The organism is Longitalea arenae (assembly GCF_016924755.1).
GTDB classification, from domain to species: domain Bacteria; phylum Bacteroidota; class Bacteroidia; order Chitinophagales; family Chitinophagaceae; genus Niastella; species Niastella arenae.
Map to the genome: position 1 here is coordinate 1 of NZ_JAFFJX010000010.1, position 57671 is coordinate 57671.

Below are 57671 nucleotides of genomic sequence, written 5' to 3' on the forward strand. Positions count from 1 at the left end.
TTAATGAAACTCCTATATCTTGCTTTTAAAGATCAATCTGTTGGATGGATCGGTCCCATACATGGATGGAAACAACTTTATGCACAATTAGCTATTATCTTTGAAGACAGGATTAATCAACCGTAAACCCCACTGACACAGTTTATTGAATAGACCCTTTCCCAAATATGTACAGGCTTTTTTCAAATTTTAAATGGTATGTTTTAAATTTTAACCGCATCGTTTGCAATTGCAAACGGGGTGTTTCAAATTTGTACGGTATGGTTTGCAATTGCAAACGGGGTGTTTCAAATTTGTACGGTATCGTTTGCAATTGCAAAAGGGGTATTTCAAATTTGTACGGCATGGTTTGCAATTGCAAAAGGGGTGTTTCAAATTTGTACGGCATGGTTTGCAATTGCAAACAGGGTGTTTCAAATTAAAAAATGACTGTTTTAAGTTGTAAGACCAGGCCAATTGAGCTGAGATCTCCAGGACCCCTTACTTATTTCCGACCGTATACCCAAGGACTTCGCGGCCTTTTACCAGATTCACAACTTGTCCCCATATTTTACCGCGAATAAGCCAATTTGCATATTAGCAAATTAGCACATTCACCCTTTTCGTACCTTGCGCTCATGGAGCAGTATCTGGCACTTTTAAAGCATATAAAAGAGAACGGCGTTTATAAATCTGACCGCACCGGAACCGGTACCACCAGTTGTTTTGGCTACCAGCTGCGTTTTGATCTGCAACAGGGATTTCCGCTGGTAACCACCAAAAAACTGCATTTAAAAAGCATTATTCACGAGTTATTGTGGTTCCTGAAAGGGGAAACCAATATCAAATACCTGAAAGATAACGGGGTTAGCATCTGGGACGAATGGGCCAATGAACAGGGCGAGTTAGGACCCGTGTATGGCAAACAATGGCGCAGCTGGTCAGCAGGCGCGGGGGCAGAAACCATTGACCAGATCAGCGATGTGATCAGGCAGATCAGGACCAATCCCGATAGCCGCCGTTTGATCGTAAGCGCCTGGAATGTGGCCGACCTGCCAGCTATGGCGCTCATGCCCTGTCATGTATTGTTTCAGTTTTATGTAAGTCCGGCCCCCGATGGTACAGGCCGCGCCCGTTTGTCCTGCCAGTTATACCAGCGGTCGGCAGACGTATTTTTAGGCGTTCCCTTCAATATTGCTTCCTACGCATTATTGACCATGATGATCGCCCAGGTATGTGACCTGGAGCCCGGTGAATTCATTCATACCTTTGGGGATGTTCATATCTACAGCAATCATATGGAGCAGGTGAACCTGCAATTAAGCCGTACGCCCTACCCGTTGCCCACCATGCAACTTAATCCGGCGGTAAAGAACATCTTCGATTTCAAATACGAAGATTTTACCCTGCAGAATTATCAAAGCCATCCGGCCATTAAAGCGCCGGTGGCGGTGTAGAAGGCGGATAAACAGTCGGGAAGTATTATTGCTCAATTCATATTTAAATAGCTATGCTTTTATCTCAGGTGGTGGCAGCCGCTGACAACAATGCGATCGGGAAAAATAACCAGTTGTTGTGGACCCTGCCAAACGATATGAAATTTTTTAAGAACACTACCTGGGGTATGCCGGTGATCATGGGCCGAAAAACATATGAATCCCTGGGCAAACCATTGGCGGGCAGAACCAATATTATCATTACCCGCCAGCAGCAATGGCAACCCGAAGGCGTAATTGTCGTTCATGATATTGAAGAAGCCAAGGCAGCAGCCGCCGCAACCGATGCCAAAGAAGCATTTATCATCGGTGGCGGAGAAATTTACCGGCAAACACTGCCCATTACCCAGCGCGTGTATCTTACCCGTGTACATGCCAGTGTAGAAGGCGATACTTACTTTCCGGAACTAAATACAGCCGACTGGGAACTGCTTTCCCAACTCGATTTTACTGCCGATGAAAAACATGCCTACGCCTATAGCTTTCAGGTTTGGCAGCGAAAAGCAGTGAATGAAAATGACATTTGATATGTTTTCCACCTGGCAACTCCTGAAAAAATATGCAGATTATTACCTGAGCGCTTCGAATGGAAAAGGGCATGGCATTCATTCGCCTTTTGTTTATGAATTTGTGCGGCGGGTGCTCATCGATAAGCGGAATTTCTACGCTTATAACCAGGTGGAAGCGTTGCGCAGAAAATTGTTGCAGGATGAAACGCTGTTGCACGTGGAGGATTTTGGCGCCGGTTCTGCCATCACAAAAACCAATCAGCGGACTGTTGCTGCCATAACCCGGCATGCCGCCAAATCGAAAAAATGGGCGCAGCTGCTGTTCCGCATTGTAAATTATTATCAGCCATCAACGATCCTGGAGCTCGGCACCTCCATGGGCATTTCCACAGCTTACATGGCCCTGGCCAATCCAAAGGCGCGCATCATCACCGCCGAAGGAAGCAGCGCCATCGCAGCCCAGGCAAAAAAGAATTTTCAATCCCTCCAATTATCTTCCATTGAGCAGGTAACAGGTAATTTCGACGATACATTGCCGCGTATTCTTTCCAAGTTGCCCCGGCTCGACCTGGCCTTTATTGACGGCAATCACCGCTATGAACCCACCCTGCGGTATTTTGACCAGTTATTGCCTTCCCTGCATGCCGGCAGCATTGTGATCTTTGATGATATTCACTGGAGCGCCGATATGGAAAAGGCCTGGCAGGCGATCAGGGAAAATTCCGCCGTGCGGCTTTCCATCGATCTGTTCTTTGTTGGACTGGTGTTCTTTAGCGACCAGTTCAAGGTGAAACAACATTTTACCATCCGGTTTTAACGATGATTTAATGTAAGTTATTCCGGACAGTAGCATGTTGCAAAATAGCCGCTGCCTATATAGTGTAGCCATACAGGCCGCCTGTTCAATATTTCAAATGCCCCACAATAAAATGGCAATTCTGACGTAGCCATTTACATAACTCAAATTTTTCTTACCTTGAACCATATAACTACTACCTGATTATGACGATTGGAGTTTTAAGAGAACCATCCGAAGAAAGCCGCGTATCATTCCTGCCTGAAGCCATCATGGCCCTTACCAAAAAAGGCATTACTGTCGTAGTTGAATCAGGCGCAGGCGAAAAAGCCTTTCATAACGACGAAGAGTACCTTAATGCCGGTGCAGCTGTTAAAAGCAGGACAGAAGTTATTCAGTCATCCGACATCCTGGCAGCCATTCATCCTTTTCCGGAAGCGGCTGCCCTGTCATCGAAGATCATCATCGGCGTATATCAGCCTTTGTTCAATGTTTCCATAATGCAGCAATGGGCCAAACAGGGCATAACCACCTTCAGCCTCGATATGCTGCCCCGCACAACGCGGGCGCAAAGCATGGATGTGCTGAGCTCACAGGCCAATATTGCCGGTTATAAAGCCGTATTGCTGGCTGCCAATACCTATGGCCGCTATTTCCCCATGTTCATGACTGCTGCGGGCAGTATTGCGCCGGCAAAAGTGCTGATCCTGGGCGCCGGTGTGGCCGGATTGCAGGCAATTGCCACCGCACGCCGCCTGGGCGCCGTGGTAGAAGTGTTTGACACCCGCCCCGCGGTAAAAGAAGAAGTGATGAGTTTGGGCGCCAAATTCGTTGAGGTGGAAGGGGCTGCCGATGCATCCAAAGCGGGCGGTTATGCGGTTGAACAATCGGCCGATTACCAGCAACGCCAGCAGCAGCGCATTGCAGAAAGTATTGCGAAAGCCGACATTGTGATCACCACCGCACAGATCCCCGGCAAAAAAGCCCCTGTGCTGATCACTGAAGCGATGTTGCAAAGAATGCGTAAAGGGTCGGTGGTTATTGATCTTGCCGCTGCCACCGGTGGCAATACACCGCTTACAAAAAATAATGAAACCGTGCTGTACAATGGTGTGCACATTGTAGGCAATAGCAACCTCGCAGCTACCATGCCTTCCGACGCCAGTAAATTGTATGGCAAGAACCTGCTGAACTTCTTACAGCTCATCATTGATAAGGAAGGCAAACTTAACCTGAACTGGAACGACGACCTGGTAAAGGGGTGTTGTATCACGTTCAATGGAGAGATCGTACATGAAAGGATGAAAGGCCAATAACAATTTACAAACTTATTATATGGAAGCGATTCTTACCTGGATAGCAGATAATCAGCAGATGATCTACATTGTTATACTGATGATCTTCGTTGGTATTGAAGTGATCGGGCATGTGCCCAGTGTGTTGCATACCCCGCTGATGAGTGGCGCCAATGCCATCCATGGCGTGGTGATCATCGGGGCGATCATTGTTATGGGCAAGGCGGAGCACGATAATTACGTGGCGCTCATTCTCGGTTTCCTGGCAGTGGTGCTGGGTACCCTGAATGTGGTGGGCGGATTTGTCGTTACCGACCGTATGCTGGAAATGTTCAAGGGAAAAAAGAAAAGTTCTAAGTAAAGCAACAATTATGGAATTAAGTATACTAACCCTGTGTTATCTCGTAGGTTCAGTTACGTTCATTATAGGATTGAAGATGTTATCGAACCCGGCCACTGCCCGCAACGGGAACCTGCTGGCGGCCGCCGGTATGGCCATCGCTATCGTGGGAACGATCTTTTTGTATGAAGAAGACGGCAAAAAGCTGGGTAACTATGCCTGGATCTTCGGTGGAATTCTCGTCGGTGGTGTTATTGGCACTCTGGCCGCCAAAAAGGTTAAAATGACGGCCATGCCCGAGATGGTAAGTATGTTCAATGGAATGGGAGGGGCCTGTGCCGCGCTGATCTCGGCCGTTGAGTTCGATCACTTATATAAATCTTACAAGACCATTGATAGCGCCTGGCTGGCCGATTTTGTGCCTGCCGGCATGTACCTCACCATTATTGCCGGCGCCATTATTGGTAGCGTGTCCTTCGCCGGTAGTATGATCGCCTGGGGAAAGCTGAGCGGAAAAATAAAGGATTTCTCTTTCCGCGGTCAGCATATTGTAAACCTGCTCGTTTTATTACTCGTACTGGCCGCCGCTGTGTTTACCTATCAATACAATGTAGGGCTTGCGCTCATCCTTTTTTATACAACCGTTGGGCTGGCGCTTGTCTATGGCGTATTGTTCGTAATGCCCATTGGCGGGGCCGACATGCCGGTGGTTATTTCCTTATTGAATTCTTTTACCGGTGTTGCCGCCGCCTGTGGCGGTTTCTTATACAACAACAAGGTGATGTTAACGGGTGGCATCCTGGTGGGCGCCGCCGGTACCCTGCTCACTATTCTCATGTGTAAGGCCATGAACCGGTCGCTGAAGAATGTACTGATCGGTTCTTTTGGTGGCAGCAGTGCTGCTGCCGCCGGTAAAAAAGACCAGGGTGCTTATAAGGAGATCACGCTGAGCGATACCGCTGTGGTGATGAGCTATGCCAATAAAGTGTTCATCGTGCCGGGTTATGGACTGGCGGTAGCGCAAGCCCAGCATGCCTGTCATGAGCTGGAAAAATTACTCGAAAGCAAAGGCGTTGAAGTGAAGTATGCCATTCACCCCGTAGCAGGCCGTATGCCGGGCCATATGAACGTATTGCTGGCGGAAGCTGATGTCAGCTATGATAAGCTGCTCGAGATGGAACAGGCCAACGACGAGTTCTCTACGACCGATGTAGTGCTGGTGCTGGGGGCTAACGATGTGGTGAATCCTGCTGCCAAAACGGATCCGGCTTCTCCTATTTACGGCATGCCCATCCTCGATGTAGAACTGTCGAAAAACGTGATCGTGAACAAACGCAGTATGAAACCGGGTTATGCTGGTATTGAGAACGATCTTTTCTTTCAGCCAAAAACGTCGATGTTGTTCGGCGACGCCAAAAAAGTATTGCAGGACCTCATCGGCGAGATCAAAAATCTATAATTCATCCCTCAAATAGTAAAGGCTCCCTCTGCGGGGGACACTAAACGCACCCGCCAGGCCGTTATAAGGGCTGCACGGCCGGGCGATTTTTGCCAATGCCGGCGTTTCAATTGTTCAAGGGATTGTAAAAGAATCATTTACAATCGTCATAAGCACATATATTTTCCACTGTATTAGTGGTAATTAATAGTTAATCGTACATTATGATCACAAAAAGAGCTTATCTCGTACCCATTGTTCTTTTAATTACCTGCCAGATCGGTAAAGCGCAAGGTGGTGGTGAATTTACCAAAGTAGATGATTCTGCCGTGTCAAAGCCTAAAAGTAATCTCACCTATGAGTACCAGTACCTGAACGATGATCATACCGAGGGTATTGAAAAATCTTTCCTGTTCGGCCAACTGAAAACGGAGATCCATTTCAAGGAAAAAGGCAAATTCCAGTTTGCGAAATCATATGATACCAAAACCGGCCGCTTGATAAAAACGGATACCATTGTTAACTTCAATAAGCTGGTAGGCACTACCACTACTTATTATCCCAATGGAAATCCCAAAGAGCAGGAGCACCGCGATACCAGTGGCGCCGTTGACCGCTACTGCTCCTATTTTCAAAACGGGGGAAAGAAGGTGATCATTCACTACAAAAACGGTAAAAGGAATGGTCTCTTAACAGAATATAACCCGAATGGCACGGTGAAAGAGACCGGAACCTATGTGAACGATAAGCGGGAAGGCACCTTCAAGTTTTATGACGTACGCGGTAACCTGATCACTTCCCGGAAATTCAAGGCCGACAAGGTCGTTAAATAACGAAACTTACTCATACTTACCTGTAATGCCGTCTCATCCCGCTCATCCGGGAAGACGGTATTTGCATTTTAGGGCCATGGAGGCCGCCAGGAACCCATTAGCGCATTATTTCATAGTTTTGCCGGGTGCAAGTTCCTCAACAACTTCTTGATTCTTTAACCGGCGTAGCAGGCTTCCATAAAGAAGCATTTATTCAGGTGCATGAAAGCGGAGAGCAGGTCACTTCGATCCGGGTAAATCCAGGCAAATGGTCAATGGTGAATGGTGAATGGTCAAAAAATATTGGCCTTCCGCCCGTACCTCAGCAGTCCCTCAACCTCGCGTCTGCAACAAAGATCCCCTGGTCGTCATCCGGCTATTACCTGCCCGAAAGGCCGGCATTTATCTTCGATCCCCTCATTCATGCGGGTGCTTATTACGTGCAGGAGGCATCCAGTATGTTCCTGGAGCAGGCAATGCTTCAAACAACGGATCTCCAGCAGCCTTTGCGCGTGCTGGATCTTTGTGCGGCGCCTGGCGGTAAATCGACCCTGCTGCAATCCCTGATCAGCGCCGGTAGTTTACTGGTGAGCAATGAAGTGATCAAATCACGGGCAGCCATACTGGAGGAGAATTGTATCAAGTGGGGCGGGGCCAATGTGATCGTTACCAATGCAGACCCGTCGGCCTTTGAGCGGCTTCCCAATTTCTTCGATGTGATCGTTATCGATGCGCCCTGCTCGGGATCGGGTTTGTTCCGGCGTGAGCCTGAAGCGATCGGGGAGTGGAGCGAACAAAATGTAGCGCTTTGTTATCAGCGGCAGCAGCGCATTCTTGCTTCGGCGCTGCCAGCGTTGAAAGAAGGTGGCGTGCTGATCTATTCTACCTGTTCTTATTCGAAGGAAGAAGATGAAGATATAGCCGACTGGCTCATGGATACGTTTACCGTTGACAGTTTGCCTTTGCAAACAAATGCTTCCTGGGGCATTGTGGAAACGAGATCCGACAAACACCAGGCCTGCGGTTATCGCTTTTTCCCCTATAATACAAAGGGCGAAGGCTTTTTCATCAGTTGTTTCCGCAAGCAGGAAAGTGGCAGCCATAGTGCAAAACCACCTAAGAAATCTTTGTTGCAAAAGGCATCCAGGAATGAATTGGCCATTATACAACCCTGGCTGCAGCCCGGTTCACCCATGCAGTTATGGAAGCAGAAAGAAGAGCTGCTGGCTTTTCCGCAACAGCTCGAAAAGGACCTGCTCACGGTTGTAGAGCATATATATGTACGCCGCGCCGGTATCGCTTTAGGTAAAATTGCCGGGAATGACCTGTTGCCTGATCACGCCCTGGCCTTGAGCACTATTATCAGTCCCTCAATTGTTGCAGTAACGTTAAAAAAGGACCAGGCCATCCAGTATTTGCGGCGGGAGGAGATCAGTGTGTCTGCATTACATAAGGGCTGGACCCTTGTGCAATATGAGCACTACAATGTAGGATGGATAAAGGTGCTGGCGAACAGGATCAATAATTACTATCCGCAGGAGTGGCGCATTCTAAAAAGGGCGGATGCGGGCGATGTATAATTATCCCCGTTGGCGCTAATTAAAAAATATGGTGCATCTTTGCAAACGAATATGAAATGCATAGCCTATGTTGAAGATTAAAGGATTATTAATATTCGCGTTTCTTATACTCACACAATCTGTATGGTCACAATCTGATATGACTGTACAGGGAAGCTCTCCTGATCTTTACCTGCTGCATACGGTTCAAGCCAAAGAAACCTGGTATGGGATAGGACGTATTTACAATATATCCCCTAAGGAAATTGCTACCCTGAGTGGTGTTACAATGGATAAACTGAGCATCGGGCAGCAACTGAAAGTGCCGCTGTCGGCTCACAATTTTACACAGGATGGAAAGAAGGGCGCCGATGAAGTATTTGTTCCCGTTTACCATATCGTACAGGAGAAAGAATGGATGTACCGTATCAGCCAGAACCATAACAAGATCCCGGTGGAAACCCTGGAAAAATGGAACAGCGTGACCAACGATCACCTGCAGGCCGGTATGAAACTGGTGGTAGGATATCTGAAGGTTAAGACGGCGCAGTCACCACTGGCTGCCACCGGGCTGAAGAAAATAGTGATCCCTACAACGCCTCCTGCTGCCACCGGTACCAAACCAGCCACTGAAACCGTAGCCCAGGGCGGGAAACCAGCCGAACCCAAAGCGGTAGAAACAAAACAGGAAGAGCCCAAAGCGGTCGAGGCTAAAAAAGAAGAGCTGAAGAAAGAGGAAATGAAGAAAGAGGATGCCAAAAAAGAGATAGGCGCTCCGCCACCGAGCGAAGAAAAAACGTCAAAAACATCGGTGCCGGTTACACCGGCCACTGAGGCCAGCTACACCGGGGCGAAAGGCGGATATTTCAGATCGATGTACAGCGGCGCTGGTAAATCAACGGCCGGTAATGCGGGCATCTTCAGAAGCACCAGCGGCTGGAAAGATGGAAAGTATTATGCGCTCATGAACAATGTACCGGTGGGCACTATAGTAAAGATCTCTTACAATTCTACCAATAAATCAATTTACGCGAAAGTGCTGGGGCAATTACCCGAAATGCGCGAAAGTGTTGGACTTACCGTTCGCCTGAGCGATGCAGCGGCTGCCGAGCTGGGCGCTGAGATGGGTAAGTTCTATGTGGATGTAACTTATTAATTTCTTGTGTTCTTATTACTTGATGCTATTGTGGCTAGTTGAAAAAATGGGATAATTAGCCAATATGCTGATGTGCTAATGAATACAGTTGTATTTTATCAGCACATCAGCACATCAGCTAATCAGCACATCAGCCAATCAGCACATCAGCACATCAGCTAATCAGCAAATCAGCTAATTAGCCCTGTATCCCCTGAGAAACTCTTCCACCGTCATCTTCTTCTTTCCCTCGAGCTGCAATTCGGTAACATAGATGTAGCCGTCGGCGCCGGCGAATCTTAAAAAAGTCTTTTGATCGGTCTCGACACTGCCTGCTGTTTTGGGGGAACTATGCAGTTCCTTCTTGGCCTTATAAATTTTGAGCGTCTTATCGTTCAGGTAGGTAAAAGCTGCCGGGTAAGGGGATAAGCCCCGGATGAGATTATAAATGGCTGCAACCGGTTGGTTCCAGTTGATCTTACAGGTTTCCGTGAAGATCTTGGGCGCATGTTTAATGGTTACACCATGGGTTGCCGCTTGTTCGCCGGTCAGGGGTAACGGGTTACAATCTTTTTGTGGTGTTCCAACCAGGGTCCCTTTTGCCAAACCCTCAACGGTTTTTACCAATAATTGTGCGCCGATCTCTTTCATGCGGTCATGCACTTCACCGGCGGTCTCATCATCGGCGATGGGAAAGCTGGCCTGCATCAGGATGTCGCCGGTATCAATTTCATGTTGCAGTTTAAAAGTAGTAACGCCGGTCTCTTTTTCTCCATTGATCACGGCCCAGTTAATGGGTGCTGCCCCGCGGTATTGGGGCAGTAAAGAACCATGCAGGTTGATGGTTCCCATGGGCGGCATATTCCATACCACCTCGGGCAACATGCGAAAAGCAACCACGATCTGCAGGTCGGCCTGTAAACTTTTGAGTGTTTCCAGGAAATCAGGATCTTTTAATTTCACCGGTTGCAGAACAGGTAACTGTTTTTCTACCGCATATTTCTTGACGGCGCTTTCCGTTAATTTCATGCCCCTGCCTGCCGGTTTATCGGGCGCAGTGATGACCGTTATGATATTACAACCGGCCTGTACCAATGCATCCAGGGAGGCAACGGCAAATTCAGGCGTGCCCATAAAGATAATTCTGGGACTATTATTTGTGTATGCTTTGTTTTCTGCCATTTCTTATTTTAAGGTTCAGGTACAAGGTTTAAAATCAATAGGCAACGGGCAACAGGCAAGCTCGATGTTCAGCCGCTCCTGGCATTTGACAATTGGCAATGGCCAATTCATTTGCAAATGTCATTAAAAAACTTTTATTGGCTGCCCGAAATTAATCCTGTTACTTTGCAGCATAGGGAATTGGGCTTTTTTATCTGCTCGCTTCTGTTCATTTGAAAGGTCAAAAGCATGCTGCGATGTGGTTCAGACAGTTGGTTTCCTGATAAATTCTTAACACAAAAATGTTTGTATGCAACAAGTAAAAAGCGGCGATACTGTAAAAGTTCATTATCATGGCCGTTTAACCGATGGCACCACCTTCGACACATCTGCCGGCCGCGAACCCCTGCAGTTTGAGGTTGGAAGCGGTATGGTGATTGCCGGTTTCGACAATGGGGTAATGGGAATGCATGTGGGTGATAAAAAAACGATTCAAATCCCTGTAGAAGAAGCATACGGTCCTAAAAATCCAGATATGATCGTTGCCTTCCCTGTCAGCGAATTTCCCCAGGATATGGAGTTGGAAGTAGGCATGCGTTTGAATATGACCAATTCAGAAGGACATGTAATTCCTGTTGTGGTCACTGAGATCGGTCAGGAGAATGTAATGCTGGATGCTAACCATCCCTTAGCCGGCGAAGACCTGGTATTCGATATTGAACTGGTTGAGATCGGAGCACCGCCTTCCCGCATCATTATGCCGTAAATACAGAAGTAAGAAATAAGCAGTAGGAAGTAAGAAGAACTTAAGTTTCTTACTTCCTATTTATTTTTTGTGCCCCTGCCTCACTTTGTTCTTCATACCTCTTGCCTCGTACATCTTGCCTCGCAAGCCTGTAACCTCACGATATACCTGTTGCCGAAGTGCATCTTTACAACTATCCTTCGTAGTTTTCCTATCTTGACATGCCCGGCTTTTTTTTCTATTTTGCCGCGATAATTTATACCCTATGATACAAACCACGAAACGCCTCGTTGCGTGTGCACTATTTATCTGTTTATCCGGTATCGTTCATGCCCAGGACCAAGCAGCCGCTGCTGCACCAGACCAGCCATTACCACCTTCTGATTCCGTTATTGCCGCTCAAAATGCGATACGCTTTGCCGATAGTTTGGTAAAGGCCGATTTTTACACCGACTGGAACACATACCTTAATTTAAGTATGGCCAGCGCCATTAAATATTATGGCGGAAAAGAGGGCTATAAAGAAAGCGCTGTCATTGCCCATTACCGTAATGAACCTAAAACCGAAGAAAAGCCGCAAACACTGCGGTTGGTGTCTATGATGAACGACATTGAGACCTGGCAATGTGTAATTGAGAAATCACGTGACTGGTGGGATGAATCCCGGGGAAAGGTAAAGACCACCACCTACCTGGTTGGTGAGTCAACCGATAATGGACAAACCTGGAAATTCATTGATGTAAGCCATAACTCGCTGCAGAACATCGTATACATTATGCCTTCTATTTTCGGTACCCTGGAAATCCCTGAAAGTAAGACCATCTATGTTGACGAAGTGGCTGCCCTCGAAGCAGCACAGGCAGCCCAGCAAGCGGCAAAACCAACGGTGAAAAAGAAACCGGTAGCTAAAAAGCCGGCTAAGTAATTTGAGAATTCAAAGATTTAGCGATCTTGAGATTTCGGGATTTAGAGATTTTGGGATTTCGGGATTTAGAGATTTCGGGATTTTGAGATTTCGGGATTTAGAGATTTGGCGGAAAGTTCAAACCTGGGCAAATCGCAAAATCTCTAAATCTCAAAATCAGAAATCAGAAATCAGGCTTTCTTCCTTCCATAGAGCCAGCCCAGCCATATGCCCACCAGGGCCCACCCAACAATACAATCTATGAAATAGGCCATCAGGTCGAAGCCCTTGTACCAGATATGATTCGTATAAGGAATATTGAAGAAAACGATCATGCCGACGAACAGGGCAGAAATAAAAATGGCGGTAAAGTTCAGCGCATTCATGCGGCTGATGATGGCGCAGAAAAAAGCTACGATCAACATATCTACGATCAGCCCCCGGATCATGTTAGCGCCCATCGACATGTTGAACGACTGGTGATAGGTCACCATTGCCCAGGGCTTGCCTTCCATGGTCTTCATTAATTTTTCATGTTCTTCCATAGAAGCATCGGGTGGTAAAGAAGGCATCATGTACTGCCCTTCTTTATCGATCTGCGTGCTCAATGTGCTCATGATCGCATCCTGTTTGGGAGTATACTGGTAGGCGTTGTAATGCAGGTTCAGCACCATCCAGGAAAGAAATTGCCATATGAACAAAAGAATGCCGCCGACAAAGGCGCCAAGAAGTAATTTTTTCATAAATGGGCCAGCTTTAGTTTGGAATAAGGTAGAAAGATTTATCCGATTTTACAAATATGTTATGCGCTGGTGCTAACGGTATTTACATATGCTTTTTCATACACAGTATAGAACAGCAACAACGTAAGCGCAAACAGCACGGTGGCAATGAATGAACCTTCCAGGCCAAAGGCGCCGCCCGTTAACCACCAGGGTCCATGTAAGGCTGGTTGTAATATACCCTGTAAGGGCAGCCCGCTGACTTCATAGCCCAGTACCGGGCCCTGAAAAAAGTTCCAGCTGAAATGAAAGCAGATCGCAAACCAGAGATTGCGGGTATAGATGAAGTTGATGCCCAGCAGCGCACCGGCTAATAACAAATTAACAGTTGCTATGGAAGTGATACCCGGATTGCCTGTATGCGCCAGCATAAATAATGCCGCGGATATGAACAAGGCAGCCCACTTGTTCATCGATTCCATCAGGTTATTGAGGATATAACCGCGGAATACCATTTCTTCCGTAAGGGCGATCAATGCCATTAAGATAAGTCCCATAAAAAGGTCGCTGCCATGAACATGTGCTGCCGTCCACGCCAGCTTATCCGTGGCGGCCAGCAGCAGGGTGGCGCTGCCGGTTAAAACAATGCCGAGGCTGAAACCGGTCAGGGCATCGCCTTTGTACCCCAACCAGGAGAAACCGAGGCTGTTCACCGGTTTGCGGTCGATATAGCGCCGGAAGATCACCGTTAGTGTAATGGAAAGTGCGGCGGTGATAATAAGTGAAAGGATCACCAATTGCCCCTTGAGCTCGTTCACTGGCGTTTTAGGCTGATCAGTGGCGGCGGGCACTATGACAATAAACCCGGCCAGCACTCCTGCAAGTATTGAGCAAAGCAGAAACACGAACAGGAGCAGGAGGGCGCGTATCCAGCCTTGTTTTATTGCGGGGGCCAAACTGCCGCTAGCCATAGGCTCATAAGTTGAAGCGATAATTGAGTTATCTTGCCAAAAATACAGCTTACATGTTTACCAATTATAGTTTTACCGTACGGGAAAGGTTTTTGCGATATGTACAGATAGACACGCAAAGTGATCCGCAATCTGCTTCCTGTCCCTCTACCGAAAAGCAAAAGGACCTGAGCCGTTTGCTGGTGCAGGAATTAAAGGCCATGGGGGTTGCCGATGCGGAGCTCGATGAGCATGGTTATGTGTATGCCACCATTCCGGCAAATACGGCAAAGCAGGTGCCTGTTATTTGTTATTGCGCGCATGTTGATACGGCGCCTGATTGTACTGGACAGGGCGTAAAACCGATCGTACATTCCAATTATGATGGCGGCGATATTGTATTGCCCGACGACCCTTCGCAGGTTATTTCGCCCACGGATCATCCGTATTTGGGGAAGAAGAGAGGGGAGGATATTATTACCGCCAGCGGCACCACCCTGTTGGGCGCTGATGATAAGGCGGGTGTTGCGGTGATCATGGATATGGCACATTTTTTTATGACCAACCCCGGCATTCCGCATGGCGCCATCAAGATCCTGTTCACACCTGATGAGGAAATAGGCCGCGGTGTAGATAAGGTTGATCTCAAAAAACTGGGTGCGCAGTTTGCATATACCCTCGATGCCGGCGAACGCGGCGCGTACGAAGATGAAACTTTTTCCGCCGATGGCGTTACGATCACCTTTCATGGAATAAGCGCCCATCCCGGGTATGCCAAGGATAAACTGGTGAATGCGATGAAAGTGGCGGCTGCTTTCCTGGAGTCATTACCAAAAGAGCTGTCGCCCGAAACAACGGAAAAACGCCAGGGCTTTGTGCACCCCGTTCGCATAAATGGCATTGCCGAGAAAGTGACGCTGGAATTCATCATCCGCGATTTTATTACCGCTAAACTCGCCGGCTATGAAGATCTGTTAAAGGAAAAGCTGGCATCGACCCTCCAACGTTTCCCCGGCGCAAAAGCCGATTTTGCGGTGAAAGAGCAATACCGTAATATGAAAGAAGTGCTGGATAAACATCCGCAGGTTTCAGCTTATGCAAAAGAAGCCATAAAACGGGCCGGTGTGCCATTGATCGAAATGAGCGCCCGGGGTGGAACGGATGGATCGCGCCTGTCGTTTATGGGATTGCCCTGTCCGAACATTTTTACCGGTGAAATGGCTTTTCATGGCAAGCATGAATACGTGAGCGTTCAGGACATGCAGAAAAGTGTTGAGACGATCGTGCACCTGGCTTGTATCTGGGAGGAAACAACCTAGGATTTTGGGATTGCGGGATTTAGAGATTTCAGGATTGGAGGATTGCGGACAAAATCTCAAAATCTCGAAATCGGGAAATCGGGAATTTTGTTTATGAGGGTCTTAGTTGCATATAGTATCTTATTCTTCTGTTACGAAGCTGCCATTGGTCAAAATTTGTTGGCAAACGGCGGTTTTGAAGATGAGAACATTTGCGTTGAATATATCAAGAACTGTGCGCCGGAAGCCTGGATAGGAACTTCATTAACTGCCAACTATTATTTCGACGCCACGCAAAAAGGCGCCGTCAAAGCCCATACCGGCATTCACTACATTGGCCTTACGGCCGGCAGCCTGGCGATGGAGGGCATCCGCAATTTTATAAGGACCCGTTTGTTATGCGGTCTGCGGGCCGGGCAACAATATAAGCTGAAAATGTATGTGCGCTCCCCGCATCATATCCTCGATAGTATCGGCATCTATTTCTCGGCGCAGGATTATTTATTCGAGAAAAGACATTTCAGGTTCATTAAGCCGCAGTTGTGGAGCATCAACGGAATGGACACAACGAAGAACCCCGCAGTCTGGCAAAAAGTGGAATTATTATACACCGCCGATGGTACCGAGGGATATATTGCCATCGGCAACTTTAAACGGATCGACTATGCCGGTATTCAACACGCTGAATACCGCCATGATTATTATATTTTTTTAGATGATATTTCTCTAACGCCGGTTGATGCCAATGAGAAATTATGCTTTCAGGCCGATAGTGTGCGGCGTGCCATTTATGAAGAGAACGAACGGCACAGCTACCTGGTGCGAAAAGTGTATGAATACCGCCGTAATCCACCACCGGTACTGCCATTGCCGAAGACTGCCCAAAAAAAAGTGCAACATATCGACACCCTTGTAATTCCTGATATCTTTTTTGCTACCGGCAGTTATGAATTGTCACCGCTGAGTTTTCATTTGCTCGACAGCTTTGCCAGTAAGTTATCCCTGCCCGTGATCGATTCAATGATCGTGGAGGGACATACAGACAGCACCGGCAAACTCGCGCTTAATGAAGCCTTGTCGTTGAAGCGCGCCGAATCGGTCAAAAAATACCTGGCCGGCAAAGTGGCGGGGCTCGATGCCAGGACCATCACCCGGGGTTTTGCTTACTGGCGGCCGGTGCGGAGTAACAAAACACCTAAGGGAAGACAGCTTAACAGGCGGGTAGAGATCTTTCTTTATAAAGATGAACGGTGAGTGACCGGTTGGTAGCGAGCCCATTGCCCATTGCCCATTGCCCATTGCCTATTGCTCATTGCCCATTGCCCATTGCTCATTGCCTATTGCCCATTCACCATTCACCAAAAAAGCCACCGAATTTTACTCCGATGGCTTCTTTCATCCCACATGGTGGTACGGTTTTACTGCTTTATTACAGTCTTACTAAACATATCAGCCCCGCTCTTGAAAACAATATGATACAGCCCGCTGGTTAAACCACTCATATCTACATTTGAAATAACCGCATTGGCGAATAATTTTATGTCTCTCACCAACTGACCATTGGCATTCACAATTTGAATAAGACCATTGGTGCCTACTTTCGGGTGCTGGATCATCAACACATTTTTAACCGGGTTGGGCGACAAGCTGATATTCATCGTGAGTTTGCTTTTTAAACTGATGATATAGCTCAGTTTGAAGCTGCCGTCTGTTTCGATCATTTTCAGCCTGTAATAGCCCTGCACGGAAACCGGTTGATGATCGGTAAAACTGTAGGTTTTCTGGTTGGCAGCTTTCACGGAACCGATAGCGCTAAAGGTTCTGCCATCCGTACTTCTTTCAATGACATAGCTGGTGATGCCGTGTTCGTCAACCGTATTCCAGATCAGTTTTGTGCTTAATCCTTCTTCGCTGGCATTGAAGCTGGTGAGCCGAACAGGCAGGGGAGCGCCGGCAGGGCTTAAGGTAACCCATGCTTCGGCAGAGTTTGCACCTGCAGCAACCCGGAAACCATCATATTCGGCATCAGGAGAATTATCATCATCGCTTTGAGAGACTTTCAGGGCATTCAGCAGGCTGCCATAGGCAACTTCGCCCGTATTCAATTGCGAAACTTCAGCAGTATCAATGGAAGGCTCCTGCGTTAATGAAGGGTTGACCCATAAATATACGTCGTCATTGCCGCCACCTGGTACCACATCATAACGCATCACGATCAGGTAGGTAGTACCATACATGTAGCCCGTAGACGTATAATTCGGGTTTGCGCTGCCTACCGCTACGCCAAATTCAATAGCGGTGCTCGATCCATTTCTTTCACCTATATAGAACTGTGCCGGAAAAGCGTTGGCAGCGGTATCGGCAAGCGCAATGGAGTACTCAGGCCCGCCATTGAATTGGCTGGCGTAGGATACCCGTACTAAAAACGACATGAAAATTGTTTTCGCGGAACTTGTATTTATGCCAACAGAGAAAGGTTTGTGTGGGTCGGTTCCGTTCACTGAAGCCACTGACATATATTGGCCGCCGCTTGTATAACCGGGTAGGGTAAGCGGATTAAAGTTGTTTACCTGTACGTCGAAACCACTTCCTTTTTGTACCCAGCCATTCTGGTTTCCCAACGGGTTGGTGTAACCGGTGAAGTTTTCGTTGATAACCAATTGTGCTTTTGAAGCCAGGGCAATAGCAGATACCATGAGCAAAGAGTAGATCTTTTTCATTTCAGTTGATTTTGGATGAATTAAAATTAGGGATGGCCCCAGAGGAATTGGAGGAAACGCTTTTCTGCTACATGTTTGTAGAAAAGACTAATCGGAGGTCTTCAAAAGGATTAATGAAAAGAAATATCCCGGATGGTTTTGATTATTATGGTGCTGGAGTTTCGAAAGGATCTGTGGTAGAAGTAAGCTGATGTAAAAATATATTGCCTTTTTTTAAGATGCAATAGGATGCCGGCTTTCTTGACATTGATCAAACCCGCAGTACATGGGAATCGAAATTTGCTTACATTACGATCATGCCATTGTCAACCTGTCTATGAAACAGGTTACACCATTCGTTCCCGCCTTTACCCACATGCTGTGCGCACCCCTGGCCGGGTATTCACAAAAACCTGGTCGCCAATGGCAGTTTTGAAGACGCCAACCTCTGCGCCGAATTCCATAAGTATTGAGCTAAAAGGAACTGAAGAACTGACTAACTATTCATTAAGCAACTTCTTTCGTATAGACCTGATGATGAGTTCGGCATGCTCACGGCTGTTCTCAATAAACCAAACATGCGTTTTCATACCACCGCATACCACGCCGGCCAGGTAAATATTCGGCATATTCGTTTCCATGCTCTCAGGATTATAAACAGGCTGCATCACTTCATCGTCCGATAATTGAATACCTACCTGCTGCAGGAACGCACAGTTCGGCTGGTAACCGGTCATAGCGATCACATAGTCATTTTCAATAGTGACCGTTCCTTCCGGTGTAAGAATATCTACCTCTTTTTCGCGGATGGCCACTAAGGAGGAATGCGTATACGCTTTAATGCTGCCTTCTTTGATGCGGTTCTCGATATCGGGTTTAACCCAGTATTTCACCCGCTTGCCAATGCCTTCATGGCGGATGACCATACTTACTTCAGCACCCTTGCGCCAGGTTTCCAGGGCAGCGTCTACCGCCGAGTTGCTGGCGCCCACCACCACCACTTTGTGCATGGCATAAAAATGCGGGTCCTTATAATAGTGAACCACCTTCGGCAGGTCTTCGCCGGGGATATTCATCTTAACAGGGATATCATAAAAACCGGTCGCGATCACCACAAAAGTGGCGAGATAGTTTTGTTTGCTGGTAACCACCTGGTATTTGCCATTGCTGCCGGTAATTTCTTTCACTTCTTCCTGCAGGTGAATGTTGAGCTTATTGCTGGTGGCTACCCTGCGGTAATATTCCAATGCCTCCGGACGGGTAGGTTTGATGTTGCTGCTTACGAAAGGGATGCCGCCTATTTCCAGCTTATCGGAAGTAGAGAAAAAGGTCATATTCATGGGATAATTGTACAGCGAGTTCACCAGGCAGCCTTTTTCCAGGATGCAATAATGTAAACCGGCTTTTTTCGCTTCCAGGCCACAGGCCAAACCTATAGGGCCGCCGCCCACGATGATGATGTCGAATTGATTGGTTGGATTCATTATGCCAAAGTTAATTCTTAGTCTTTTAGTTGCGTTTGTCTTAGTTCAGGGCCCAGTCTCCTGAGGTAAGTTACCTGTCGCCGGTTACCGGTTGCCAGTCGCCGGAAAAGCCGGCTACGACTGAAAAAAGCTACCTTGTAAAACCAAAAGAACCATGCCATGGTTCAGGCTTTCATTGTTTGGGCGGCGATTGGCAAAGCGCCGGTAACCGGAAACCGGCAACCGGCGGCTTTTTATAATTTGCAAATCTTCCCTTTTCACGCTACTTTCATTAATTAAAATTTAATCTTATGGATTTGTTAGCGTCCTATTGGTATGTCATTGTGATCATACTCTTTTTATTTGCCGGTTTGAAGACCATCAACCAGGGCTTTGTTGGGGTAGTGACCATGTTTGGAAAATACCGCCGGGTACTAAACCCTGGCCTGAATTTTTTAATACCCTTCCTGGAACAGATCAGCCGCCGGGTAAGTATCCAGAACCGTTCCGTGGAGATGGAGTTCCAGGCAGTGACTTCCGACCAGGCCAATGTGTATTTTAAAAGCATGTTGCTGTACTCGGTGCAGAATGCCGATGAAGAAACCATAAAAAAAGTTGCCTTCAAATTCCTGAGCGAGCGCGACCTTATGCAGGCGCTCACCCGCACCATTGAAGGTACCATCAGGTCATTTGTGGCCACCAAACGCCAGGCCGAGATCCTGGGCCTGCGCAAGGAGATCGTAGAGTATGTTAAAGAGCAAATAGACCATCTGCTGGAAGAATGGGGATATCACCTGCTCGACCTGCAGATCAACGATATTACATTCGATAAAGCGATTATGGACAGTATGAGCAAGGTGGTGGCCAGTAATAACCTTAAAGCCGCGGCAGAGAATGAAGGCCAGGCCCTGCTGATCACTAAAACAAAATCGGCTGAAGCAGAAGGTAATGCCATCAAAATTGCGGCTGAGGCTGAACGTACAGCTGCCCAGTTACGCGGTCAGGGGGTAGCGTTGTTCCGTGAAGAAGTAGCCCGCGGTATGAGCCAGGCAGCCGAACAAATGAAACAGGCAAACCTCGATACGAATGTGATCCTGTTCAGTATGTGGACGGAAGCCATTAAGAATTTTGCCGAAGTTGGCAAGGGTAATATCATTTTCCTCGATGGCAGCAGTGAAAGCATGCAGCGCAATATGCAGCAGATCATGGCGATGATGCAAATGAAGGGCGATCCGGATCAGCGCCGGAATTAACGATTTATTGGCTGTACAATTATGACTATCAGGTAATTCAATTAGCAAACTTTTAAGAAATATTAAATCGTTCGATTCGTTTTAGGCACACATTTGCCTACATTTACACCATTGTTGATTTTAAAAAAATATCTGGATGAATTGGTTTTTTTTACAAGTTACCAATCCCGCTACCACTTCCGTCGCCGATTCTTTGACAAGAGCCACTCCAGCTGGCGCCCAGGACGCCCAAACCATGAATGTTATGGAGCTTCTGGCAAATGGCGGTCCCCTCATGATACCCCTGGGATTGTTGTTCGTACTGGCTGTCTTCTTCTTTTTTGAAAGGCTCATTGCCATCCGCAAGGCCAGTAAGATCGATCCCAACTTCATGTACATTATACGGGATAATATTTTAAGTGGAAATGTATCAGCAGCCCGGTCAATGGCCAAGAATACCTCAAACCCTGTTGCCCGCATTATCGATAAAGGCTTGCAACGGATCGGTAAACCCATCGATGCCATTGAAAAGAGCATGGAAAATGTAGGCGTTCTCGAAGTGTATAAAATGGAGCGTAACCTGTCAGTCTTATCGCTGGTTTACGGTATTGCGCCTATGTTCGGGTTCCTCGGAACCATCTTTGGTATGTTGCAATTGTTCTATAATATCAATGCATCGGGTGAGTTTACACCAGCCCAGATCGCAGGTGGTATCTATACAAAAATGATCACGTCTGCAGCCGGGTTGATCATCGGTCTGCTCGCTTATGTGGCTTATAACTTCCTGAATGCGCAGATCGATAAAACGGTGAACCGCATGGAAGTGGCCAAAGCCGAGTTCATGGATATTTTGCAGGAGCCAACGAGATAGTTGATGCAATCTTCATCCTTATACATTATACCTTAAACGTTTCAAAAAATGAGTATAAGAAGAAGACTTAGAACACATGGAGAGATGCATGCAGGAGCCTTGAATGATATCCTGTTCATCCTGTTGTTCTTCTTCCTTATTGTATCAACCCTGGCCAATCCGAATGTGATCAAGCTGTCGCAGCCAAAGGCCAAAAGTGATACAAAAGCCAAACAAACGGTAATCGTGAATATAAAACCTACCGGGGAATATATCATCAACGGTAAACAGATCAGTATTGAAGAAATGAGGACCTTCATTCAGCCTTATGTGCAGAAAGATTCAACGCAGGCAACAATAGCGATCAATGCCGATAAAACCGTTCCGCTCGAGAATGTAGTGGCGGTGATGCGCGTAGCCCGCGATCTCGGTGCACGATCAACGCTGCTGGTAGACACGAAGGTCAATTAGCTGATTAGCTGATGTGCTGATTTGCTAATGAATACAAAAACAGAATTAGCTGATTAGCTGATGTGCTGATTTGCTAATGAATACAAAAACAGAATTAGCTGATTTGCTGATGTGCTGATTTGCTAATGAATGCAAAAAACATAACTAAATGATGCTCGATTATCGGAACTGTATTTCCATTAGCACATTAGCATATTAGCAAATTAGCACATTGGTTTTCATTATCACATTGATCATCCTGTCTTTCCCCTGAAAATCCTTCTTCACTTCAGCCACAAAGCCTTTCGATTCAAACAAGGTTTTTGTGCGTTCGCCCAGATCTTCGTGAATTTCGGCGAAGAGGGCGCCGCCGGGTAATAGATACTGTTGCGCAAAGCAGGCCATGGCATCATAGAATACCAGCGGATCTTCATTGGGCACGAATAGAGCCAGGTGTGGCTCATAGGCCAGCACATGCTGCAACATGCTGCTTTGATCGCTATGCGGTATATAAGGCGGGTTGCTTACAATGATATCGACTGCGGGCAGGCCAGGCCAGGTCCTGGGATCCAGGAAATCGGCCTGCAAAAAATGAACATCGGCGCCATGGGTGCTTGCATTACGGGCAGCTACCGCCAGCGCAGCTGCGCTCACATCACAGGAATACACTTCTGCCTGAGGAATTTTCTTTTTAAGCGCCACGGGAATACAACCGCTTCCTGTGCCTATATCGAGGATGCTGAGGGAAGAAGATCCATTGGCTTTCGCAACTTCGTCATTCGGTTTCAGGCTTTTATTTCCAGGTTCTGCGTTTCTTGCTTCGTACTTCTTACTTCTTACTTCGTATAGTTGGGCTTCCGAAACAACCCACTCCACCAATTCTTCCGTTTCAGGACGCGGTATCAACACGTTTTCATCAACATAAAAAGGCAAACCGCAAAACCAGGCCTCGTGCAGCACGTATTGCACCGGTTTATGCGACAGCAGTTCGCTGGTATATTGCTGCAGCCTGCTGATCTGTTCAGGCGGCAAAAGCGACTGTTTATGCATAATACGGTCAATTTTACGCATGCCGGTCACATGTTCCATAACCCAGCCGGCTATATTCGCAGCCTCGCGGTTATCGTACAAGGTGTATAGGGATGTTTGCAACTGCTGTTGTGCTTCGTGAACGGTCATAAGGGCAAAGATGAGGGTATTTTAGTGTATATTTGCGGCTTTCTTGAACACCCACGAAACATACATGCAACGGTGTATCGAGCTGGCCAGCAGGGCAGCAGGATACGTGGCGCCCAACCCCATGGTAGGCGCCGTGCTGGTGCATGAAGGCCGCATCATCGGCGAGGGTTATCACCAGTTATATGGCGGTCCGCACGCGGAAGTGTTTTGCGTGAACTCGGTAAAAGCGGAAGACCGGCATCTGATCCCGCTGTCGACGATATATGTATCGCTCGAGCCCTGTGCGCATTTTGGCAAAACACCGCCCTGCGCCGATCTGATCATTGAAAATAAGATCCCGCAGGTAGTGATCGGTGTACGCGATCCTTTTAAACAGGTGGATGGTAAAGGCGTGGAAAAATTGCAGGCTGCCGGTGTTCAGGTTACCATGGGCGTGCTGGAGCGCGAATGCAAAACGCTTAATAAACGGTTCATTACATTTCATACACAGCATCGCCCCTATATCATTTTAAAATGGGCGCAAACGGCCAATGGTAAGATGGCAGGAGAGGCCGGTACAGAACGGCTGTTGATCAGCAATGAATTCACCAACCGGCTGGTGCATAAATGGCGCAGTGAAGAAGCGGCGATCCTGGTAGGCACCAATACCGCTCTCTTCGATGATCCGGCCCTCACAACCCGTTTGTGGCAGGGACCTGACCCGCTGCGGCTGGTAGTGGATATGCATTTGCGCCTGCCGTCCTCCTTACAATTATTCAACCGCCAGGTGCGAACGATCGTATTTAACGCCCTGCAGCATGAACAGATGGATAACCTGATGTATTACCAGCTTACGCAGGATGTAAACCTGGTTCACCAGATCGTACATGCGCTTTATCAGTTAAAGATCCAGAGTGTGCTGGTGGAAGGCGGTGCCCAATTGCTGCAGTCTTTCATCGATGAAGGATTGTGGGATGAAATACGGCTGATCACCAATCATGAGCTCGTTGTTCCGCAGGGATTGCCTGCTCCGCGTTTGCATTCCGGCCAGCTGCTGCAACAGGAAACCTTGTTTTCAGATACCCTCCAATATTTTGTGAACCCGCAAACCCTGGTACAGTGAGCAGTTTATTATTTCTCATTGCCAGTATCATACTCACTGCCTGGTTGACCATTTCCTTTAAAATAATTGAGCGGTTAGGCATTAATAACCTGCAGGCGATTGTGTTTAACTATACGGTTTGCGTAATTACCGGCAGTGTTGTGAACGGAAGTTTTCCCGTGAACGCTTCCCTGGTTCAGCAGCCCTGGTTTAGCTGGGCATTGGTGATGGGCGCCTGTTTTATTTCCATGTTTAACCTGGCGGCTTTTACGGTGCAGAAAATAGGGGTGGCTGCGGCAACGGTCGCCTATAAGTTATCAATGGTAATACCCTTTGTATTCTCCCTGTACCTGTATAACGAAGCGGCTACCGGTTTGAAGATCGCAGGGGTGGTGCTGGCCTTACTGGCTGTCTGGTTCACCACAAGGCCCCATCGGCACGACGGTAAAGGGAAAAGATTATCCTGGGTATTGTGGGCGATGCCCTTATTGTTGTTTGTGGGCAGCGGCCTGCTCGATACCATGATCAAGTATGTGGAACAGGCATTTATAAACCCTGGTAACCAGGATGCCTACCTGATCACCGCTTTTTGTGTGGCAGCCGGGATAGGATTGATCATATTATCATTCCTGTTTATAACGCGAAGGCAACAACTTTCCGGCAGGGCGATGGTGGCAGGAATTTGTATCGGTGTGCCGAACTATTTTTCCATCTGGTGTTTGCTGGGCGCGTTGAAAGGTTATGCAGGCAACAGTTCGGCCGTTATTCCCATTAATAACATGGGAATTGTATTGTTCACGGCGATCGTAGCCTGGCTCGTCTTTAAGGAAAAGCTATCGGCTATCAATTGGCTGGGAATTGTATTATCACTGGGTGCCATTGCTTTGATCGCCTATGGATAGCCGTACCCCAAGCCAGGTGTGTCACACTTCAAAAGCGTGGTACACCCGCATCTTTAATAAGAATCATTTATGAGCGACCCCGAATTTTTCTATACGATCGATAAAACCGCTACTGCCGAGTTTAAGGACCGTGGCAGCAAATTCATAGCTTATACGTTTCCCATCCAATCAGTGGAGGATTTTAAGAAGAACCTGGAAGCGATCAAAAAAGAACATCCCAAGGCCACGCATCATTGCTTTGCGTATCGCCTGGGCCTTGATAATAACACCTTCCGCGTAAGCGATGATGGTGAACCTTCGGGTACGGCGGGAAAACCCATCCTGGGCCAGATCGATAGTAAAAAGCTTACGAACATCCTGGTAGTGGTGGTGCGGTATTTTGGCGGCACCCTGCTGGGGGTGCCCGGACTGATCAATGCCTATAAATCGGCGGCCTCGCTGGCCCTCCAGGTTACGCCGATCATTCAAAAGCCGATAGAAGTAGCTTATACCCTCCAGTTCGATTATACGCAAATGAACGAGATCATGATGCTGGTGAAGCAGCTTAACTGCCAGGTGCTGGAAAAAGAAATGAACCTTTTTTGCCGGATCGTGGTAGGCATTCCTAAAGGACGGCTGGAAGAAGCATTGTACAAGTTCAGTGAAATAAGGAATGTGGAGGTAATGAAGAAAAATTTGTAGTATCTTTCTGCTCACTGAGGTCTGACAGCGTATGGGTCGGTTTATTATAATAATATTCCTTCATATCATATTGCTCATAGCCTGTAAGCAGGGAAATGGACCATGGGGCAAGAGCAAAACAAAAGATACATTATCAGTACACACCGTTCCTTATGAAGTGTTGCGAAGTAAGGCGATGGATAGTGCTGAACAAATGTCTTTTTTCACAGATTACTGCATCCGAAAACTCGAAAGCCATAAAGGGAGCGACCGCTTTTATACCTTAGCCGTTTTTGACGGTGATACCACCAAAGTACAATTCTGCAGAGGAAATATCTGTAGCAGTCAAAAGCAGCATGCCATAGTTGGTTTTGCCAATAAGAACCTTTTTTTCTTCTTTCTTAAAAATGATAGCTGGACTTTACGGCAGGTTATGCATGGTTTTGGTGTCATTAAAGACAGCGCCCTGCAATTTGCAGATGTCAATTTTGATGGCTATAAAGATCTTTCCATCGTCTGGAATTATTCTGCAGGCTCCTGTAGTTGCACGGCGCCCGGTTGCAGGGATCTGTATTTATACAACAGTGAAAGAGACAAGCTGGTACATATACCCGAAATAAGATCTTACTTTGACTTCGGGTTTTCCGCAGAAGAGCAGTCGATTTACCTGGGCGAGCATTGCAAAGGTTTTTATGGAAAATTCATCTGGCAGGATGGGCGATTACAGATCCAGGAAGAATACATTTCCAATCAATATGGTGAAGCCGATAGCAGCCGCTGGCACCTGGAACATTTTATCTATTGCAATGGTGAACGGGTTCCGGCCTATACAATCCCCAATTTACCCCTGCCGGAAAAATGGCAAAGACAGTTTGGATGGTGAATGGTCAATGGTGAATGGTGGGTTGTGCGTGTTGCAAGTTCCAGGTTGCAGGTTACAGGGCCTGCGCGGCAACCGGTGACTGGTGAATGGTCAATGGTGAATGGTCAATGGTGAATGGTGAAAAGGGATCGCTCTATTGTAAGTTGTGCTTGTTTCAAGTTGCAGGTTACAGGGCCTGTGCGGCAACCGGTGACTGGTGAATGGTCAATGGTGAATGGTCAATGGTGAATGGTCAATGGTGAATACAGATGCCTCTGTTGTGCGTTGTGCGTGTTGCAAGTTCGTTACAGAGCCTGTGCGGCAACCGCTAGCCGGTAACTAACCTTGTAACCTGTAACATGTAACCTGTAACATGTAACCTGTAACCTGTATTCTGTATTTCCCGGCAACCGGTAACCGGTAACTGGTAACCGGCAACCGGTAACTAACCATGTACCTGTAACCATCAAAGAAACCGCTCACTCACAACCAGGTCCTTACTACCTGCCGAGTACTTATAAAACCCTTCACCACTCTTTACCCCCAGATAACCGGCCGTAACCATATTGGTGAGCAGGGGACAGGGCGCATATTTCTGATTACCGAACCCTTCATACAACACGTTTAAGATGGCATGACAGGTGTCGAGCCCAATGAAATCGGCCAGTTGCAGCGGACCCATCGGGTGGGCCATACCCAGTTTCATGATGGTGTCAATTTCCTGCACGCCGGCAATGCCTTCATACAAACTGTAGATCGCTTCATTGATCATCGGCATCAGGATGCGGTTGGCTATAAAGCCGGGATAATCGTTTACCACGCAGGGCACTTTACCCAGTTGTTTACTCAATGCCACAATGGTGTCGGTAACTGTTTGGGAGGTGGCATAACCGTTAATGATCTCTACCAGTTTCATCACCGGCACCGGGTTCATGAAATGCATGCCGATCACCTGACCGGGCCTTTTGGTAACCGCTGCAATGCGGGTAATGGAAATAGAGGAGGTATTGGTTGCAAGCACTGCCTGTGCGGGCGCCAGCGCATCGAGCTGTTTAAAGATGTTTAGTTTGAGCTCGATATTTTCAGTAGCTGCTTCAACGATCAGTTCAGCTTCCTTTACACCCTGCACCAGGTCGGTATAGGTGGTCAGCTGTGCAAGGGCTTTGTTCTTTTGTTCCTCTGTAGCTGCGCCTTTGGCGATCTGGCGGTCGAAATTCTTTTGAATGGTTTGAATGGCTTTTTCCAGTTGAGCGGCATGTACGTCAATAAGATTTACGGTAAAACCATTCTGTGCAAAAACGTGCGCAATACCATTGCCCATAGTACCCGCCCCAATGACAGCAATATTCATAATGTGATAATTTGCTAATATGCTAATTTGCTAATCAAAAACAATTACTCATTAGGCTAAAGATAATGTACTTACACGAAAACTAACAAATGTTTGCCTGTATAACAAAACCTGTACACGAGAAATTATGAGCGGCGGTATAGCTGGCATCGCCCTGCGTTAGCAAGGGCTAAGTTTATGCCTGATAAATAAGGCTGCTGAAATTGATCGCACGTCTAGAAATGGAGCCATCAGCACATCAGCAAATCAGCACATTAGCAAATCAGCAAATTGTCAATTCTGATTTTTAAAATCTCCCCTTTTCCAGGCCTTGATGAATTCTGCCCAGGCGGCGGGGTTGAAGATGTTTTGTGGAGGCGCTTGTCCGCTATAATAGTACCGTTGTGCATTGTTACGCAGGAACATATTGGAGCTTTCGGTACCATCGCGGGGTAATGTACGGGCCAGTACCCGGCGTTTTGATTCGTCGGTATTCTTGCGGGCAATTTCTATATCGTCGTCGGGAATGGATACATTCACAAAATCCCGCTCAAATTGTTCCTTGGTGGGGCGCGGTTTAATAACAGTAGCAGGCAGATACATGGTGTCGGTAACCATCAATTGCAGCAGGCTGTACTGGTTGCCTTCCAGGTCGCGGGGAATGGTAGCCAGTTTGGGTTTATAACCGATAGACGTGAACTCAACTATATCTCCCTTCATTACCACAATGCTGAAAACACCCTGCTCATTGGTGATGGTACCCCGGTTCTGGCCTTTGATCATGACGGTCACAGCGGGTATCGCTTTCAGGCTGTCGGCGGTCATTACAACACCGTACAACTGAATTACGGAATCTTTCAGTTTCTCAAATTGAGCGTTAGCGGCAAAGGGGATGGCAATCGCCAGGAAAATAAGAAAAAGTAAACGTCTTTTCATGCCCGTCAAATATATACATAATGCCTAAAATACTTCAACAAAATACTAAGGTCAATGGTTAATTTTGTGGCAAATAAATCTTTTTAACAAAACACTTAGATGAATGACCCCTGAGAAAGTTTTAGATGCATTGAGGAACGTTCAGGAACCTGATTTGGGTAAGGATATAGTTACGTTGAACATGGTAAAAGATATAGCGATTAGCGGTAATACGGTGTCTTTCACTGTAGTGCTTACCACACCCGCTTGTCCGATGAAAGATATGATGGCGAAGGCCAGTGAGAACGCTATTAAATCGCTGGTTAACAAAGAAGCAGTTGTAAGAGTGAACTTCACGGCCAACACCAGCACTAACCGGCAGGATCCAGGGTCGGTTCTGCCAAAAGTTAAAAATATCATAGCTGTAATAAGTGGAAAAGGCGGCGTTGGAAAAAGTACCGTATCCGCCAACCTGGCATTGGCACTCGCGCAGGGCGGTGCAAAAGTGGGGCTGATGGACGCGGATATTTATGGTCCCAGCGTACCGATCATGTTTGGGGTGCGCGGAGAGCGGCCAATGATGAAAAGTATGGGCGAAGGGCAGAAAGGTATGATCGTTCCGCTCGAGCGGTTTGGCATAAAACTCATGAGTATCGGTTTACTGGTTGATGAAAAAAGTGCGGTGATCTGGCGCGGTCCCATGGCCAGCAGCGCCATTCGCCAGTTTGTGACCGATGTGCTCTGGGATGAACTCGATTACCTGGTCATTGATATGCCCCCCGGCACCGGAGATATTCATTTGACCCTGGTGCAAACAGTGCCGGTTACCGGCGCCGTGATCGTCACAACACCGCAGGACGTAGCCCTGGCCGATGCTAAAAAGGCCATCGGTATGTTTAGCCAGGCCCAGCTTAAAGTACCCATCATCGGGCTTGTTGAGAATATGAGTTATTTTACACCTGCTGAATTACCTGATAATAAGTACTATATCTTTGGCAAAGAAGGCGGGAAGCGCCTGGCCGAAGAATATGATCTGCCATTCCTGGGACAAATTCCCCTGGTGCAGGGCATCCGGGAAGGCGGGGACCTGGGAATTCCCATTATGATGAGTGATGATATGATCTCGCGCAAAGCATTTGAAGAGTTTGCCGCCAATGCTACCCGCAGTATTTCCATGCGCAATGCGCAGGTAAGCTCCGCCAGGGTGGCGGAAGTTATTTAGCCGATATGCAACAAGCAATAGACAATTGGCAATGCGATGAAAGCCTTCTCATTGCCGATTGTCTATCCCTAAAAATTAAAGTAACCTGCAATTAACAGTTAAGCATGAATTTTGGTATTTGCCAATTGCTATTGTCAATTGCCAATTGTGTCGGTGCTCCAATATCCTTCCTGATCATCACTGTAAAAAATGTATATGTTTAAATTTAGGGAAGTAACAGAGCTCCTTGTACTGGTTGCACTTATATTTGCTTGTCACGCTTCAAAAAAAGTTACTGATCCGTTGTTACCTGCATTTGATATCGAAGGCCATCGCGGCTGCCGGGGCCTGATGCCCGAAAATACCATTCCGGCCATGATGAAGGCGCTGGAGCTGGGCGTTACCACCCTTGAGATGGATGCAGTGATCACTAAAGACAAAGAGGTGATCTTATCGCATGAACCTTTTTTTAATCATGAGATCACGACCGGTCCCGATGGCAAGCCTGTCACGGAACAGGATGAGCGCAGCCTGAACATTTACCATATGACCTATGCGCAAACGCAGGCCTATGATGTGGGATTGAAACCGCATCCGCGTTTTCCGAACCAGCGTCGCCTGAAAGCTACCAAGCCCTTACTGCGCGAAGTGATCGATCATGTAGAAGCCTATCATAAATTAAAAGGCGGCCGGCCGGTTTTCTATAATATTGAAACCAAATCACAACCGGCCACAGATAACAAGTATCACCCGGCGCCCGAAGAGTTCGTAAGACGGATTATGGAAGTGATCAACTCGGCGAAGATCAGTGACCGCGTGATCATTCAGTCATTCGATTTTCGCACCTTGCAGGTCGTGCATAAAAGATATCCCGCGATAAGAACAGCTGCCCTCATTGAGGATTTTGATAAACGCAACCTGGAAGAACACCTGAAAGCACTGGGGTTCAACCCAACGATCTATAGTCCGGCCTACAGCCTGGTGACCAAAGAACTGGTAACAAAATGCCACGACCGGCAGATCAAGGTCATTCCCTGGACGGTGAATGACAAGGAGGCGATTGAAAAGCTGAAGCAGCTTGGCGTGGATGGCATTATATCAGATTACCCGGATCTGTTGACTCAGTAGTTAATAAAGTGCATAAGTTGATATAGCTTACCTGGTTGATGAGTCGATTAGTTTACGGTTGGCAAGCTATGCTATCTTAAACAATAGAATAATCTTAAAATGCTCCGCCAGCTGGCGGAGGTAAGGGAGTTAAAGGCTATGAATTTATCATTAGAAGGAAAGAACGCAGTGATCTGCGGAAGCACCCAGGGAATTGGACTGGCCATTGCCGAAGAACTGGCCTTACAGGGAGCGAATTGTACCTTACTCGCCAGAAATGAAGAAGCATTGCAGACAGCCGTAAAAAGCCTTGATATTGCCCTTCGCCAGCAGCACAGCTACCTGGTAGCCAATTTCAGCAAACCCGAACAGGTAAAACATGTCATCCAACAGCATGTGCAGCTAAACCCGGTGCATATCCTGATCAATAATACCGGCGGGCCACCACCCGGATCGGTGCTCGATGCCACAGAAGAAGCATTCCTGGAGGCATTCAATCAGCACCTGATCGTAAATCAACTGCTGGCCCAGGCAGTGATTCCCACCATGAAGCAGGCGAATTATGGCCGCATCATCAATATCATTTCTACGTCTATCCGTATTCCCATTACCAACCTGGCGGTATCAGGCACCGTACGCGGTGCTGTAGCCTTGTGGTCAAAGATCCTGGCCAATGAGGTGGGACAATTCAATATAACGGTGAACAATATCTTGCCTGGTTTAACCAAGACCCAACGCCTTGAGAGCCTTATTAAGAACAATGCGCAAAAGCGCGGGCTACCAACCGAGGTAATTGAACAGGAAATGAAACAGGAGATCCCCATGAAGCGTTTTGGTGAAGCGGCCGAACTGGCTGCTGTAGCCGCTTTCCTGGCCTCACCCGCCGCATCCTATGTCAATGGGGTAAGCATACCGGTTGATGGGGGAAAAACGGGGGCACTATAACTTAGTTTAAGTTCACAGTTCATAGTTCAAAGTTCATTAGTTATTAAGTGCATAAGTTCTTAAGTTAAATACAGTCGCGAGGCTGAATATATCAAGCAAACAAAACTACATGCAATTTGAGAATACGGAAGCATTCGCCTGCCAGCTCGATCAGCAGGATGAGCTGCGTTCATTCCGTGATCAGTTCATCATACCGGTTATCGATGGCCGGCAGCAGATCTACTTTCTCGGAAACTCACTGGGCCTGCAGCCGGTGCGCACCGCAGCCTACATGCAGCAGGTAATGAACAAATGGGCCAATTACGGGGTGGAAGGCTTTTTTATGGGCGAGGAACCCTGGCTGCAATACCATGACCGGCTCATTCAACCCCTGGCACACATTGTAGGCGCCTTACCACAGGAAGTAGTGGTGATGAACCAGCTCACGGTGAACCTGCACTTACTCCTGGTATCATTTTATCAACCCGATCAAAAACGGAACAAGATCATCTGTGAGGCGAAAGCATTTCCCAGCGATCAGTATATGCTGGAAACGCATGTGAAATATTGCGGTTTCAATCCCGGTGACGTGATCATTGAAGTAGCGCCCCGGCCCGGCGAACATATCATTAGGCAGGAAGACATTTTACAGACAATAGAAGAACACAAAGATGAGCTCGCCCTGGTATTGTGGGGTGGATTGAATTATTACACCGGTCAGCTCTTCGATATGGCTGCCATCACCAAAGCCGCGCAGGCGGTAGGCGCCAAAGTGGGGTTCGACCTGGCGCATGCGGCCGGCAATATTCCCTTACAGCTGCACGACTGGCACGTTGATTTTGCAGCCTGGTGCAGTTATAAATATCTGAATTCGGGCCCCGGCGGAATTGGCGGCGCCTATATTCACGAAAGATATCATAACGATACCAGCTTACCACGTTTTGCCGGTTGGTGGGGTTACGATAAAGCCACGCGGTTCCTAATGCAGAAAGGATTCAACCCAACCCGTTCGGCGGAGGGCTGGCAGCTTAGTACGCCGGCTCCCTTATTGTATGCTGCACACCGCGCTGCGCTCGAGATCTTTATGGAAGCGGGGTTTGACCGCCTGCAAAAGAAAAGGCAATTACTCAATAACTGGTTATGGTTCCTGCTCGATGAGCTGAACCAGCAGCAACAGGAACCCGTTATTGAATTCATAACACCCCGCCCCGAAAATGAAAGAGGATGCCAGGTGTCTATGTTGATGTTACAAAACGGTAAACAGGTATTTGACGAACTGGCGAAGGCCGGTGTGATCGTCGACTGGCGCGAACCAAATGTGATCAGGCTGGCCCCTGTGCCTTTATACAATACTTTTGAGGAAGTATGGCAATTCACCAATATCTTGCGGCAAATATTACAACTCCAACTCGTATGACAAGGCAGCAACTGGTTGAACAGATACGCAGTAAAAAGACATACCTCATAGTAGGGCTCGATACAGATCTTACCAGGATCCCCAAACACCTCTTGTCAAAGGCCGATCCCGTATTTGAGTTTAATAAACAGATCATCGATGCTACCAAAGATTATTGTGTGGGCTATAAGATCAATACGGCTTTTTATGAAGCATTGGGTTTGCCAGGCTGGGAAGCCATGCAAAAAACAGCTGCATATATTCCGGATAGCCATTTTAAAATAGCCGATGCCAAACGCGGCGACATCGGCAATACTTCTTCTCAATACGCCAAAGCATTCTTTGAGGCCATACCATTTGATGCCATTACTGTAGCGCCTTATATGGGCGCCGACAGCGTATTGCCTTTCCTGGAATACAGGGATAAATGGACCATCGTACTGGGTCTTACTTCCAATAGCGGTGCCCGTGATTTTGAACTGCAAAAAGCAGGTGATGAATTGTTGTACGAAAAAGTCTTACGCACGGCAGCACAATGGGGAACAGCCGATCAGCTCATGTTTGTGGTGGGCGCCACCCAGGCTGCTGAGTTCACGAATATCCGCGCCATTACACCCCATCATTTTTACCTTGTGCCCGGGGTAGGAGCGCAGGGGGGCAGTCTGAAAGAGATCTCGGAAAAAGCCATGAATAAAGATGTAGGCCTGTTGGTGAATGCCAGCCGGGCTATCATTTATGCGTCGGACAAGGAAGATTTTGCTGCCAGGGCAATGCTGGTTGCCAAAGAATATCAGCAGGAAATGGCCGCTTACCTGTAAAAGAAAGATAACGCAGTAACAGCGTTCTACAGCTATTGTTGTACAAAACTATATTTGGTAAGCGCAGGCTTTACAAAATTTCTACTCATTTTTAAGTACATAAGGGGCTTACTTTCACACAGTTCTATTTAAAAAATGTGTATTATTTTTTCACTAACAGGAAGGGCTGCACACAATTGCCGGCAGTAAAAAGCGTTTTAGATATTCTAAGGCGTAAAGATACCAAATGTCTTTTCCGAAAGCGTTATAGGTGATTTGAAGGGAAGAGCGAAGATACACTAAGTGGCGGATCGTAATAATACGTTTTATCGGTTATCAGGCAGGGTATTTTAACGGCGAAGCACTAACAAACCAAACTTCCTTAACTCCGTATACCCCTGTATGAATGGTACATTCTTACATGGGTTATGCTGTTAAAGGAACAACCATTAACCAATAATCAATAGCGATTGTGGTCATTGGTTTTTAAGTTTGGAATAATTCATCAGATAAATATTATCCGATATCCTATAGAAATTTAAAATCCAATCATCGGCTATGCGAAAAATTTTACGCGGGCACGTAATTAATAAAATATTTCTGTTTACCCTTTGTTTAGGTTCTTCATTTTTATTTGAAGCTCACGCACAGGTGTCCGGTACATTTACCATCGATGCCGGCGCAGCAGCCAGCGCCACAAATTTCCAGACATTTTCTGCCGCCGTTGCCTTTCTTACTACCAATGGTGTCAATGGCGCCGTAACTTTTAATGTACAGCCAGGCAGCGGACCTTATAATGAACAGGTGCTTATCAATACCATTGCCGGCACGTCAGCTGCCAATACCATTACCTTCAACGGTAATGGAGAAACAATTACCTGTCTGGCCACCGATGACAACCAGCGTGCCTGTATAAAACTGAATAATGCTGATTATATAACTTTCAATAACCTGGTGGTTGAACCCCAGGGTATCAATTTTGGCGAATACGGTTATGGATTTCACCTCGTGAATGATGCCGACCATAACACCATCAGGAATTGCCGCATCAGGGTAAATCATCACAATGACATTCCCGAATTCAATGAAGGTATTGTGATCAATGGTAATGACCGCAACTCCATAGATCCGGGCGCCAGCAACTGTGACCATAACCTCATTGAGGGAAACACCATTAGCGGTGGCAGTGTAGGTATCACGCTGTCATCGTCGCCGGCTTTTGGTGACCCCGACCGCTTTATGTCAGGCAACCGGATCGTTAACAACACCATCAGTGATTTCTGGTATTATGGCATGCAGCTCTATTACAATGAAGGCACCCAGATAGATGGCAATGAAATAACCGGCGGACCCTTTATATACTACTCTTCGGGCATCTTCATGTCGGCTAAAAACCAAAGCGTTTCCATCATCAACAACCGCATCCATGATTTCTGGGTAGATGAATCAGTAACAGACAGTGAAGTGGCGGGTATTGTGATCCAGTCTGAAAGTGTAGCTGGTAAAGAATGTCTTATTGCCAATAACCTCATTTATAATTTTTCAACCGGGGGTATGCAAATGGGAATTGCCTGCAGAAGCAATCCCAGTTCCTATTTGAATATATATAATAATACCCTGTCCTTCGACGATCAGGCAAGCATAGGAACATACACCTATGCGATCTTCTTTGATGCCGACATTTCGAATGTGAACGTAAAGAACAATATCATAACCGTTACGCGCAACACGAATGTTGAGAACTATGGGTTTTATATAAACAACGATCCCATTGCCCTGGCCAGTGAGCATAATGTCTTTTATATCCAGGCTGCAAAGGCGCCATTGTGTGCCGTAGGATTTTATGGGGGAAATAACATCAATTCATTATCCACCTGGCGCGACATTACAAAATTTGACCTTTTTTCAACCGATATCAATCCGGCTTACACCAACCTGGCTGGTTTCGATTTCAGGCCTACCGCGGGCGCTGTAGATAATATGGCTGCAGTGATCGGTGCTGTGAATACTGATATTACAAAGGCCAACCGCAATGCTACCAATCCCGACCCCGGTTGTTATGAGTTCACTTCCACGGCCTGTGCCGGACCTGTTACGCCGGGTTCGGCCTTCGTAACCCCTGATTCGGTTATGTGTTTAGGTCCGAAGATCAGTCTTGGTTTAAGAGGCAATTCTGCCGGAAGCGGCCAAACCTATACCTGGCAAACAGCCACCTCGGCAACGGGCACTTATACCAATGCCACTGCTGCGCTCGGCTATCCGCTTTATGAAATTACGCCCACCACCACACTGTACTACCGCGTAGCCCTCACTTGCGGTGGAGTTACTGCATATTCTTCACCGGTCAGGGTAATGGTCACTTCCGCGCTTAATGCAGGTACCTACACGATCAACAGTGCCCTGCCTACCAGTGGGGTTAACTTTAACTCTTTCGCTGATGCAGCCCGCGCGCTGCAATGTGGAATCAATGGTTCTGTGATATTTAATGTTGCCAGTAATAATGGACCCTATAATGAACAGCTGATCTTGCCTGCGGTCGCCACATCGCCTGCCAAAACGATCACCTTTCATGGAAATGGCGCTACCATTGCCTTCAAACCAGGCAATGTTGACCAGGCAGTGATCAAACTGAATGATGCGGATTATATTACCATCGACAGCCTTAATGTAGAATTGCTGCCCTCGGCTACATTCGGCATGGGCATACAACTGATAAACAATGCCGATCACAATACCATAAAACGTTGTAACGTCACGGTAACCAAATCTTCTACCGGTAAATTTTTTGCCGGTATTGTGATCAATGGCCATGCAAGTGACCCGGGCAGTATCGTAGATGCGAGCCTTTGCGATAGTAACCTCGTAACAGGCAATACAGTAACCGGTGGTTATTATGGCATTACCTGTACATCAGAATCAAGTATAACCCACACGGTATACGCATTCGGAAATAGCATCACCAAAAATAAATTGCTCGATAACTGCACCCACGGTATTTATATTGCCGGCCAGGAAAATGTGTTGGTCGACAGCAATGATATCAGCCACCCCAGCCGCACCATATTTTCTACCGAACCGTTTGTAGGCATCAAGGTGGAAAATACCAATATGGGCCTTACCGTTACAAGGAACAGGATCCATAACCTTTTGGAGAAAGTCAGGAGCTCTGTTGTTCAGGTGGAGGGTATTGTGTTTGATGAAGTGAACACTGTTCCCACTAAGCCCAGTATTATTACCAATAATGTGATCTATCAATTTAAAGGCAATGGACAGCAGCATGGTATCTATGCCCTGCTCTCGAATTACCTGAAAATTTATCACAATACCATTTCTCTCGATGACACAGCCAGTAAACCTTTTGCCGGTGTTATAACCCGCGGCATCGCTTTGTTTGGTGCAGTTCAACCCGGAAATATCATTAAAGACAATATCATTACCGTAAAACGCGGTGGCCTTGCCAACAAGTTTGGGATATATTTCTTTGCTGCAGATAACATCACTCCCTCAGATTACAACAATATATACGTATCCTCCAATGGTACCGGCGGTGCTTATACCGGTTTTATGGCTGGTACGAATTATGCTACGCTGGCCGACTGGCTGGTTGCCCGTAAAGACACCAATTCAATTGCCATGGACCCTGTTTATCACGACCTGGCCAACGGTGATCTTACACCTACCAAAATACCATTCGAGAACCGCGGAACCAATGTGGGTATTGCCAAAGATATTGTGGATGTTGCCAGGGATGTAGCTAGGCCCGATATTGGCGCCATTGAATTCACCATCTGCCGCCAGCTTACCAATCCCGTACTTCGGGCAGATTCCTCAGGCGTAAATGCCGTCCGGTTCAGCTGGCCTTCCGTGCAAAATACGACTGGTTACCGCGTATCGCGCGATGGTATCAACTGGACAATACCTTCTTCCGGCGCCATGGGACTTACGCATACCATAAGCGGACTGAAACCTTCGGATACCGTTGGACTGATGGTAAAAGCCCTTGGCTCCCGGGTAGATTGCCCCGAATATGTTTCACAACGGGTGATCGATACGGCGCTTGCAGATGGCATCTATGTGCCCAATACATTTACCCCCAATGGAAATAACAGGAACGATGTGTTCAAGGTGTATAGCAATACCATGCGGTCAATTCGCTGGATGGTGTTCAACCAGTGGGGTGAAAAAGTTTTTGAAACCACCGACCTGCAGGGCGAATGGGATGGCCAGTACAAAGGCAAACCACAGCCAATAGGCGTATACGTATTTGTTCTGTCAGGTATCCGCTCAGATGGGTCACGGGTAAATCAAAAAGGAACATTCAATCTTGTCCGGTAATAAAATCCAAAAAACTGTTTGTAATGCAATATCTTAGAAAAACCGGTTTGTTACTGTTGATCCTGATTACAGGAATAGCAGGTTACTCTCAAACAGATCCTCATTATTCCCAATACTATGCCTACCCCGTTTGGCTGAACCCTGCATTAACAGGCGCCATCGACGGTAATTACCGGGTTACGGCCATGTACCGCAGCCAATGGGGTGGTATCAGTAATCCCTTTGCAACGCCCGGGATTTCAGCAGACATTGTAACCAATAAAAATGTAAGCCTTGGTGTTAACCTGATGAACCAGCGGGCCGGCACTATTGGCTACAGCTATATGACCGGCTATGCTACCATGTCTTATAACGGCGTACGCTTTGGTTATCACCAGATCTCTATGGGTATGGCCTTTGGTGTATTGAACCGCCGTTTCGATCCGTCTAAGTTCAGAACCGGCGACATGTGGAATCCTTACACAGGCTTCGATCCTACCCAGGGGGGTACTGAAGTATTGAATAAAACATCCGCTATTGCATTTGATGCCGGCGTAGGTGCGGTGTACTTTGATGGAACGCCGGGCAAAAAGGCCAACTGGTTTGGCGGTATTTCAGCCTATCATTTAACACAACCACAGGATCCCTTTCTGGCCGGCGAGCATGAAAAAATGCCGATGCGCCTCACTTTCCATGGTGGTTTTAAATATAATGTGAATGAAAATGTAAGCATTACACCTAACCTCCTGTATATGCGCCAGGGCAACAGCGAAGAGAAAATGGCAGGCGCTTATGCCCAGATGCGGGTAAACGAGGCCACCGACTTTTTACTGGGCGCCAATTACCGGTTCAAAGATGCGGTATCGCCTTATGTGGGTGTTTACTATAAGAACTATATGATCAGTGTGAGCTATGATGTAAATATGAGCGATCTCGGAAAAGTGGCCGGTAATGCCAATAATTTCGAAATTTCGCTCACCCTCATCGGCCGCAAAGCGGTTAAACAGGATGCCGTTCCATTCGTGTGTCCGAGGTTGTAATAAACAAATTATCACGTTAGCAAATTGATTATACATGATCAAGCATATTATTATAATAGCCGGTCTGGGTTTGAGTGCGGTTGCGGTACATGCGCAGGCAAGCAACTTTAAGCGGGTAGCCGAACAGTTTTATGCCAAAGGCGATTATTATTCTGCGGCACACTATTATGAGAAGTATTTAAGTGGAAAAACACCCAGCCATTCAGGCTATAATGCCTATGTGGTACAAAAGCAGGGCGCAACCCTGATCAATACCAGTGATCTGGGCGGTCTCGACGGCAACCTCTTATACAAAATGGGCGACTGCTATTATAACCTGAATGATTATATACATGCAGAGCAATGGTATAAACTGTTATTGAAAAAAGACTCCGCTTCTTTTCCCATGGCGCGTTACTATTATGGCATTTGTTTGCGCGCCAATGGTAACTACAATATTGCGCAGCATGAGCTGGCCCGGTTCATCCAGGAAAACGCAGCCGGCGAACAATACAACAAAAAGGCGCAGCAGGAGATCGATAATTGTGCTTTCATTCAGCAGCAATTGACGAATGGCCCCACCGGTATCAAAATAGAAAGGCTCAACAACAACATCAATAAAGAAGGCGCTAACTATGCTGCCAGCTGGCTCAACAGCAATACCCTGGCCTTTACATCAACCCGGGCCGAGGGTTATAGCAATGCGCTGTACAGCGCTGCTTTCAATAACGGCGGTTTTGGCAAGGTGGAAAAAATAAACGTGGCAGCGCCCCGGAATACCCATCTGGGAACACCCACATTTACCCCGGATGGCTCCAAAATGTTTTTCACCGGCTGGATCCTGAAGAATGGGAAAAAACTGTCAGCCATCTATATGAGCGAGCGCAGTGGCGACCGGTGGAGCGAGCCGGTGCTGATCGATGGCAAGCTGAGTGAGCAGTCATTCAACTCCCGCCAGCCGCAGGTAACGCCGGACGGCAAATACCTCTTATTCGCCAGCGACCGTTCCGACGGTATTGGCGGTTTTGACATCTGGTCGGCCACCCTCGATGCTAAGGGAATGCCCGAAAAGATCACCAATTTAGGACCCGCCATCAATACCACAGGCGATGAAGAAGCGCCGTTTTACCATGGCGGCAGCCAGTCCCTCGTATTTGCCTCCAACGGCAGAACCGGTATGGGCGGCTTTGACCTCTATTCTTCCAATGGCTATTTTAACGGCTCATGGACGGTGGCATTGAACCTGGGTTACCCGGTAAATTCAGAAAAGGATGATATTTATTTTGTAGGCCGCGGAAAGGGATTGCTCGAAGATGCGATCATCAGCAGCGACCGGGCTTCTTTATGCTGCCTGGAACTGTTCTCGGTGCATAAGAACTATAACCAGGTATTTACCGGGGTGGTGCTCGATTGCGATACCAAACAACCGCTCGAAGGCGCTATTGTAACAGCCAAAGACCCGCGTGGTAACGAGATCGCTACCATCAAGACCCAGGCTGGCGGCCGGTACACCATTCAAACAGATGCGGGGCTGGCCCTGCAGATCAGTGGCCGCCAGGACGAATACAACGATGGCCTGCTCACGGCCTATCCCTCCAAAGGCGACACCGTGTATGCCCAGGAGTTATGTTTAGCCAAAAAGCCCGATCCGTTCAAGAACAAGACCGAGGTTACCTACCAGATCGTGTTCGAGTTAAAAACAGAGATCGCCAAAGAATCATATCCATATCTTGACCTGATCGCCAGCTACCTGAAGGCCAATCCAACCGTGGTGCTGGAGATAGACGTGCATACCGATGGTCTGGGATCGGTTAAGTCGAACGAGTTCCTATCGAAAGGCCGGGCCAATGCCTGCGCCGAGTATCTGATCAACAGCGGCGTGTCGCCCAATCAGCTGTTGCCAAGAGGATTTGGCGAGTGTTGCCCGATCGAGAAAGAGACCACGCCAGATGGAAAAGATATCCCGGCGGCGCGTGAGAAGAACAGGCGCGTGGTGTTCAAGATGATCAATAACGGCACCCCCGTCAATAACGGCATCCCGATCAATGGCACGCAAACAACCAACTAAAACCGACAAACGCTCACAGGCTATCGACAAAAGAACCTGTTTGATCTGTGAACAACAGTTATAATAACGGTTCGGTAGCCCCACGCTGAACACCATAGATCCCCTCTCAACAGGGATGGCGGAAAAGTACTATAACAAAAAGCCCCCGGAATTCGGCTTGATCGAATAGACCGGGGGCTTTATTTTTGTCCGAAATCCCGGATTTTCCCGTTAAATTTATTACTGTCATTTTGCTCAACGCCACGCTGACCGCTTTTTGAATGCACCAGCACCTGGAAATTATTGCCATTTGCCAGGAATATTCCCTTTTGCGGGTGTTTCAGATTAAGATACATAGCACTAAAAAACCTTAAATTGCAATAATACCCAGCCTTTAAGGGCTTTTTTACGTAAAGAGCATAGATCATCTACATAATCAAAATTTACAATTTATGAAACACGTTTTCTCAGTCCTCTCAGTTGCCTGTGTTGCGTTTTTTACAATTTTATTATCCTCGACCAGTACTGGCTGTAAAAAAGGCGATGATGGCGCCAAAGGGGATACTGGAACGGCTAATGTTATCTATTCGCCCTGGCTGGATGTAAATTATGACGCAGTTACCAATACCGCAGGAGATACAGTTTATTACTATCAAGCAACCATTGCGGCTCCAAAATTAACGAAGGCGATAATAGATTCAGGAACTGTGAAAGTGTATCTTAACCTGGGTAGTGCGGCCAGTCCGGAGGTTTGGCCTTTGCCAATTACTGATCTGTTTCAATTTACGGGAATTACCGAGTTAGGTCTGTATTACACTGTAGGTAATATTAACCTATTCTGCGATCTTGATGCCAGCACATTTACATCAAGCGGTACGAAACATGCTCAATATCGCTATATACTCATTCCTGGCGGTGTGCCTACCGGCAGATCGGCCGTTGTTGACTGGAATAATTATGAAGCAGTAAAAAGGCAATTCAACCTTACTGACTGAGAAAATCATTAAAGAACAAACAGCATCCTGCTGTTACCTGATGATCCTATAAGAATCCGTTCTTTCCGGGAAACCGGGCATCCAGAATAAACGTATTTATTCAGATCAGTTGTTTTTTGAAATAGTTACTTGTCGGGCCTGTGCATGAACTATGCGCTGGCCCGACAGGTTAAATGGATATCCTGCAGAGGATATGATATTAACCCAATCTTCAGTTAATCAAAAACTAATTGCTATGCGTTTTATGCAAAACGCTTTTGAGGCAAAGGCAGTACAAACAGGGTGTAAGAGATTGTTGATGGTGGTAGTTGTAGCTGGTTGTTTGCCGTTAATTACCCACGCATCCGATTTTCCCGATCATATAAATAACACCCGATTTTTCCAGGATACCACGCTGGTACGAGGTAAGGTCTCAGGTACTGAAGAAGGTGGCGTATTGCCACAGGTATCTGTACAGAACCTGGTTTCAGGCAGGGGTACCTTTACCAATACACAGGGTGAGTTTGCCATTGGCGTGCGCCGGGGCGATAGCATCCGGTTCTCCTATACAGGCAAAGCTCCCCAAACCATTATTTACCGGGGCGAAAGGTTTATGGAGGTATTTATGTCGGAAGGTGGAAAAGCATTGTCAGAAGTGATCGTGACCGGTTTTCAGACCATCGAGAAAAAGAAGTTTGCCGGTGCGGCCGCGACTGTAAAAATGGATGACGCCAAACTGAGCGGCCAAACGGATATCAGCCGGATGCTCGAAGGCCGGGCTGCCGGGGTATCTGTTCAGAACGTCTCGGGCACTTTCGGTACCGCGCCCAAAGTGCGGGTACGCGGCGCTACTTCCATCAACGGTGATAATAAACCTTTATGGGTGGTAGATGGGGTGGTGCTTGAAGACATCGTAAACATTTCGAACGACCAGTTGTCGAGCGGCGATCCTACCACTTTGCTGGGTTCTGCTGTAGCCGGTCTGAATGCCAATGATATTGAAAGCTTCGACATCCTGAAGGACGCATCCGCTGCGGCCCTCTATGGCGCCAGGGCCATGAATGGGGTAGTGGTGATCACAACGAAAAGAGGAAGGGCCGGAAAGCCCAACGTAAACTATATCGGTAATTTCAGTACTTACCTGAAACCGAATTACCGCGATTTCAATATCATGAATTCTGCGCAGCAAATGTCGGTACTGGCTGAGCTGGAACGCAAAGGCATGTTGAACGCCAATATCCTCGACCGGGGCGATAACGGCGTTTATGGTAAAATGTATGAACTGCTCAATGAGCCTCTGCCCGATGGCAGTGGTTTTGTATTGCCCAATACCCAAGCTTCCCGCAAAGCATTTTTAACCCGCTATGCCCAGGCGAATACCGACTGGTTCGACCTGCTCTTCCGTAATAACTTCACGCAGGAGCACTCCCTGAGTATCTCTGCAGGAACCGATCGTTCCCAATCTTATTTTTCGACCAGTTATTATGGCGATAACGGGTGGACCATTGCCGATAAAGTAAGCCGTTACACCCTCAACTTCCGCAACAATTACAAATTCAATGATAAGCTTTCGGCCGATTTCACGACCGTAGGGTCCATGCGCAGCCAGAAAGCGCCCGGCGCCCTGTCGCGCAACAGCAACCCCGTGGATGGTAGTTATGACCGTGATTTTGACATTAATCCTTTCAGTTACGCCCTTAACTCGAGCCGCACCTTAACGGCTTTCGATGGGAACGGCAACCGCGAATATTTCCGGCGCAATTTTGCTCCGTTCAATATTCTCACCGAACTGGAGAACAATTATATGGATCTGAAAGTGTATGACCTGCGGTTACAGGGTAGCTTAAACTACAAGATCACGCCTGAACTGCGCTATGAATTTGTGGGCGCCCTGCGTTTCGTAAAATCGAGCCGCGAACACCAGATCACCGAGTCGTCGAACATGGCCAATGCCTACCGCTCTGCAAAAACATCCACCATCAGGGCCAATAACAGGTTCCTGTACCGCGATCCGGAGAACCCCAATGCAGAACCGGTAGTGGTGCTGCCTTATGGAGGTTTTTATAACCGCGTGGAAGACCAGCTCCTGAACTACGATTTCCGCAACAGCCTTAATTATAATAAAACATTCAATGATGTACATACCATCACCGCGCTGGTAGGGCAGCAGGTGAAATACGCCGATCGCCAGCAATTCAACAATACCGGTTATGGTTACCAGTATGAGAACGGCGGTGTTCCTTTTATTGATTACCGCATTCTGAAGCAAACCATCGAATTGAACTTCCCTTATTATGGTATGTCGAAAGATTATGACCGCTTCGTGGCCTTTTACGGATCGGGTACCTATACCTATAATTCCAGGTATAATTTAACCGCTACCGTACGCTACGACGGATCGAACAGATTGGGTAAATCGAGAAATGCCCGCTGGTTGCCTACCTGGAGTGTGGCCGGTTCATGGAACGTAGAGCAGGAACGCTTTATGGAGAACCTGGCCTGGGTAGACGCCCTCACGGTGCGCGCCAGCTATGGCCTGACCGCCAGTATGGGGCCTGCTACCAACTCGAGCATTGTATTGAAGAACATCAATACCAACAGAACCTATTTAACAGAAAGAGAATCGGTGATCCAGCTGGCCAACCTCGAGAACAGCGAGCTTACCTGGGAAAAATTGTATACGACCAACCTGGGCGTGGATGCAACGATGCTGAACAGGCGCCTCAATGTCAGCGTAGACGTATACAACCGCAACAGCTTCGACCTTATAAGCCTGGTGAAAACCTCCGGTGTAGGCGGGGAGCCCTATAAAGCAGCCAACTATGCCGATATGGAATCGCAGGGCGTTGAATTACTGGTGGGCTATTTGGTATTGAACAATAAGAATTTTAAATGGCGCACCAACCTCACCGCCGGTTACAATACCAATAAAATTACCAATGCCCGTAATGAACCGCTTATCTGGGACCTGGTAGCAGCGGAAGGCGGCAATAAACAGGGATACCCCGTACGCAGCCTGTTCTCGATCGACTTCAAGGGACTGGAACATTTCACGGGTACACCCCAGTTTGTTGATGAAACCGGTAAAGTGGGCAATAATGTGTACCTGCAGGATCAGAATACCAACTTCCTCGTATATGAAGGCCCGGTTGACCCCCGCCTTACCGGTGGTTGGTTGAACAGCTTCAGCTACAAGGATTTCACCCTGAGCGTATTCATTACGTACCAGGCTGGTAATAAGATCAGGTTATATCCTGCCTTTAGGAATAGCTATTCAGACCTGGATGCCATGCCCAAAGAGTTTTATGACCGGTGGACCATGCCCGGCGATGAGCAATTCACTACGGTTCCTTCGATCCTGGGTGCTTTCGAGCAGTCGAAACTGGGAGGTTCTACCCCTTATAACAACTACAACTATTCAACCGCGCGCGTGGCCAATGGCGATATGATCCGGTTAAAGAATGTGTCGTTCACCTGGCAGGTGCCTATCAGAATAATCAAGAAGATCGGCCTCAATAGCCTGGCTTTGCAGGCGGTGTCGAATAACCCCTGGCTGATCTATTCTGATAAAAAGTTAAAGGGACAGGATCCTGAATTTTTCAATACCGGTGGTATTGCCCAGCCCGTTCAGAAACAGTTTACGTTCTCATTAAAACTGGGAGTATAGTTCATTAGTTCATAAGTTAATAAGTTAATGAGTTAAAATGACTAAGGAACTGAATAACTAAAGGACTTAATTAACTAAATAACCGAATTACCAGATGTCTAGAAAAATAATAAATATCTTTTTTTACACTTTGCTGTTGACGACAGCAGGTTGTAAAAAGTTTCTCGAAAAGAACCCTGATAACAGGGCCGCTGTAAGTTCACCCAGCCAGGTATCGCAATTGTTGGGAACAGCTTATCCGCAGGGAAACTATATGGCCTTTACGGAATCCATTTCAGACAATGCAGCCGATAAAGGAAGAGGCGGGCAGGAAAGGACCAATGTTGATCCCTACTTCTTTCGCGATGTGGCCGATAACCAGCAGGATTCGCCAGAGAATTACTGGAATGCCTGTTATACCGCCATTGCAGCTGCTAACCAGGCATTGGAAACCATCAAGAATGCAGCTGATACCAGCTTGTACAGTGCCCAGAAAGGCGAGGCGCTGGTTTGCCGCGCCTATGCACATTTTATGCTGGTCACCTTGTTCGCAAAAGTGTACGACCCCGCTACAGCTGCACAGGACATGGGTATTCCATATGTTACCACACCCGAGAATGTGGTGTTCAAAAATTACGACCGCAGAACGGTAGCTTATGTATACCAGATGATAGAGCAGGACCTGGTGCAGGGCCTGCCATTGATCGATGATACCAAATACACCATTCCCCGCTACCATTTTACCAAAGCAGCCGCCAATGCGTTTGCTGCCCGCTTCTATCTCTTCAAGCAGGATTACGCCAAAGTAGTTACCCATGCCAATGCCGTATTTGCGGCCGGCAATATCACTTCTTTGCTGCGGCCCTGGAATACAACTTACCGCACCATGACGCCGCAGGAGCTGTTTGCCATCTATCAGAAAGCAACGGAGCCGGCTAACCTCCTGCTGGTGGAGACTGTCTCTAACTGGGGACGTGATTATTACAGCGTGCGTTATGGCATGAATTCCGCAAAACGTGATGAAGTGTTTGCCTCCGAGCAATTATTCAGCGATACTTCCGAATGGGCTTTCAGGTACCAGACCTATACACTCGGCACGAACAACTATCTGATCCCAAAGATCAATGAATACTTTGTGCGCAACTCCGTAAATGCCAATATCGGCTTACCCTATGTGATGGTGCCTTTATTCACTACGGAAGAAGTATTGTTCAACAGGGCAGAAGCCTACATTTACCTGAATAACGTCAATGCCACCCTGCAGGACCTGGATACTTATGCCAGCACACGCATCGTCGGGTACGATGCTGCGAATCATAAGATCACCCCGCAAAAACTGCAGGACATGTACGGTTCAACCAATGTTCGCCTCAATGCATTGAACGCATTGCTTAGTTTTAAACGGGCTGAATATGTGCAGGAAGGAATGCGCTGGTTCGATCTCTTACGCTATGATATCGAAGTTAAACATACAACAACAGATGGACAAACACTGGTCCTGGAGGCAGGATCGCCCATGCGGGTCTTCCAGTTGCCCGAGTCGGTGAGGTTATCAGGCATGCCTTTGAACCCGAGATAAGTTATAAGTAAAAAGTACGATAAACAATAAACAGCATCTGATATGTTCAAACATAAAATATACCTTGTCATGCTGGCGCTGGTGGTTTTTGCGTCGTGTAAAAAGGAAGATGACCTCGGCGATGTGAGCAATATTCCCGGCCTCGGCGGCGATACCTGGGCTACTACGCCGATCGATACGTATATCATGAACAATTTTACCACCCCTTTTAATGTGTCGGCCAAATATAAGTATGACCAGGGCGAACTCGATTTTGATAAGACCCTCACGCCGCCCCGCGAGGAAAAGATCATCCCGGTGCTCAGCGCTATAAAAAGAGTGTGGATCGATAATTATGTGGCGGAAGCCGGCAAGCTGTTCATGCAAAGATACATTCCCAAATTCTTTGTACTGGTAGGCAGCGCCAACTGGAATATCGATGGAACCATCACGCTGGGTACAGCGGAAGGCGGCCGCCGGATCGTATTGTATGTGCTGAACGATTTCAGGGTAAAAGGCGATCCTGGTTACAGGGCCGGCGATACCACGAATATCAAAATGATGTTCCATACCATCGAACATGAGTTTGCGCATATCCTGCATCAAACGGTTATGTATCCCGAAGATTTCAAGCGTATTTCGGTAGGTGACTATACTTCCAACTGGAACAATATTGCCGATTCGGAGGCAAATGAGAAAGGATTTATCAGCGCCTATGCGCAAAGCGCCCCTGATGAAGATTTTGTTGAAATGATCTCTTTGATGCTTGCCGAAGGCAAAGCCGGGTATGAAGCATTCGTGGCCGGCATAAACAATGCAAGCGCCAGGGATAAACTGCGCCAGAAGGAAGTGATCGTCGTAAATTATTTCAAAGATGTGTGGGGGATCAACTTCTATAGCCTGCAAACCCGTACCCGTAATTCGATCAATGCGTTGATGTATTAGGGCGGGCAAGCGACCGATCAATCACCAATAAAGAAACAGGTATGAACAAAAACCTTTTATATATTTTTCTCGCTATAACCCTGATGGCCTCCTCCTGCCGGAAAGACGATGATTATGTATTTGACAGATCATCTGATGAGCGGCTCAATGAAACCCTTGGCAATTATCAGAAGGCGCTTAGCAGTTCACAATACGGATGGAATGGTAATCTTACCACCGGCGATGGCGGTACCTATCGCTTCTATTTCAGCTTCAACGACAGCAACCGGGTGGTTATGTTCAGTGATTTCGACAGCACCACCGCTACCGTGCTCAGGGAAAGCAGTTACCGGTTAAAAGCTTTACAACAACCCAGTCTCATCTTCGACACCTATTCATATTTGCATATCCTCAGCGATCCGGATGCTGCTGTAAACAATGGCACCTATGGCCAGGGGCTGAAAGGCGACTTTGAATTCCGGGTAGATACTGTTACCGCAGACAGCATCAGCTTAACCGGCCGCTTCAACGGCAGCAGGCTCAGCCTGCGCAAGGCAGCGCAGTTTGACCGCACGGTATGGGTGAACAAACAGGTAACCAATGGGGTCGTAAAATTCAAGGACTACTGGAAGTTCCTGTCGTACTTCAAACGGCTGAACTATGCCGGCACCCAATACGAATTACAGTTCGATACCACATTGAAGAAAGTAACTGTATCCTGGATGGTTGGCAGCCAGGCGCAAACGGTTACCCGGGGATATTATTTCTGGGCAAATGGTGTATATTTCACCGATCCTATTGTGAACGGTGCAGCCACAATACCCGGGTTCTCTATTAACAGTTTCGATATGGGTGCGCAGGTAATGAGTGTAGGGGTGAATGCCGCTGCGGCTACCATCACCAGCGCTACCGCGCCCATCAATCCCGATGTAAAGAATGCGGTCAACCGCTGGTGGAGCAGGGGGGCTACCAGTGATAATTTCTGGGTATCGTACACCGGCTTTCATATTAACGGCGTAGATGATGCTTATAACATCAGATCGCTCAGGAACGATACGGCCAAATTCGAATTCCTGTTGTATAAAAATAATACGGATGGAGCCGATGCTTTCTTTACCATTTACAGTGATACCGCCGACAATTCATTTGCGGTGGTATCTGGCTCATGGGTGAACATGACGGTGACCGCTTCTTCGGGCCGCGCCCGTTTCAATGAACTTGAAGTACGCGCCAATTCTCCATGGCCGGCGGGGCCGGCGGATAATACCCGCCAGCAATTGTATAATCCGGCCGGTTATTATTTCGTACAAAGCAGTGACCGCACATTCGATATGGTAAGTATTGCCGATCCGAAGATCTGGATCTCCTGGATCTGGGAGTTTGATTAATAAAGCACCTGAATAGCAAAGGCCCCGGCGAAACCGCCGGGGCCTTTGCTATCTATCTATACCCGGCAAGAGTGTTACGTTCGATACGGAATTTGCCAGACTTAGCCCTGGTTATATTGCTTGGTGTCGAAACGGCATACGGCCAGATATTGGATACTGTCGTGGACAACTTTAACGATGGTACGTGATGACCATTTTAAATGCGACTCAACTTTCCAAATATTCACACATTGACACGGTTTCCAATTTTAAATTTTTTCGCATAAAGATATTAGTTACCTTTACAAAGCTATTGTAGAGCGCTCTATAAATCCGTTACTTAATTAAAAATGGTCAACAATAAACCGGCCATTTATTAAACCTTATAATCATATTATGAAAAAAATTACATTTCTTGCTTTTTTACTATTTTGTGGCACTACGTATGCTCAAGATTATGTTTATACAATTGATTTATCTTATGACCAGTCTTTAAGCACTACTGCCTGTAATGTGTTTGCAACCACCACGAAAGTTGATAATTTAAATCATAAAACGACGATCGGATTTCCAACGTTTGTTGGTAATCCTGATTACTACATTAATCTTCCATGTCGGCAGATTTCTTCTACAGTAGCTGTAGGGACAGAGTACCAGATTTTGTTCCCATTTAAGGCTGGTAATACCTATGAGATAACAGCACTTTATAGAGGAGTTCGAGCTGGTAATGAAATTTTTCCAAACCTGGCGTTTGGTTTTAATGAAACAGAAAAAACACATAATACTTCTACTTCTTGTACTGGACCTCAAGCAGTAAACTTAGCTGACTATAATTTTATAGCAGCTTCAGGAGCCTCCTTTTCGTGGTTAGCAGATGATAGAACTTGCAAAACGGGTGTACTTACTAAAAGTTATGCATCTTTATCTGTCGCAGCGGTGCCTTTCAGCTTAAGTCCTAGTGCTGCTTCAGTTCAGGTCAGGACCATCCAAATAAGAGAATGGTGTAATCAGCCTGCGCTTGGAGCCGCTTCGGGTTTAACTGGCACGTTGACTGTCACAACGCCACCCGCTTACGGTTATACATTAAATTTTAACCCTGTTCCTGGTGCTGAAGAATACTTAGTTGAATGGTATGATGTTACGAACAGTGCATTGGCCGGTACATTTACTATTAGTGGACCTGGTTATTTAAATACAGCTAATATTATATCAGGGCATACCTATAGATACAGAGTACAAGCCAAAGCCCATTGCCGGTCGACCGCCGCTTTTTCTGATTGGTCACCAGAACTCCCTCCTCTTGGAGCTACCTGCGAATATGGACCCTTACCTAGTACCCTCGGGTTTACATTGCAGTGTTATGGTTGTACAACATTTAATTTGCATTGGCCTGCTGTACCGGGAGCTGTGAATTATAAAGTTGAATATACTGTTTTTCAACCATCAGGGATTCTAAAACACCCAGCGACTGTCTACACCACTGGCACATCAATTAATGCTTCGACGACTATCTTACTAGGTTCAAATTGGCACATGATTTACAGAGTAGCGGTGGATTGTGGTTCCGGATTCGGTAGTTTCAGTGATTACTCTCCAACCTACCTTCTGAAACCTTAAGGTTCTTTTGTTACTTTAATATTAATAATGTTATTTGATATAAAGGCTCCAAGCAAGGAGCCTTTATTTTTTAAGAACGGGCCCCTGTTCAGGCGAACCCGACCAGGAGGCACCGTTGTAGAGAGTCTCGACTCTGCTGACTGCAGCTTTGATTAATTTAAGAACTATGAACTTTGAAATATGAACTAAATTCTAACAGTCCCTTTTTTGCTTTTGTCTTTGTCCTTATCCTTCTTATCGTCCTTGTTCATATTAATGTTCAGGTTATGGCCGATGGTGATCTTACCGAATTCTGATTTGATCTTCATGGCCATATTACCACTGCCTGCTTTGCCAATGTATTTTTTATCGAAGCGCGGGCCATGGTCATCATTGTCTTCATTCTCTTCTTTTATCTCGAAGCTTGTTTGATTTTTAAGGTCGCCGAAATGCGTGCGGATATCAAAGTTGGCAGAAATATTATTCTCTACGTCAAGGTAGAGATTCGAAAAGCTGTTCTTTACCGTAAGGGTTTTGGTATCGTTGGCTACGCCCAGTTTAACCACATCACAATGTTCAAATACTGCATTTACTGCGCCGTCGAGATTGTCGATACTGACCTTGGAGAATTTAACTACAAGACTACCGCTGCTGATACTGCCGATAGTGCCTTTGCCAAATTCAATTTCCACTTTCTTTACATGGGCCAGCTTGCCGGCGGTTAAGCTGCCAAACTTGCTTTCAAGCGATATTTCACCTTGATAGTCGCCGATACTCATGGGGCCAAACTGGTTCTCTGCCACCAGGGCGTTCCGTGCCGGCACATAGATGACATAGTCAATATGAAAGCTTTGTTTTTCGCCTTTGCTCCATTTGGCGTCTTTCTTTTTATCGAATTTTGTTTCAAAGTATACGCCGCCGCTGTTTTTACCATCTTCGATGCTGATATGATCGAGGATCGCCTGTGCCTTTTCATCGGTGCTGGCTTCGGCGGTGATGTTCACTGTAGCTTTTACTTCATTTTTATCCCAGGTATTTATCTGCATTTCGCCGAACTGGTTCTTGAAAGAGATCTTATCGCTGCCGCTTACGTTATAGGATTTGGTATAGGTTTTCTTTTTTTCTACCAAAGGGTCTCCTGCAAATAACTGTACCGTTGGTATCAGGCAGGTAATGAGTAAAAGGGTGCTATATCTTTTTAAATTGGCTGTCATGATTGTCACTTTTTGATGCTTTGATTTGATTAATAATACTTAGTTGCTGATTGAGGATCTCGGTCTGCAGCCTCAGGTTCTCAATCATGGCTTCCAGTAATTGTTCCCGGTTGGGATTGGCCGGTAGTTCTTTTTTCAACGCGTTATAAGAGCTATCGAGTTTATTGATATCCGAAACAAACTTTCTGTATAAAGTGGGGTTCTCTTTTTCAATGGCCTTCAGTTCATTTTGCTTGTCTTCAATAAGCCGGGTGAACTGGTATACTTCCTGCGCATAGTTGGGATTGATCTCTTTGAGCAGGGGGTCGTTGCTTACCGGCGTATCGGAGCGATCCCCTTTTTGTACTACGCCCGTATTGTTGCTGGTATGACGGTTGGTTAATAAGCTAAAGATACCTATGCCGGCCAGTACGAGGATGGCGGCGGCGGCGGTCCAGCGAAGCAGGTTGAGTACAATTAATTTCCGGCTTTTAGAAGTTTGTGTTTGTGCGGTGGGTTTCTGTTCAGTTAATTGTTGCTCCAGTTTTTGCCATACCTGTTCACCGGGTTCATCTGTATCGAACTGGTCGCGATTGTCACGAATAAATTGTTCTAAACCTTTACTCATTGTCCAACTCCTTGTTTAATTAATGTCAGCAGTTTTTGTTTGGCGCGTACATACTGCGTACGTACGGTATTATGCGAAATATTCAGTATTTGTGCTATTTCTTCATGATCATAACCTTCCAGCAGGTATAAGCTCAGCACCGTTCTATAGCCATCGGGCAGCCGGGTGATCGTTTTTTTAACTTCATCCACCCGGTACTGCATCTCTTCTTCGTTTACCGGTTCTTCATCAGCAACAGCCTGCAGTTCGGAGCTTTCCAGGTCAACCAGGTAATTCCTGCGTTTGCGCAGGATATTGATCGATTTATTGATAACGATCTTTTTCAACCAGGCGCCAAAGGTGCTGCGGTAGTGAAAATCATGCAGCGAGCGGAATGCGTCCAGAAAGGATTCCTGCAACACATCCTCCGCATCGGCGCTATTGTTTACAATACGTAAACTGGTGTTATACATCGCTTTGGAATATTGCCGGTACAGCGCCTGATAGGCTTTGCCATCGCCCAGCCTGCAGCGTTCTACCAGTTCATCCCGGATAATGTTTGCAGTCAGCTCCAAAATGATCTGTTTAGATTGTTTTATATAGAGACATACGATTTAGCCACATGTTGCATGGCAAACCATGTTTGTTTGTGGTTTGTGGTTTACGGGTTTATGGTTGCTGCCGCGCTGTGAAGCGGTTGACCGGTTTCAAAATACTGGTTATCAGCCGAGGAGCTGGTGCCGGAAAATGAGGGGTGACGAATGAAATAACCACAAACAACAAACTACAAACCATAAACCTGCCCCCTTTTTCATTAGCAAATCAGCACATTAGCGTATTAGCAAATTAGTTTTTCTTACTTTTAGCTTAATATCGAAAATCAGTTTAGTCATGGGTACCAGAACCGATTTGTTCACCAGCCCGGATTACTTCTTATTGGATGAGCTTTTGAGCGACGAACAGAAACTTGTCAGAGAATCTGTTCGTAATTACGTAAAAAAAGAAATATCCCCCATCATTGAAGAGTTTGCACAGAAAGCAGAGTTCCCCGAACAGATCGTTCAGCAAATGGGTGAGCTCGGTTGTTTTGGCCCTACCATTCCCGTGGAGTACGGCGGCGGCGGGCTCGATTATATCAGCTATGGCCTCATGATGCAGGAGCTGGAGCGGGGCGATAGCGGCGTACGGTCAACCGCTTCTGTGCAGGGATCCCTTGTCATGTTCCCCATCTTTGAATACGGCAGTGAAGACCAGCGGCGGAAATACCTGCCCAAACTGGCCAATGGTGAATGGTTGGGTTGTTTCGGCCTTACCGAGCCCGATCATGGATCAGACCCGGCCGGTATGACCACCCATTTTACCGATGCCGGCGACCATGTGATATTGAATGGCGCTAAAATGTGGATCAGCAATGCCCCCTATGCCAAAGTGGCCGTCGTATGGGCCAAGGATGAACAGGGCGAGGTGCATGGCCTGATCCTGGAACGTGGCATGAAAGGGTTTACAGCCCCCTTGACCCATAACAAGTGGAGCTTGCGGGCTTCCGCAACCGGCGAACTGGTCTTTGATAATGTAAAAGTGCCCAAAGAGAATATATTGCCGAATATAAAAGGATTGAAAGGACCGCTGAGCTGCCTTACCAAAGCGCGGTATGGCATTGCCTGGGGCGCTGTAGGGGCGGCCATGGATTGTTATGATACCGCGCTGCGTTATTCGAAAGAGCGCCTGCAGTTCGACAAACCGATAGGTTCTTTCCAGCTGCAGCAAAAAAAGCTGGCCGAAATGATCACCGAGATCACGAAAGCCCAATTGCTGAACTGGCGCCTGGGTGTATTGATGAATGAAGAAAAAGCTACGCCCCAGCAGGTAAGTATGGCCAAACGTAACGCCTGCGAAATAGCCGCCCATATTGCCCGCGATGCGCGGCAGATCCTGGGTGGCAGTGGGATCACCGGTGAATATTCCGTGATGCGGCATATGATGAATATGGAAAGTGTGATCACCTACGAAGGCACACATGATATACATTTGCTGATTACTGGTATGGATGTTACCGGTTTCAATGCTTTTAAATAACTTGCGACGTAATGAGGATTTTTTTGATCGGTTTCATGGGTTCCGGAAAAACACATTGGGGCAAACAGGTAGCGCAAAGGCTGAGTTTACCATTTTATGATCTTGATGAAGTGATAGTGCAGGAAGAAAAACGGAGTATTCCGGAGATCTTCGGCGAATCGGGTGAAGAGTATTTTCGCAACCGGGAAAAAGAGGTGCTGGAAAAGATCGTTGATGAGAACAGCAATATGGTTTTATCCTGTGGCGGCGGCACGCCCTGCTTTTTCAATAATATTGAATTCATGAAAAAGTATGGCACGGTAGTATGGCTCAATACACAGGTAGATGTACTGCTGCACCGGTTGATGCGCGAGCGTATGCAAAGGCCCCTGCTGAAAGATATTCAGGACGAAGACCTGAAACATTTTATCATCCGCAAACTGAATGAACGGCGGATGTATTATGAACAGGCGGATGTGATCATCGATAAGGAAGACGCAATATCTATGAATGACTTTATTCAAACCGTATTACATGCATAAAGGTTTTTTACTAACGGCCGCCATCCTGGGTGCACTGGCCGTAGCCCTTGGCGCTTTTGGCGCACATGGCTTAAAGAAAATTGTTCCGCCCGAAACCGTTACTACCTTTGAAACCGGGGTGCGTTATCAATTCTACCATGTATTTGCATTATTGGCCGTAGCTATCTTATTTGGAAGCTTCCCCGGCAAGAATCTGCAATACGCAGGCATCTGCTTCATCGTTGGAATAATATTGTTCTCAGGCTCTTTATATGTGTTAACCGCATTACAGGCTACAAAAACAGTGGGCCTGCGCGGCATAGGCGCCATCACGCCTATTGGGGGGGTATTCTTTATTGTAGGCTGGATCTTTCTGTTCCTGGCAATTCTAAAGAAAGGCAGTGTATAGTTTATCGTTTGTGGTTTATCGTTTATGGTTCTTAAACGCCGTTGGCTAATTTCTTAAGAATCCTGGGAATTGCTGAGGCCGGCAACTAATAGTGAAGCCCGAACGCCGGCCTAACCACAAACCACAAACAATAAACCACAAACCTAGATCGGGGCTTCGAATGTAAGAACACAATTCTTATCAGACTCTATCTTGAACGACCCGTCGATACTTTCCATACGGCGGCGCATATTGCTGAGGCCATTGCCAAAACGGCGCAACTTGTCGGCATCGATGCCCACCCCGTTATCAGCCACCTTTATCATCAGCCATTTATCACTGGTTGAAATAATGATCTGGATTTGCGTGGCCTGGGAGTGTTTCATGGCATTGTTCAGCGCCTCTTTAATGCTCAGGAAAATGTTCCTTCTTTTTTCCCCGCTTACTTCTGCCTGCGGGATCAGGGGGGGCAGCTGTACCTTACATTCAATAGGGGTTGAGTCGAAGTATTCGATCGCATGCGCCCTGATGTAAGCGATCAGGCTTTCCAGGGTGTCGTTGCTGCTTTTCATGGTCCAGATGATGGTATTCATCTTGCCCAGCAATTCATTGGCTGAGTTGGAGATCTTTTCCAGCTCAGGCACCACATCGCCTTTCAACCGGCTTTTCATGATCTCGCTCATGAGGCGGATGGCCGTAACGCCCGATCCCAGTTCATCGTGCATGTCGGCCGAAATGCGGTTACGTTCTTCCTGCTTGGCGGCCATTACTGCCATTTGTTTATCGAATTCTTTGCGTTCATTTTCCAGTTTCAGGCGCTCGCGCTCTTTTACCCGCTCAATGATATCGCGCCGGTTCTTATAGGCCAGGCCCGATAAAAAGAAACCCAGTTCTAATACCAGTCCGAATTCGTAATAGAAGAGGGCGCGGTTGAATACAGAAGTAATATCGTCTTTAACCAGCTTCCAGCCAGTAGTAATGATGATATACGAAATAACGGAAAACACGACCAGCGAAAAATTACCGGCTGCCAGGTAATTGAGCAGCGTATTTTTCTTTTTAATGCTATACACGATAAAGAACACACCCGTTAAGAAGAAAACCTGTTTTATGATGAAGTTCTCCATGATGTTCAACAGGATGTATTTGTCTGTCAAAAAATACACAATGGAGAACACAATACAGGCGCCGATCAGCAACAGGGAGAAAAAATGCAGGCATTTATCTAACAGCGGGTAATTCTCTTTACTGTTAATGAATTTACGGATGAATATC

49 protein-coding genes (1 of these 49 running past the window's edge) are annotated in these 57671 nt (G+C 47.0%); 37 read left to right on the forward strand and 12 right to left on the reverse strand.

The window, feature by feature from the left end:
- The first annotated feature begins 617 nt into the window (after positions 1 to 617).
- The 9 genes from JT717_RS18895 to JT717_RS18935 all read left to right on the forward strand — a co-directional run bounded on the left by JT717_RS18895 (position 618) and on the right by JT717_RS18935 (position 9380).
- The gene (locus JT717_RS18895; protein ID WP_205512449.1) at positions 618 to 1436 is read left to right on the forward strand and encodes a thymidylate synthase; all 819 of its coding nucleotides are present in this window, start codon (positions 618 to 620) and stop codon (positions 1434 to 1436) included.
- A 53-nt stretch (positions 1437 to 1489) separates the two neighbouring features.
- A complete protein-coding gene (locus tag JT717_RS18900; RefSeq protein WP_205512451.1) occupies positions 1490 to 2002 on the forward strand; it encodes a dihydrofolate reductase in 513 nt (170 codons plus the stop codon).
- Entirely contained in the window at positions 1986 to 2801 is an 816-nt protein-coding gene (locus JT717_RS18905) for an O-methyltransferase (protein ID WP_240348251.1), read from the forward strand. Before JT717_RS18900 ends, JT717_RS18905 begins: the two co-directional genes overlap by 17 nt.
- Before the next feature lie 185 nt (positions 2802 to 2986).
- Entirely contained in the window at positions 2987 to 4096 is a 1110-nt protein-coding gene (locus JT717_RS18910) for a Re/Si-specific NAD(P)(+) transhydrogenase subunit alpha (RefSeq protein ID WP_205512453.1), read from the forward strand.
- Between the two features lie 19 nt (positions 4097 to 4115).
- Positions 4116 to 4436, forward strand: a complete 321-nt coding sequence (locus tag JT717_RS18915; protein WP_205512455.1) for an NAD(P) transhydrogenase subunit alpha part 2 — start codon at positions 4116 to 4118, stop codon at positions 4434 to 4436.
- A gap of 10 nt (positions 4437 to 4446) precedes the next feature.
- Positions 4447 to 5874, forward strand: coding sequence for an NAD(P)(+) transhydrogenase (Re/Si-specific) subunit beta (locus JT717_RS18920; protein WP_205512457.1), 1428 nt, complete (start codon positions 4447 to 4449; stop codon positions 5872 to 5874).
- Positions 5875 to 6077: 203 nt separating this feature from the next.
- Positions 6078 to 6686, forward strand: coding sequence for a toxin-antitoxin system YwqK family antitoxin (locus tag JT717_RS18925; RefSeq protein ID WP_205512459.1), 609 nt, complete (start codon positions 6078 to 6080; stop codon positions 6684 to 6686).
- A 125-nt stretch (positions 6687 to 6811) separates the two neighbouring features.
- Positions 6812 to 8245 (forward strand): methyltransferase RsmF C-terminal domain-like protein, encoded by a 1434-nt coding sequence (locus tag JT717_RS28860; RefSeq protein WP_205512461.1) that lies wholly within the window; start codon positions 6812 to 6814, stop codon positions 8243 to 8245.
- Positions 8246 to 8312: 67 nt separating this feature from the next.
- Entirely contained in the window at positions 8313 to 9380 is a 1068-nt protein-coding gene (locus tag JT717_RS18935) for a lytic transglycosylase (RefSeq protein ID WP_205512463.1), read from the forward strand.
- Between the two features lie 174 nt (positions 9381 to 9554).
- Here JT717_RS18935 and fmt read toward each other — a convergent pair whose 3' ends face one another.
- Entirely contained in the window at positions 9555 to 10541 is a 987-nt protein-coding gene (fmt, locus tag JT717_RS18940) for a methionyl-tRNA formyltransferase (RefSeq protein ID WP_240348253.1), read from the reverse strand.
- A gap of 289 nt (positions 10542 to 10830) precedes the next feature.
- Between fmt and JT717_RS18945 the strand changes: the two genes are divergently transcribed.
- Both JT717_RS18945 and JT717_RS18950 read left to right on the forward strand, forming a co-directional pair.
- Entirely contained in the window at positions 10831 to 11286 is a 456-nt protein-coding gene (locus JT717_RS18945; RefSeq protein ID WP_205512464.1) for an FKBP-type peptidyl-prolyl cis-trans isomerase, read from the forward strand.
- 244 nt (positions 11287 to 11530) lie between these two features.
- Positions 11531 to 12190 carry a hypothetical protein gene (locus JT717_RS18950; protein ID WP_205512466.1) on the forward strand — a complete coding sequence of 220 codons (660 nt, stop codon included), beginning with the start codon at positions 11531 to 11533 and terminating at the stop codon, positions 12188 to 12190.
- 170 nt (positions 12191 to 12360) lie between these two features.
- On the opposite strand, the gene JT717_RS18955 is transcribed toward JT717_RS18950, so the two are convergent.
- Together JT717_RS18955 and JT717_RS18960 are read right to left on the reverse strand one after the other, a co-directional pair.
- Positions 12361 to 12912: a hypothetical protein gene (locus JT717_RS18955; protein ID WP_205512468.1), complete on the reverse strand. Its 552-nt coding sequence runs from the start codon at positions 12910 to 12912 to the stop codon at positions 12361 to 12363.
- 59 nt (positions 12913 to 12971) lie between these two features.
- Positions 12972 to 13862 carry a CPBP family intramembrane glutamic endopeptidase gene (locus tag JT717_RS18960; protein WP_205512469.1) on the reverse strand — a complete coding sequence of 297 codons (891 nt, stop codon included), beginning with the start codon at positions 13860 to 13862 and terminating at the stop codon, positions 12972 to 12974.
- 53 nt (positions 13863 to 13915) lie between these two features.
- On the opposite strand from JT717_RS18960, the gene pepT reads away from it, so the two are divergent.
- Together pepT and JT717_RS18970 are read left to right on the forward strand one after the other, a co-directional pair.
- Positions 13916 to 15160: a peptidase T gene (pepT, locus tag JT717_RS18965; protein WP_205512471.1), complete on the forward strand. Its 1245-nt coding sequence runs from the start codon at positions 13916 to 13918 to the stop codon at positions 15158 to 15160.
- A 93-nt stretch (positions 15161 to 15253) separates the two neighbouring features.
- A complete protein-coding gene (locus JT717_RS18970) occupies positions 15254 to 16393 on the forward strand; it encodes an OmpA family protein (protein ID WP_205512472.1) in 1140 nt (379 codons plus the stop codon).
- A 164-nt stretch (positions 16394 to 16557) separates the two neighbouring features.
- Here the strand turns inward: JT717_RS18970 and JT717_RS18975 are convergent, their stop codons facing one another.
- Entirely contained in the window at positions 16558 to 17859 is a 1302-nt protein-coding gene (locus tag JT717_RS18975) for a T9SS type A sorting domain-containing protein (RefSeq protein WP_205512474.1), read from the reverse strand.
- Between the two features lie 479 nt (positions 17860 to 18338).
- Complete coding sequence (locus JT717_RS18980; RefSeq protein ID WP_205512476.1) at positions 18339 to 19322, reverse strand: YpdA family putative bacillithiol disulfide reductase; 984 nt, start codon at positions 19320 to 19322, stop codon at positions 18339 to 18341.
- A gap of 290 nt (positions 19323 to 19612) precedes the next feature.
- On the opposite strand from JT717_RS18980, the gene JT717_RS18985 reads away from it, so the two are divergent.
- The 3 genes from JT717_RS18985 to JT717_RS18995 all read left to right on the forward strand — a co-directional run bounded on the left by JT717_RS18985 (position 19613) and on the right by JT717_RS18995 (position 21854).
- Positions 19613 to 20554, forward strand: coding sequence for an SPFH domain-containing protein (locus tag JT717_RS18985; RefSeq protein WP_205512478.1), 942 nt, complete (start codon positions 19613 to 19615; stop codon positions 20552 to 20554).
- A 136-nt stretch (positions 20555 to 20690) separates the two neighbouring features.
- Positions 20691 to 21404, forward strand: coding sequence for a MotA/TolQ/ExbB proton channel family protein (locus tag JT717_RS18990; RefSeq protein WP_205512480.1), 714 nt, complete (start codon positions 20691 to 20693; stop codon positions 21402 to 21404).
- Between the two features lie 48 nt (positions 21405 to 21452).
- Entirely contained in the window at positions 21453 to 21854 is a 402-nt protein-coding gene (locus JT717_RS18995; protein ID WP_205512482.1) for an ExbD/TolR family protein, read from the forward strand.
- A gap of 195 nt (positions 21855 to 22049) precedes the next feature.
- Here the strand turns inward: JT717_RS18995 and prmC are convergent, their stop codons facing one another.
- The gene (prmC, locus tag JT717_RS19000; RefSeq protein WP_205512484.1) at positions 22050 to 23012 is read right to left on the reverse strand and encodes a peptide chain release factor N(5)-glutamine methyltransferase; all 963 of its coding nucleotides are present in this window, start codon (positions 23010 to 23012) and stop codon (positions 22050 to 22052) included.
- A 43-nt stretch (positions 23013 to 23055) separates the two neighbouring features.
- Here prmC and ribD point away from each other — a divergent pair, with 43 nt between their 5' ends.
- The 4 genes from ribD to JT717_RS19020 all read left to right on the forward strand — a co-directional run bounded on the left by ribD (position 23056) and on the right by JT717_RS19020 (position 26538).
- Positions 23056 to 24114, forward strand: coding sequence for a bifunctional diaminohydroxyphosphoribosylaminopyrimidine deaminase/5-amino-6-(5-phosphoribosylamino)uracil reductase RibD (ribD, locus tag JT717_RS19005; RefSeq protein WP_255553014.1), 1059 nt, complete (start codon positions 23056 to 23058; stop codon positions 24112 to 24114).
- The gene (locus JT717_RS28865) at positions 24111 to 24995 is read left to right on the forward strand and encodes an EamA family transporter (protein WP_205512488.1); all 885 of its coding nucleotides are present in this window, start codon (positions 24111 to 24113) and stop codon (positions 24993 to 24995) included. Before ribD ends, JT717_RS28865 begins: the two co-directional genes overlap by 4 nt.
- Before the next feature lie 69 nt (positions 24996 to 25064).
- Positions 25065 to 25676, forward strand: a complete 612-nt coding sequence (locus JT717_RS19015; protein WP_205512490.1) for a YigZ family protein — start codon at positions 25065 to 25067, stop codon at positions 25674 to 25676.
- 193 nt (positions 25677 to 25869) lie between these two features.
- Entirely contained in the window at positions 25870 to 26538 is a 669-nt protein-coding gene (locus tag JT717_RS19020; RefSeq protein ID WP_205512492.1) for an XAC2610-related protein, read from the forward strand.
- 445 nt (positions 26539 to 26983) lie between these two features.
- Here the strand turns inward: JT717_RS19020 and JT717_RS19025 are convergent, their stop codons facing one another.
- Together JT717_RS19025 and JT717_RS19030 are read right to left on the reverse strand one after the other, a co-directional pair.
- Positions 26984 to 27868: a 3-hydroxyacyl-CoA dehydrogenase family protein gene (locus JT717_RS19025; protein ID WP_205512494.1), complete on the reverse strand. Its 885-nt coding sequence runs from the start codon at positions 27866 to 27868 to the stop codon at positions 26984 to 26986.
- A 273-nt stretch (positions 27869 to 28141) separates the two neighbouring features.
- On the reverse strand, positions 28142 to 28783 hold the full coding sequence (locus JT717_RS19030; RefSeq protein ID WP_205512496.1) for a carboxypeptidase-like regulatory domain-containing protein: 642 nt from the start codon (positions 28781 to 28783) through the stop codon (positions 28142 to 28144).
- Positions 28784 to 28886: 103 nt separating this feature from the next.
- Here JT717_RS19030 and JT717_RS19035 point away from each other — a divergent pair, with 103 nt between their 5' ends.
- The 14 genes from JT717_RS19035 (at position 28887) to JT717_RS19100 (ending at position 51653) form a co-directional block, all read left to right on the forward strand.
- A complete protein-coding gene (locus JT717_RS19035; RefSeq protein ID WP_205512498.1) occupies positions 28887 to 29984 on the forward strand; it encodes an Mrp/NBP35 family ATP-binding protein in 1098 nt (365 codons plus the stop codon).
- 195 nt (positions 29985 to 30179) lie between these two features.
- A complete protein-coding gene (locus JT717_RS19040; RefSeq protein WP_205512500.1) occupies positions 30180 to 31091 on the forward strand; it encodes a glycerophosphodiester phosphodiesterase in 912 nt (303 codons plus the stop codon).
- Between the two features lie 138 nt (positions 31092 to 31229).
- Entirely contained in the window at positions 31230 to 32015 is a 786-nt protein-coding gene (locus tag JT717_RS19045; protein WP_205512502.1) for an SDR family oxidoreductase, read from the forward strand.
- 109 nt (positions 32016 to 32124) lie between these two features.
- Positions 32125 to 33411, forward strand: a complete 1287-nt coding sequence (kynU, locus tag JT717_RS19050; protein ID WP_205512504.1) for a kynureninase — start codon at positions 32125 to 32127, stop codon at positions 33409 to 33411.
- Positions 33408 to 34208 (forward strand): orotidine-5'-phosphate decarboxylase, encoded by an 801-nt coding sequence (gene pyrF, locus JT717_RS19055; RefSeq protein ID WP_205512506.1) that lies wholly within the window; start codon positions 33408 to 33410, stop codon positions 34206 to 34208. The genes kynU and pyrF overlap by 4 nt, the downstream gene beginning before the upstream one ends.
- Positions 34209 to 34745: 537 nt before the next feature.
- The gene (locus tag JT717_RS19060) at positions 34746 to 38522 is read left to right on the forward strand and encodes a right-handed parallel beta-helix repeat-containing protein (RefSeq protein ID WP_205512507.1); all 3777 of its coding nucleotides are present in this window, start codon (positions 34746 to 34748) and stop codon (positions 38520 to 38522) included.
- A 23-nt stretch (positions 38523 to 38545) separates the two neighbouring features.
- The gene (locus JT717_RS19065) at positions 38546 to 39541 is read left to right on the forward strand and encodes a PorP/SprF family type IX secretion system membrane protein (protein WP_205512509.1); all 996 of its coding nucleotides are present in this window, start codon (positions 38546 to 38548) and stop codon (positions 39539 to 39541) included.
- Between the two features lie 34 nt (positions 39542 to 39575).
- Complete coding sequence (locus JT717_RS19070) at positions 39576 to 41588, forward strand: OmpA family protein (protein ID WP_205512511.1); 2013 nt, start codon at positions 39576 to 39578, stop codon at positions 41586 to 41588.
- A 431-nt stretch (positions 41589 to 42019) separates the two neighbouring features.
- Positions 42020 to 42562 (forward strand): hypothetical protein, encoded by a 543-nt coding sequence (locus tag JT717_RS19075; RefSeq protein ID WP_205512513.1) that lies wholly within the window; start codon positions 42020 to 42022, stop codon positions 42560 to 42562.
- A gap of 235 nt (positions 42563 to 42797) precedes the next feature.
- The gene (locus tag JT717_RS19080) at positions 42798 to 46208 is read left to right on the forward strand and encodes a SusC/RagA family TonB-linked outer membrane protein (RefSeq protein WP_205512515.1); all 3411 of its coding nucleotides are present in this window, start codon (positions 42798 to 42800) and stop codon (positions 46206 to 46208) included.
- Between the two features lie 94 nt (positions 46209 to 46302).
- The gene (locus JT717_RS19085) at positions 46303 to 47766 is read left to right on the forward strand and encodes a RagB/SusD family nutrient uptake outer membrane protein (protein WP_205512517.1); all 1464 of its coding nucleotides are present in this window, start codon (positions 46303 to 46305) and stop codon (positions 47764 to 47766) included.
- Between the two features lie 42 nt (positions 47767 to 47808).
- Positions 47809 to 48690: a zinc-binding metallopeptidase gene (locus JT717_RS19090; RefSeq protein ID WP_205512519.1), complete on the forward strand. Its 882-nt coding sequence runs from the start codon at positions 47809 to 47811 to the stop codon at positions 48688 to 48690.
- Between the two features lie 41 nt (positions 48691 to 48731).
- Positions 48732 to 50057, forward strand: coding sequence for a DUF4302 domain-containing protein (locus tag JT717_RS19095; protein ID WP_205512521.1), 1326 nt, complete (start codon positions 48732 to 48734; stop codon positions 50055 to 50057).
- 375 nt (positions 50058 to 50432) lie between these two features.
- Positions 50433 to 51653, forward strand: coding sequence for a hypothetical protein (locus tag JT717_RS19100; RefSeq protein WP_205512522.1), 1221 nt, complete (start codon positions 50433 to 50435; stop codon positions 51651 to 51653).
- Positions 51654 to 51838: 185 nt separating this feature from the next.
- On the opposite strand, the gene JT717_RS19105 is transcribed toward JT717_RS19100, so the two are convergent.
- From JT717_RS19105 to JT717_RS19115, 3 genes are read right to left on the reverse strand one after another with little or no spacing between them, the layout of a single operon-like run.
- On the reverse strand, positions 51839 to 52846 hold the full coding sequence (locus JT717_RS19105; protein WP_205512524.1) for a DUF4097 family beta strand repeat-containing protein: 1008 nt from the start codon (positions 52844 to 52846) through the stop codon (positions 51839 to 51841).
- Positions 52821 to 53453 carry a TroA family protein gene (locus JT717_RS19110; protein WP_205512526.1) on the reverse strand — a complete coding sequence of 211 codons (633 nt, stop codon included), beginning with the start codon at positions 53451 to 53453 and terminating at the stop codon, positions 52821 to 52823. Before JT717_RS19110 ends, JT717_RS19105 begins: the two co-directional genes overlap by 26 nt.
- Complete coding sequence (locus JT717_RS19115) at positions 53450 to 54007, reverse strand: RNA polymerase sigma factor (protein ID WP_205512528.1); 558 nt, start codon at positions 54005 to 54007, stop codon at positions 53450 to 53452. The genes JT717_RS19110 and JT717_RS19115 overlap by 4 nt, the downstream gene beginning before the upstream one ends.
- Positions 54008 to 54323: 316 nt before the next feature.
- Here JT717_RS19115 and JT717_RS19120 point away from each other — a divergent pair, with 316 nt between their 5' ends.
- The 3 genes from JT717_RS19120 to JT717_RS19130 are packed head-to-tail and all read left to right on the forward strand — an operon-like array spanning position 54324 to position 56417.
- Positions 54324 to 55508 carry an acyl-CoA dehydrogenase family protein gene (locus JT717_RS19120; protein ID WP_205512529.1) on the forward strand — a complete coding sequence of 395 codons (1185 nt, stop codon included), beginning with the start codon at positions 54324 to 54326 and terminating at the stop codon, positions 55506 to 55508.
- A gap of 11 nt (positions 55509 to 55519) precedes the next feature.
- Positions 55520 to 56029 (forward strand): shikimate kinase, encoded by a 510-nt coding sequence (locus JT717_RS19125; protein WP_205512531.1) that lies wholly within the window; start codon positions 55520 to 55522, stop codon positions 56027 to 56029.
- Positions 56022 to 56417, forward strand: a complete 396-nt coding sequence (locus JT717_RS19130; protein ID WP_205512533.1) for a DUF423 domain-containing protein — start codon at positions 56022 to 56024, stop codon at positions 56415 to 56417. The genes JT717_RS19125 and JT717_RS19130 overlap by 8 nt, the downstream gene beginning before the upstream one ends.
- 143 nt (positions 56418 to 56560) lie before the next feature.
- On the opposite strand, the gene JT717_RS19135 is transcribed toward JT717_RS19130, so the two are convergent.
- Positions 56561 to 57671, reverse strand: partial view of a sensor histidine kinase gene (locus JT717_RS19135; RefSeq protein ID WP_205512535.1) — the 3' portion only. 875 nt of this gene lie beyond the right edge of the window; the window shows 1111 of its 1986 coding nt (coding positions 876–1986); its start codon lies beyond the right edge, outside the window; it ends in the stop codon at positions 56561 to 56563.

Bases quoted from the DNA above. Each gene is read 5' to 3' on its own strand.
- JT717_RS18925 (WP_205512459.1), top strand. From the start codon at position 6,078: ATGATCACAAAAAGAGCTTATCTCGTACCCATTGTTCTTTTAATTACC.
- JT717_RS18950 (WP_205512466.1), top strand. From the start codon at position 11,531: ATGATACAAACCACGAAACGCCTCGTTGCGTGTGCACTATTTATCTGT.
- JT717_RS19090 (WP_205512519.1), top strand. From the start codon at position 47,809: ATGTTCAAACATAAAATATACCTTGTCATGCTGGCGCTGGTGGTTTTT.
- JT717_RS18900 (WP_205512451.1), top strand. From the start codon at position 1,490: ATGCTTTTATCTCAGGTGGTGGCAGCCGCTGACAACAATGCGATCGGG.
- kynU (WP_205512504.1), top strand. From the start codon at position 32,125: ATGCAATTTGAGAATACGGAAGCATTCGCCTGCCAGCTCGATCAGCAG.
- JT717_RS18980 (WP_205512476.1), bottom strand. From the start codon at position 19,322: ATGAATCCAACCAATCAATTCGACATCATCATCGTGGGCGGCGGCCCT.
- JT717_RS18955 (WP_205512468.1), bottom strand. From the start codon at position 12,912: ATGAAAAAATTACTTCTTGGCGCCTTTGTCGGCGGCATTCTTTTGTTC.
- JT717_RS19100 (WP_205512522.1), top strand. From the start codon at position 50,433: ATGAAAAAAATTACATTTCTTGCTTTTTTACTATTTTGTGGCACTACG.
- JT717_RS18995 (WP_205512482.1), top strand. From the start codon at position 21,453: ATGAGTATAAGAAGAAGACTTAGAACACATGGAGAGATGCATGCAGGA.
- JT717_RS18975 (WP_205512474.1), bottom strand. From the start codon at position 17,859: ATGAAAAAGATCTACTCTTTGCTCATGGTATCTGCTATTGCCCTGGCT.
- JT717_RS19025 (WP_205512494.1), bottom strand. From the start codon at position 27,868: ATGAATATTGCTGTCATTGGGGCGGGTACTATGGGCAATGGTATTGCG.
- pyrF (WP_205512506.1), top strand. From the start codon at position 33,408: ATGACAAGGCAGCAACTGGTTGAACAGATACGCAGTAAAAAGACATAC.
- JT717_RS19020 (WP_205512492.1), top strand. From the start codon at position 25,870: ATGTCTTTTTTCACAGATTACTGCATCCGAAAACTCGAAAGCCATAAA.
- JT717_RS18990 (WP_205512480.1), top strand. From the start codon at position 20,691: ATGAATTGGTTTTTTTTACAAGTTACCAATCCCGCTACCACTTCCGTC.
- JT717_RS19015 (WP_205512490.1), top strand. From the start codon at position 25,065: ATGAGCGACCCCGAATTTTTCTATACGATCGATAAAACCGCTACTGCC.
- JT717_RS19095 (WP_205512521.1), top strand. From the start codon at position 48,732: ATGAACAAAAACCTTTTATATATTTTTCTCGCTATAACCCTGATGGCC.
- JT717_RS19125 (WP_205512531.1), top strand. From the start codon at position 55,520: ATGAGGATTTTTTTGATCGGTTTCATGGGTTCCGGAAAAACACATTGG.
- JT717_RS19080 (WP_205512515.1), top strand. From the start codon at position 42,798: ATGCGTTTTATGCAAAACGCTTTTGAGGCAAAGGCAGTACAAACAGGG.
- JT717_RS18905 (WP_240348251.1), top strand. From the start codon at position 1,986: ATGAAAATGACATTTGATATGTTTTCCACCTGGCAACTCCTGAAAAAA.
- JT717_RS18985 (WP_205512478.1), top strand. From the start codon at position 19,613: ATGGATTTGTTAGCGTCCTATTGGTATGTCATTGTGATCATACTCTTT.
- JT717_RS19030 (WP_205512496.1), bottom strand. From the start codon at position 28,783: ATGAAAAGACGTTTACTTTTTCTTATTTTCCTGGCGATTGCCATCCCC.
- JT717_RS18915 (WP_205512455.1), top strand. From the start codon at position 4,116: ATGGAAGCGATTCTTACCTGGATAGCAGATAATCAGCAGATGATCTAC.
- JT717_RS19085 (WP_205512517.1), top strand. From the start codon at position 46,303: ATGTCTAGAAAAATAATAAATATCTTTTTTTACACTTTGCTGTTGACG.
- JT717_RS19120 (WP_205512529.1), top strand. From the start codon at position 54,324: ATGGGTACCAGAACCGATTTGTTCACCAGCCCGGATTACTTCTTATTG.
- JT717_RS19035 (WP_205512498.1), top strand. From the start codon at position 28,887: ATGACCCCTGAGAAAGTTTTAGATGCATTGAGGAACGTTCAGGAACCT.
- JT717_RS18895 (WP_205512449.1), top strand. From the start codon at position 618: ATGGAGCAGTATCTGGCACTTTTAAAGCATATAAAAGAGAACGGCGTT.
- JT717_RS19060 (WP_205512507.1), top strand. From the start codon at position 34,746: ATGCGAAAAATTTTACGCGGGCACGTAATTAATAAAATATTTCTGTTT.
- JT717_RS18920 (WP_205512457.1), top strand. From the start codon at position 4,447: ATGGAATTAAGTATACTAACCCTGTGTTATCTCGTAGGTTCAGTTACG.
- JT717_RS19070 (WP_205512511.1), top strand. From the start codon at position 39,576: ATGATCAAGCATATTATTATAATAGCCGGTCTGGGTTTGAGTGCGGTT.
- JT717_RS19130 (WP_205512533.1), top strand. From the start codon at position 56,022: ATGCATAAAGGTTTTTTACTAACGGCCGCCATCCTGGGTGCACTGGCC.
- JT717_RS18935 (WP_205512463.1), top strand. From the start codon at position 8,313: ATGTTGAAGATTAAAGGATTATTAATATTCGCGTTTCTTATACTCACA.
- JT717_RS18945 (WP_205512464.1), top strand. From the start codon at position 10,831: ATGCAACAAGTAAAAAGCGGCGATACTGTAAAAGTTCATTATCATGGC.
- JT717_RS18970 (WP_205512472.1), top strand. From the start codon at position 15,254: ATGAGGGTCTTAGTTGCATATAGTATCTTATTCTTCTGTTACGAAGCT.
- JT717_RS18910 (WP_205512453.1), top strand. From the start codon at position 2,987: ATGACGATTGGAGTTTTAAGAGAACCATCCGAAGAAAGCCGCGTATCA.
- pepT (WP_205512471.1), top strand. From the start codon at position 13,916: ATGTTTACCAATTATAGTTTTACCGTACGGGAAAGGTTTTTGCGATAT.
- JT717_RS19105 (WP_205512524.1), bottom strand. From the start codon at position 52,846: ATGACAGCCAATTTAAAAAGATATAGCACCCTTTTACTCATTACCTGC.
- JT717_RS18960 (WP_205512469.1), bottom strand. From the start codon at position 13,862: ATGGCTAGCGGCAGTTTGGCCCCCGCAATAAAACAAGGCTGGATACGC.
- JT717_RS19075 (WP_205512513.1), top strand. From the start codon at position 42,020: ATGAAACACGTTTTCTCAGTCCTCTCAGTTGCCTGTGTTGCGTTTTTT.
- JT717_RS19045 (WP_205512502.1), top strand. From the start codon at position 31,230: ATGAATTTATCATTAGAAGGAAAGAACGCAGTGATCTGCGGAAGCACC.
- JT717_RS19040 (WP_205512500.1), top strand. From the start codon at position 30,180: ATGTTTAAATTTAGGGAAGTAACAGAGCTCCTTGTACTGGTTGCACTT.
- fmt (WP_240348253.1), bottom strand. From the start codon at position 10,541: ATGGCAGAAAACAAAGCATACACAAATAATAGTCCCAGAATTATCTTT.
- JT717_RS19110 (WP_205512526.1), bottom strand. From the start codon at position 53,453: ATGAGTAAAGGTTTAGAACAATTTATTCGTGACAATCGCGACCAGTTC.
- JT717_RS19065 (WP_205512509.1), top strand. From the start codon at position 38,546: ATGCAATATCTTAGAAAAACCGGTTTGTTACTGTTGATCCTGATTACA.
- prmC (WP_205512484.1), bottom strand. From the start codon at position 23,012: ATGACCGTTCACGAAGCACAACAGCAGTTGCAAACATCCCTATACACC.